The sequence below is a fragment of the Flavobacterium sp. AK-345 genome, assembly GCF_058310175.1.
This window is the reverse complement of the sequence record NZ_JBZEER010000003.1, coordinates 461371-516772: the sequence shown is the minus strand read 5'-3', so window position 1 is coordinate 516772 and position 55402 is coordinate 461371. Positions and strand designations below refer to the sequence as shown.

Here is a 55402-nt window from a genome sequence, read left to right as displayed (position 1 = left end):
ACATAATATGAAAAATATTGCTTAAGTATTATTTTTACTACACTTTTAAGTACGGGTTAAATTTTATAATCAAATTATTTTAATTATAAATAGGAGATTTTAGAGTAATAAAAGAAAAGGAATAAAGTAAAGAAAAAGACTGTTAATTTGTTTTAAATAGTATAACTTCAATGAGTTTTTTGTCTCAATTTTGACTTAAATTTTGATAAACAAGAATGGAGTTTTGCTTTTTGGCGTTAAAAACTTTATTGATAATAGTATTGTGAAAAGTTAATTCACAACATAATTTCAATTAAAAAAAGATGTGGAGAACTAATATTTTGCAATAAAAAAGGCCTTTTTGAATTTTCAAAAAGGCCTTAGATTTTATGATTAAAAAAGAGATTAGTCTTTACTGGATAATTTTGATAATAATCTTAAAAATTCAATGTATAACCAAACTAATGTTACCATTAAACCCATTGCACCGTACCATTCCATAAATTTTGGCATTCTTTGCTGTACTCCTTTTTCAATTTGATCAAAGTCTAAAAATAAGTTCAAAGCAGCAATAATAATAACAAAAACACTAATTCCAATACTCATCATAGAATTTCCATGATGTACAGGAGTAAAGCTTGTAAACATAGATACCAGCCATGAAATTAAATAATAAGTTGCTATTGCTAATGTAGCGGCAACCACTACTGACTTGAATTGTTCTGTTACTTTTACGATTCTAAATTTATATAAACCTAAGCAAACTAAAAAAGTAACTAAAGTTGCACCAACAGCGTTAATCACAATTCCAGGATACATTGCTTCAAAAATAGCGGATATACCTCCAATAAATAGTCCCTCAAACAAGGCATATCCGGGAGCCAAATAAGGAGAAAGATGTGGTTTAAATGCAGAAATTACAACTAAAATAAGTCCAACAACGGCACCACCAATCGCTGGCAGCATAATATTAATTCCGTTAAACGCCATCCACCATGTTACCATAGCAGCTCCGCATAAAATTAAAAATAAAATAGCTGTTTTATTGATTGTACCCGAAACACTCATTTCCTGATTGTAATCAATAATTTGTGCTTGGTGTACCTCTTCAGCTTTTGACACAGCATTTGATGAAAAACGCTTGTTGCTTAAAAATGGATTTTTTGAATTGAAGTTCATATTTTAATACATTTAATTGATCCCAAATATATGGAGTTTTTTTGATGTGCTATTAGTTCTTGATTTTTTTTAACATGATTTTTTCTTCGGAATAAATTCATCTTAAAATAAAAAATCCATTCGTTAAGAGAATGGATTTTCTATATGTTTTTTAATGAATTTTTTATCTCAATAAATCTAAAACTAATGAAGGAAATAATCCAAGTACAATGTTTAATGCAATAGAGATTACAGCAACAGCATATATAAGAAATGGTTTTCCTGTACGTTCTTCGTTAGCTTCTTTAGAATACATTGCCAGAATTAGTTTAAAATAATATCCAACACTAATAATTGAATTAATAACTGCTACAATTACCAATGCTATATAACCAGCCTGAATCGTTTGGTCAAACAAGAATAATTTAGCAAAAAAACCTGAAAAAATTGGAATACCAGCCATAGATAACAATGATCCTGTTAAAATAGCAGCCAATAATGGATTCGTTTTTCCAAGACCGTGGAAGTTGGTAATATCTTCGTTATCCTGATTTTTGCAAACATATAAGATAACACTAAAAGATGCAATTCCCGCTAAAGCGTAGGCTGCAGTATAATATAATAGTACACCCGCAGAAGTTGAAATACTCAAGAAAGTCATCAACATGAAACCGGCATGCGAAATTCCTGAGAATGCCAGCATACGTTTTACATTTACCTGGCGTAATGCCATAATGTTTCCAACAGTCATTGATGCAATAGATACAATTACGACGATATTTTCAAAGGTTCCTAAAAGTTCCTGATTTTCAAGCGACGGAATTAAATTCAATCCTTCAATTAATTTGTATAATGTTGCAATGGCAATAACTTTTGCAAGTGTGCTCATCAAAGCAGTTGTCAGGGCAGGAGAACCTTCATAAACATCCGGAGCCCAAAAGTGAAATGGAACTGCTGCTATTTTAAAGAACATACCAATAATCATCAAGATCATTCCGATAGGAAACCAGATTGGTAATTCTGCAGATAATGAACTTTCGTGAATTTCGGCAACATCAAAACTTCCCATTGCTCCGTAGATCAAACAAATTCCAAATAAAATAATTCCTGATGCAAAAGATCCCATCAAAAAGTATTTCATACCAGCTTCGTTACTCTTTAAATTCAAACGGTCACTCGCTGCTAAAACATATAATGCAATAGATAGAATTTCGATTCCTAAGAAAAACATAGCCAGATTGCCAAAAGAAACCATTGCTACACCACCAGCTAATAAAAATATTTTTATAGCAATAAAATCTGAGATTTTAGTGGGATGGTTTTCATAAAAATTATGACTTAGCGCTACCAGGAAAATGGTCAGAATAATAAACAACGATGAAAAAGCAGTAGAGAATTTACTCACTGTAATCATGTTATTATAATAACTTTCTGTTGTGCCGAATTCTGAAAAATTAAGTGCCAAAACAGCCAGTAATCCAATTATCGTAAATGGAATAATGGCTTTTCTTAAATTAAGAATTTCAAATAATAGGCAGAAAATACCCAATCCTGTTATAGCTATTAATGTATTCATTTTTGTTTTTTTGATTTAGGAAATCTAAAACTAATGACGCCCTAATTTATTTTTATTTAAAATATATTTTTAATTTCTTTCGATAATGAACTTAACTTTAATTGTCAGATAAAATCTGAGATCAAAAAACGTTAATCTTATTCTAAACTTTAATTTTTATTGATAACGTTTAAAATAGTTTCTAAACTTGGCGTTATCAAATCTGTAATTGGTTTTGGATAAAATCCGAAGAATATTAAAACCGCAATAATTACTAGAAATGATATTCCTTCATTAACAGAAACATCTGCAAAAGTTTTAGAATTTGTTTCTCCCAACATTACATTTTGAAACATTTTAAGCATATAATAAGCTCCTAAAATAATTGTTGTTCCGCCTAAAACAGCAAACCACACATTAATTTGAGAAAGGCTATATAAAACGGTAAATTCTCCAACGAAGTTAAAAGTACTTGGTAAAGCAACTGACGCTAAAACCAAAATCAAAAACATTGAAGTAAATTTAGGAGATTGAATACGAATTCCGCCCATTGCGTCAATTTCTCTAGTTTCAAATCTTCTAAAGATAATCTCAGCAGCAAAGAATAAACCAACTACAACAAAACCGTGTGCAATCATTTGTAAAACTGCTCCGCGTAAACCGTCAATTGTTAAAGTGTAAGTTCCGGCAGCAATTAACCCAACGTGCGCTAATGATGAATAAGCTAATAATTTCTTTAAATCTTTTTGTCTTAAAGCAACGATTGATCCGTAAATAACACCAGCAATTCCTAAAGCTATAAAAATATTCATGTATTCTTTTGCAGCAAGTGGCGCAATTGGCAATTGCCAACGAATAACACTGTATAATCCCATTTTTAGCATAATACCAGATAAAAGCATTGTTCCAACTGTTGGTGCTTTCTGGTAAACGCTTGCCTGCCATGTATGAAATGGAATGATTGGAATTTTAATAGCATAAGCTAAAAAGAAAGCAAGGAAAATCCAGAATTGCTCACAAGCAGATAAATTCAACTTGTATAAATCTTCGATAAGGAAGCTTTTTGCTTTTGTATATAAATAGATAAAAGCAATCAACATGAATAAAGATCCTGCAAGCGTGTAAATAAAGAATTTGACAACTGCTTTTCTGCGTTCTTCAGCATCACCATTCCCCCAAATAAGGGCAATAAAATATATAGGAATAAGTGATAATTCCCAAAAAATATAATATAAAAGTCCATCTGCCGCAAGGAAAGTTCCTGTCATGGCAAAGGCCATAAATAAAATTAATGCATAGAAACCTTTTGCATTTTTATATTCATTTCCAAAAGAGGAAAATATAATGATTGGTGTTAGTGCAACAGTTAACAAAAGCATTGCAATTGCTAATCCGTCAGCATTTAAAACGAATGAAATTTTAGGTTGTGTAATCCAGGCGTTGATAAAACTAATGTTTTCGCCTGCATTAAAATGACTTAACAATACTAAAGAACAGCCTAAAGCCGCTAAACTAAAGAACAAAGCAACTTTTGAAGCTAGTTTGTCACCAACAAAATAAGTGGCAAATGCACCAATTAAAAGAATAATTAATATAAGAGAAACGTTCATAGTTGTTAAATTATTTAGCTAAAAATATATAGGAAACAATGGCGCAAAGACCTAAAACAAAGGCAAAAAGATATAATCCGATGCTTCCGTTTTGTAATTTTTTACCTTGAAAACCTATTTCATTGGTTACTTTTCCTAATCCGAAAACAAGTGATGATAGACCTGTTTCGATAGTATCTCTAAAGAATCTTGATAATCCGTTTATAGAACGAACAAATATTGCGTCGTAAATTTCATCAACATAATATTTGTTGTAAAGTACTTTTGTTAAACCAGTAATGTTTTCATCTGCTTCAGGAACATTATCTTGTTTGAAGTATTTGATGTAGGCAATTAAAATCCCTAACAATCCACCTAAAACAGCAACTCCCATTAAGGTATATTCTGTTGTTCCCAAATGATGCTCTTCACCTGCAGCTTTTGTAAAAAGTGGAGCCAAATATTCGTTTAACCAACTGTTTCCAGGCAAACTAATTAATCCGCCAAAAGTAGCTAAGACTGCAAGGATCATTAAAGGGAAAGTAATTAAACCGTCACTTTCATGTAAATGATGTTTTTGTTCTTCAGTTCCTCTAAAATCTTTAAAGAAAGTTAAAAACATTAATCTAAACATATAAAAAGCCGTCATGATTGAAGCAATAGATCCAACCACATATAATGGAATACTATGGTGGAAAGCTGTCATTAAGATTTCATCTTTTGAAAAGAAACCTGAGAAAAACGGAACTCCTGAAATTGCTAATGATGAAATTAACATTGTCCAAAAAGTGATTGGCATTGCTTTACGCAATCCACCCATTTTGCGCATATCTTGTTCTCCGTGTAAACCGTGAATTACAGATCCTGAACCTAAGAACAAACAAGCTTTAAAGAAAGCATGCGTGATTACATGAAAAACAGCTACTTCATAAGCACCAAATCCTAAGGCCAAAAACATTAATCCTAATTGAGAAACGGTTGAGTAGGCCAAAACCTTTTTAATATCTGTTTGAACTAAACCAATTGTTGCGGCAACTAATGAAGTGATAGCGCCAATAACAGCAATAACAGTTTGAACATCCGGAGCTAAATCAAATACAAAGTTTAATCTCGTTACCATAAAAATACCGGCAGTAACCATGGTTGCAGCGTGAATTAATGCTGAAACCGGAGTTGGTCCTGCCATCGCATCAGGCAGCCAAGTGTATAACGGAATTTGTGCAGATTTACCACAAGCTCCAATAAACAAGCATAATGCAGCCAATGAAAGCAATGGTAAATTTAAATTTGTTGCTCCCGCAATTGCAGTTTTTAAAGTAGCATAATCTAAAGTTGAGAACATTGAACCAATAATGAACATTCCGATTAATAAACCTAAATCTCCAATTCTGTTCATGATGAAAGCTTTTTTCGCAGCATCATTGTAACTTTGGTTTTTATACCAAAATCCAATTAATAAATACGAGCAAAGTCCAACACCTTCCCAACCAATGAATAAAACTAGTAAGTTACTTCCAATTACAAGAGTAATCATGAAAAACACGAACAGATTTAAATAAGCAAAAAATTTGTGCATATTTTCATCATCATGCATATAACTAATAGAATATAAATGAATCAAAGATCCAATACCTGTTACAAAAAGCAACCAAAGCAGAGATAGTTGATCTAATAAAAATCCAAGATTGATATGTAAGTTACTGATCTGAATCCAGTCAAATAAAGTTATTTGAATGGCTTTTTCAGTTTGAGTAAGTTGATTGAAAAAGAAAATTGTAACAAGAAAAGAAACTAAAACAGAAACAGTTCCAATAATTCCGGAAGCTGTTTTTCCTAAAGTTTTTCCAAAGAAAACATTGATTAAAAATCCTAAAAAAGGAGCTAATACTAAAACTAAAGCTAAATTGGTATCCATTTCCATTTATCCTTTTAAATTTTTTAAATTATCGATACTAATCGAACCTAAATTTCTAAAGATCGAAACTAAAATAGCCAATCCAACTGCAACTTCTGCCGCAGCAACTGCCATCGAGAAGAATACAAAAACTTGTCCTTGCGCATCTTGATGATAAGTTGAAAAAGCAACAAATAAAAGGTTAACAGCATTCAACATGATTTCGATAGACATGAATACAATGATTGCATTTCGTCTATACAATACACCAAAAACACCAATACAGAAAAGTACAACACTTAAAAAGATGTAGTTTTCAATACCTATTTGATTTAATATATTACCCATTATTTATTTAATTTTTCTTTTTTAGACAATAGTACAGTTCCAATCATCGCTACTAAAAGTAAAACTGAAGCAAATTCAAACGGAACCATATATTCATTCAACAATATTTTACCCAATACTTTAATAGATTGGAAATCTTCTCCAGTCGAATCGTAATCACCAACAATTGGTTTTGAATTAATGAAAATTGCAATCAATACAATGCAAATCAAACAGAAAGACACAATTGCGCCTAAACGTGTAATTCTAGGTCTGTGTACTTGATGGCGTTCGTTAAGATTCATCAACATAATCGTAAACAGGAACAAAATCATAATTGCTCCGGAATAAACTATAAGATGTACTATAGCTAAAAATTGAGCATTTAATAGTAAATAGTGACCAGCAATCGAGAAAAAACAAATCACTAAATAAATAGCACTGTGAATTGGGTTTCTGCTAAAAATAGTCAGGAAAGCGGTGATTACCGTAATAAACGCTAAGAAACAAAATATAATTTGTACAGTTGTTGCGTGTGCAAAATCAGGAATATGTATCATTTAATTAGCATTATTAAGTTGGGCATTTTTGATTGCCACATCAAGAGGCATCACTAATCTGTCTTTTCCAAAAATAAAGTCTTCTCTTTCATAACTTGATGGAACCAAAACTTTTGAAGTAGTCAGGTAAATTGCATCTTTTGGACATGCTTCTTCACATAAACCACAAAAAATACAACGCAACATATTAATTTCATATATAGATGCGTATTTTTCTTCTCTATACAAATGTTTTTCATCAGCTTTACGTTCAGCAGCCTTCATTGTTATAGCTTCTGCAGGACATGATAAAGCACATAATCCACAAGCGGTGCAATTTTCACGACCTTGCTCATCACGTTTCAATTGGTGTTGACCACGATAAACCGGACTCATTTCACGCACTTGCTCAGGATAGTGAATCGTCACTTTTTTTCTGAATAAATGTTTAAGGGTGATATATAATCCTTTCACAATCGCCACAAGATACAATCGCTCCCAAAAAGTCATCTCTTTATTAGAGACCATCTTTTTTCTACCTGATAATGATATAGTTTCTATTGACATTTTATAATGTATGATTTACGATTCGCAATTTGACGGTAAAATCAAATTCTAAATCTATTTATTTTTATTTGAAGCTGACAATACGGTTTTAGAATCCTAAAGCGGCAGCTATATCGTGTCTCAAAATAACAGCACCCGTAATCATGATATTAATAATTGAAAGCGGAATCAAAATTCTCCACCCTAAATTCATTAATTGATCGTATCTAAATCTTGGAATTGTCCAGCGTACCCACATATAAAAGAATATGAAGAAACATATTTTTGCAAATAATACTGCGATTCCTAAAAGGTTAGCAAAATTTACTCCAACATGCTCAACTAAATATTGCATTCCAGGATAATTATATCCTCCGAAAAACAATACAGAAATTATAGTTGCTGAGATAAACATACTGGCGTATTCAGCAAATAAATAAAATCCCATTTTCATGGATGAATATTCTGTGTGATAACCTCCAATTAATTCATTTTCACATTCTGCTAAATCAAAAGGAGTTCTGTTAGTTTCTGCAAACGAACAAATCAGGAAAATCAAGAAAGATAAAGGTTGGTAAAATACGTTCCAGTTCATTTCTTGTTGTTGAAGAGAAATTTCTCTTAAACTTAAAGTTCCGGTCATCATCAACAAAGCAATCATTGATAATCCCATTGCGACTTCGTAAGAAACCATTTGAGATGCTGCACGAACAGCTCCCATTAAAGAGAATTTATTGTTAGAAGCCCATCCACCAATCATGATGCCATAAACTCCAATAGAAAGTACTCCAAAAATATATAGAATACCAATATTAATATCAGTTGCTTGTAAAAGAACATCACGACCAAAAATGTGTAATTTGTCTCCCCAAGGAATTACCGCACTTGTCATTAAAGCTGTACTCATGGCAATTGCCGGTCCTACAACAAATAAAAATTTGTTAGGTGTGTTTGGAAAAAACTCTTCTTTTGAGAATAATTTCATACCATCTGCAAGCGGTTGTAATAACCCTCCCCATCCGGCGCGGTTTGGTCCTACACGATCCTGAAGAAAAGCCGCAACTTTACGTTCAGCCCAGGTAGAATACATTGCCATGATCATTGTTATGGCAAAAACCACAACAATTACAACACTTTTCTCTATAATAAACGTACCATCTACCATCATTAAGAAATTTTGTTGTTAGTGTTTAATGGAATTTCAGCCATACTAATTTTTTTACGGTCTATGTCTCTACCCATAAGGATAGTTTTTTCAGTATCGATTTCTACTTTCTCTAATTTTTGAGTGTAGTTATTTTGGTTGATAACAGAATCTTTTTCAAATTCTCTTGGTCCTTCAATTGTCCAATCGTTTACATTTTTATGATCAAAACGACAAGAGTTGCAAATGAATTCTTCCACTTCATGATACTCGTCTTTACGACCAGTTACACGCTGAATTTCTCCTCCAAACATCCAAACTGTTGTTTTTCCACAACATCCCGGAGTTGTACATTCTCTGTGAGCATTATAAGGTTTATTGAACCAAACTCTTGATTTGAAACGGAAAGTTTTATCGGTCAATGCTCCAACCGGGCAAACATCGATCATATTTCCAGAAAACTCATTATCAATAGCTTTTGAGATACCAGTAGAAATATTAGCATGATCTCCACGATCTAATACTCCATGTACTCTATTGTCAGTCAACTGATCTGCAACTTGTACACATCTTTGACATAAAATACAACGGTTCATATGCAATTGAATATTCGGACCAATATCTTCTGGTTCGAATGTTCTTTTTTCTTCTATAAAACGTGATTTCGGATTTCCGTGCTCGAAACTTAAGTTTTGTAAATCACATTCACCGGCCTGATCACAAACTGGGCAATCTAATGGGTGATTGATCAATAAAAATTCTGTTACAGATTTACGGGCTTCCGTTACTCTGTCAGAAGATTTGCTGTTTACTTCCATTCCGTCCATACATCCTGTTACACAAGATGCCATTAATTTTGGCATTGGTCTTGGGTCAGCTTCGCTTCCTTTAGAAACTTCAACTAAACAACAACGACATTTACCGCCGCTGCCTTTTAATTTTGAGTAATAGCACATGGCTGGCGGTACCAAATCTCCACCAATCATACGTGCAGCCTGTAGAATCGTTGTTCCTGGCTCTACGTCTATACTTTGACCGTCTATGGTTACTTTCATCTCTTATTGATTTGAATGTTGAAAGTCGGAATATTGAAAAGAATTGCTGTCCTTTTTTATATTATTAACTTTATAACTTTCTGCTTATATTTTTTATACGATTACTTTACCGCCTACTAAATGTTTCACTTGCGAGAAAGGTTCAGCAACAAAGTGATCTCTATTTTTTATTTTTTCAGGAAAACGAACATGGTATTCAAATTCATCTCTAAAATGACGAATAGCTGCTGCTACCGGCCAGGAAGCTGCGTCACCAAGCGGACAAATGGTATTACCCTCGATTTTACTTTGAATACTCCACAATAATTCGATATCTTCTTCGCGACCTTGACCGTTTTCGATTCTCCACAATATTTTTTCTAACCAGCCTGTTCCTTCACGACAAGGTGTACATTGTCCACAAGATTCGTGGTGGTAAAAACGTGCAAAATTCCAAGTGTTTCTTACTACACAAGCAGTATCATTGTAAACGATAAATCCTCCTGAACCTAACATCGATCCGGTAGCAAAACCACCATCACTTAAAGATTCGTAAGTCATTAAACGATCTTCACCATTTGCTGTTTTGAAAATTAATTCAGCTGGCAAAATTGGCACTGAAGATCCTCCGGGTACAAACGCTTTCAAAGGTCTGCTAGAAGACATTCCTCCTAAATACTCATCAGAATTCATGAATTCGTCAACACTCAATCCTAATTCAATTTCATAAACACCAGGATTTTTAATGTGTCCTGAAGCAGAAATTAATTTAGTTCCCGTTGAACGTCCAATTCCGATTTTAGCATAATCATCACCAGAATTGTTGATGATCCAAGGCACAGTTGCGATAGTTTCAACGTTGTTTACCACTGTTGGATTTGCCCAAAGTCCTGAAACTGCCGGGAATGGCGGTTTAATACGAGGGTTTCCTCTTTTACCTTCCAAAGATTCAATAAGTGCAGTTTCTTCTCCACAAATATAAGCTCCGGCTCCACAGTGAACATGAAGTTCTAAATCGTAACCTGTTCCTAATATATTTTTTCCTAACCAACCGGCAGCTTTAGCTTCGGCGATCGCTCTTTCTAATATTTTGAAAACCCACATATATTCTCCACGAATGTAGATATAGGATAAGTTAGCGCCTAAGGCAAAACTTGAAGTAATCATTCCTTCGATCAATAAGTGAGGAATAAATTCCATCAAATAACGATCTTTAAAAGTTCCTGGTTCAGATTCGTCGGCGTTGCAAACTAAATGTCTTGGTTTTCCTGATTTTTTATCAATAAAACTCCATTTCATTCCGGCAGGGAAACCTGCACCACCACGACCACGAAGTCCTGATTTTTTTACTTCTTCAACAACTTCGTCTGGCGTAAGTGTTTTCAAAGCTTTTTCTACAGAAGCATAACCACCATTTTGGCGATATACTTCGTAGGTTTTAATTCCTGGAATATTGATTTTATCTAATAATATTTTTTGTGACATATTATTTATCGTGTAATATTATTTTATCATCTCTGCAATCAGCAATTAACTGATCGATTTTTTCTTCTGTCAATTTTTCTTTGTAGAAATCGCCTAATTGCATCATCGGAGCATATCCGCAAGCACCTAAACATTCTACTCCGGCAATGGTAAACATTCCATCTGGAGTTGTTTCTCCCATTTTAATGCCTAATTTTTCAGAAGTATAATCCATTAAATTTTCGGCACCATTTAAACAACAACAAGAAGTCTGGCAGAATTCGAACATGTATTTTCCAATTGGTTTTTGGTTGTACATGGTATAAAAAGTAACCACTTCGTAAACCTCAATTGGTTTGATGTGCAAAATTTCAGCAACCTTATCCTGCAACTCAGTACTTAGCCAGTTGTCGTGTGCGTCCTGCACTTCGTGCAAAACAGGCAACAAAGCTGATTTTCTTTTGTCTTCAGGATAATGACTGATCAATTCATTGATGCGGGTCATCAATGCTTCAGTCATGTTTATTTCTTGTTTGTAATGTTTTCTTTCCATTCTTAATTTTAGATTTTAGATTTCTGATTTTAGATTTTTCAATCTGCAACCTATAATCTACATTCTGCAATCTTTTATTAGTTTTTAGATTTTCCAATCTGAATTCTTCAATTCTTAATGTTTAGTTTAGGTTTTCCAATCTACATTCTAAAATCTAAACTCTACAATTCTTTAGGCGTCTAATTCTCCTGCAATTACATTTAAACTCGAAAGGATAACAATTGCATCTGATAGTAAAGAACCTTTAATCATTTCAGGATATGCCTGGTAATAAATAAAGCAAGGTCTTCTGAAATGTAATCTATATGGAGTTCTGCTTCCGTCTGTAACCAGATAAAATCCGATTTCTCCGTTTCCACCTTCAACAGGATGATAGATTTCTGCAACTGGTACAGGAACTTCTCCCATTACGATCTTAAAGTGATAAATTAAAGATTCCATAGAAGTGTAAACATCTTCTTTTGGAGGAAGGTAGTAATCTGGAACTTCTGCATGATATTCGTTTCCTGCCGGCATTTTATCCAACGCTTGACGAATAATGCTTAAACTTTCCCAAACTTCAGCGTTACGTACACAGAAACGATCATAAGTGTCACCTGATTTTCCAACAGGAACAGCAAAATCGAAATCCTCGTAAGAAGAGTAAGGCTGTGCAACACGAACGTCGTAATCAACTCCGGCAGCACGTAAGTTTGGACCTGTAAATCCGTAAGCCATTGCTTGCTCTGCTGAGATTGCACCTACGTCTACGGTTCTATCAAGGAAAATTCTGTTTCTTTCGAATAAGTTTACAAATTCTTGCCAAGCGACAGGGAAATCTTGTAAAAACACATCTAATTTGCGGAATGCTTCTGGTGACCAATCTCTTTCGAAACCACCAATTCTTCCCATATTTGTTGTTAAACGAGCACCACAAATTTCTTCGTAAATCTCGTAAACTTTTTCTCTAAATTGAAAAACGTACAAGAAACCTGTATACGCACCAGTATCAACACCAAGAATCGAGTTACAGATTAAGTGGTCTGTAATACGTGCCAGCTCCATTACAATTACTCTTAAATATTGAGCTCTTTTAGGAACTTCTATATTAAGTAATTTTTCTAATGTCATCCACCAACCCATATTGTTTATAGGAGAGGAGCAATAGTTCATACGGTCTGTAAGTGGCGTAATTTGATAAAAAGGACGATTTTCGGCAATTTTCTCGAAAGCTCTGTGAATGTAACCAATAGTTGGTTCAGCCTCAAGGATTCTTTCTCCATCCATCAACAGGATATTTTGAAAAATACCATGTGTAGCTGGGTGCGTTGGCCCTAAATTTAGTACAGAAAGCTCGCTTCCGTCTTCGTTTAGTTTCTCCTTTATTATTTTAGCATATCTATGCTCTGGTGGTAATAATAGTTCTGACATTTTATAATGTTGAATTATTTATTTTTTAGCAATTTGTTGTTGTTCTTCCAAAGAATCTGTCATCCTTATCTGTTCTTCCGCTGTCTTCCATTGGGAATTCTTTTCGCATTGGGAACGATATCATTTCATCCATATTCAAAATACGTTTCAATTGCGGATGTCCAATAAAGTTGATCCCATAGAAATCGTATGTTTCTCTTTCCATCCAATTTGAACTTAGGAAAATATTTGAAATGGTTTTTATCTCTGGTTTTTCACCGTTTAAGAATACTTTGATTCTAATACGTTTGTTTTCGTACCAATTGTGCAAATGATATACTATTGCAAACTGACGATCTGTTTCGTTGTCCGGATAATGAACACCGCATAAATCGGTTAAAAAATGGAATCGTAAATCAGAATCGTTTTTCAAAAAAAGAATCAAGGCTGTGATTTTGTCAGCAGTAGTTTCTAGTGAAAAAATATCTCTTTCTTGTTGAAAGTTAAAAACACTTGTGTCAAATGTTTCTATAAGTTTATCTTGAATTAGGGTATTTTCTAAAGCCATCTTATGAAATGTTATATGAAGCTAGTAATTCTTGGTATTCTGGAGAACTTCTGCGTCTCACAGATTCGCTTTTTACCAATTCCTGAAGTTTCATTACTCCATCAACAATTTGTTCTGGTCTTGGAGGGCATCCCGGAACGTAAACGTCAACAGGAATTACTTTATCAATTCCTTGTAAAACAGAATAAGTATCGAAGATTCCGCCTGATGAAGCACAAGCTCCAACTGCAATTACCCAGCGAGGTTCAGACATTTGTTCGTAAACTTGTCTTAAGATAGGTGCCATTTTTTTAGAAATAGTTCCCATTACCAGCAACATATCTGCCTGACGAGGAGAAAAACTCACACGCTCAGAACCAAATCGTGCTAAATCGTAGTGTGAAGCCATTGTGGCCATGAATTCGATACCACAGCATGAAGTTGCAAAAGGCAAAGGCCATAATGAATTGGCTCTTGCTAAACCTACAACATCATTTAGTTTTGTAGCGAAGAAACCTTCTCCTACAACTCCTTCTGGCGCTGCAACCATATTTACATTTGAATCGCTCATTTTATTTTAGATTTTAGATTTCTGATTTTAGATTTTGTAAACCTGAAAATCGAAATCAATTTTAAAAATCGATTATATTTTAAAGAAACTTATTTTTTCAAATCTAAAATTCTAAATCAAAACAATCTAAAATTTAAAATCTGAAATCATAAATTTCTGAAATCATAAATTATTATTCCCAGTCTAAAGCTTTCTTTTTGATGATATAGAAGAAGCCAACTAAAAGCAAAGCCATAAAGACAATCATTTTAAGCATTCCCTCAACACCAAGTTCTTTAAAGTTTACTGCCCAAGGATAAAGGAAAATTACCTCTACATCAAACAATACAAACAAAATGGCTACTAAGAAGTATTTTACAGAAAAAGGAATACGGGCGTTACCAACAGATTCGATACCGCACTCAAAGTTTTTATCTTTAACTTCTGAAGTTCTTTTTGGACCTAATTTTCCAGAAACAATGATGGTTCCTACCACAAAACCTACAGCTAAAATAAACTGCATTAAAATAGGAAGATAACTGTATTGATCAGATTGCATAATCTTGGGGGTTTTTTACTTAAAAAATGAGCCACAAAGATAGCTTTCAACTCTGTAAATCACAAGCTAAAAAAGGATTTAAGTGGGTAACAAAAGGGTGATTGTTTGTAATTTTTATTGATTATAAATAACAAGAACCTATTTTATGTTTTTTTTAAGATTTGAGCAAAAAAAAACGTCTCGAAATTAATCGAGACGTTTTAAAACCATTCAGAGGCAAAAAAAATAAATTGCTATATTTTTCTTAGATTACTGCTACTTTAGCAGCAACTTTCCCTTTTCTTCCTTCTTCTTCTTCATAGCTTACACGGTCACCTTCGCGTAATTCTTCCGCGTTAATTCCTGAAGCGTGAACGAAGATATCTTTTCCTGTTTCTTCGTCTGTAATGAATCCATAACCTTTAGATTCATTGAAAAATTTTACTGTACCTGTACGCATTGTAATTGTAATAATAATTTATAATGTAGCAAATGTAACATATAAATTCATACAAAAGACAATAAGGTGTTAATTTTTTGTAAAAATTATTGATTCACAGTGTTTTCGCTATTTATATTGCATCAATTTACATATGGATATGCTTTAATTGAGAATCATTTATTGTAAGAATAAAAAGTAGGAAATTTTTAAATTATCTTCAAAATTATTTTTTTAATAGAACAATTCGCTTTCTCATCATCAATCTTAAGTTTACAAATCGTGTTTCTCCTTTAAAATAGGTATTGCTTCATTATCAAGCATAAAAAAACTGCAACTATTTTTTAAGTTGCAGTTTTTTATTTTAATTTCTTTCGAAAATTATATTGTATCTACTTTAATATGTAGTTCTTTTAATTGAGCATCATCAATTTTGGCTGGTGCATCAATCATTACATCTCGACCTGAATTGTTTTTTGGGAAAGCAATAAAATCTCTAATAGTTTCTTGTCCTCCTAAAATGGCAACTAATCTGTCTAAACCAAAAGCCAGACCTCCGTGTGGCGGTGCTCCAAATTGAAACGCATCCATTAAGAAGCCAAATTGTGCTTTTGCTTCATCCTCGGTAAAACCTAAATATTTAAACATCAATTGTTGTGTAGCTTTATCGTGAATACGAATAGAACCTCCACCAATTTCATTTCCGTTTAAAACCATATCATAAGCGTTTGCACGAACTTTTCCCGGTTCAGTTTCCAACAAATGCATGTCTTCTGGTTTTGGAGACGTAAACGGGTGGTGCATTGCATGATAACGGCCACTTTCTTCGTCAAGCTCTAATAATGGAAAATCTACAACCCATAAAGGTGCAAATTCTTCTGGTTTACGCAATCCTAAACGGGTTGCTAATTCCATACGAAGCGCAGAAAGCTGTCCACGAGTTTTATCAGCAGGGCCTGAAAGTACAAAAATCATATCTCCGGGTTTTGCTCCAGTAATTTTTGCCCATTGTGCTAAATCGTCCTGATCGTAAAATTTATCTACAGATGATTTAAAAGTTCCGTCGTCATTACATTTTGAATACACCATTCCTGATGCTCCAACTTGCGGGCGTTTTACCCAGTCAATTAATCCGTCAATTTCTTTACGGGTATAATTTCCTGCTCCCGGAACTGCAATTCCAACTACTAATTCTGCGGCGTTGAATACAGGAAAGTCTTTGTGTTTTGCAAATTCGTTTAATTCTCCAAATTCCATTCCGAAACGAATGTCCGGTTTGTCATTTCCATATGTTTTCATGGCATAATCGTAGGTAATTCTAGGAAATTTATCTACTTCGATACCTTTAATTTCTTTTAGTAAATGTCTTGTCAAACCTTCAAAAACATTCAAAATGTCTTCTTGTTCTACAAATGCCATTTCACAATCGATTTGTGTAAACTCAGGCTGACGGTCTGCACGTAAATCTTCATCACGGAAACATTTTACGATTTGAAAATATTTATCCATTCCACCAACCATCAAAAGTTGTTTGAAAGTTTGTGGAGATTGTGGCAAGGCATAAAATTGTCCTTCGTTCATTCTACTTGGAACAACGAAATCTCTTGCACCTTCCGGAGTCGATTTAATTAAGTATGGCGTTTCAACTTCGCAGAAATCTAAATCAGATAGATATTTACGAACTTCCATCGCTACTTTATGACGGAATAATAAACTGTTTTTTACAGGATTACGACGAATATCTAAATAACGATATTTCATTCTGATATCTTCACCGCCATCAGTTTCATCTTCAATTGTAAATGGAGGCGTTAATGCTGCATTTAAAATTGTTAATTCGGTTACTAAAATTTCGATTTCACCAGTCGGAATATTTTTGTTTTTGGCTTCACGCTCAATAACAGTTCCTTTTACCTGAATCACAAACTCTCTACCAAGTGTTTTTGCCAGTTCAAAAACATTTTTATCAGAACGGCTTTCGTCGAAAATAAGTTGCGTAATTCCGTAACGGTCGCGTAAATCAACCCAATTCATAAATCCTTTATCGCGTGATTTTTGAACCCAACCTGCAAGTGTAACCTCGGTATTAATATTTGAAGCGTTTAACTCGCCGCAATTATGACTTCTATACATGATCTAAATTTTAGACTGCAAAAGTAAACACAAAATTCAAAATAATATAGTAAAGTGATAACTTGATGTTCAATAATTTGAAATATTTTGTTAATTGTTAAATTTCAAACCATGAATTTCTTTAGATTTGAATTACTAAAAACAAACTTTAATGTATATGAAGAAATTTTTCGTTTCCGGAATGTTGATTTTGAGCACTATGAATATTATAGGTCAAGCCAAAAGTCAAATTGCTTTTACGGCCAAAATTACCAATAGAAATAGCGATACCTTAGTAATTAAAGGAGCGAATAATTTTAAACAAATAATTCCCATTAATAAAAAAGAATTATTTGTTGCCAATTTCGAGGCTCCAAAAGGATTTTATATGTTTTCTGATGGTGTAGAATCATCTAATTTTTATTTAAAACCAAATTCTGAAGTAAATCTGACAATGAATGCCAAAGAATTTGATGAAACGATTGTATATAAAGGTAAAGGAGTAAATGAAAGTAACTTTCTTGCGCAATATGCTTTATCAAACGAAAAGTTTATTAATGAAGCTTCTGGTAAAGAAGCAGCCGAATTTGCAGCATCATTAGAAACAAAGAAAAAAACGGATCTGGAAAATATCGAAAAAGGAGATTATGATCCTGAATTTAAAGCGGCTTTGAAAAGATCTTTTGAAGAATTTAATCAATATGCCGTACAAGATTATGAAAGAACATCAAAAGCTAAAAAGCTGAACGGAAAACCTTCTGTAATATTTGATTATGAAAATCATAAAGGAGGAAAAACAAAACTCTCTGATTTAAAAGGAAAGTATGTTTATATTGATCTTTGGGCAACCTGGTGTGGACCTTGTAGAGCTGAGATTCCTTATTTGCAAAAAATAGAAGAAAAATATCATGGCAAAAATATTGAGTTTGTAAGCATTTCTGTTGATGTTCCTAAAGATCATGATAAATGGAAAAAGTTTGTAACAGATAAGCAATTAGGCGGAATTCAGTTATTTTCTGATAACGAATGGAAATCAGAGTTTGTAACAAGTTATGAAGTAACCGGAATTCCGAGATTTATTTTAATTGATCCAAAGGGTAATATTTTAAATTCAGATGCTGACAGACCCTCTTCTCAAGACCTTCAAACGCAGTTGGATGCATTATTAAAGTAATTTAGTGTCAAATTTACAACGTTATCGTGAATTTATATTTTTTATAAAAAACCAGTAAAACCAGTGTCTCAGCACTGGTTTTTTTGTATGTATCTAATTTCCAATGTTAAGTTTTTACTCAATGTTACCAAATTGTTAAGTAAAAGTTTGTTTAATGTAAACAATTAATTATATTTGATAACGATTTGATAACATTAAAACCTAAAGATATGAAAAAGTGTGTGATTTTAGTTGCAATGATGTTCTCTGGAATTTTAGTTGCACAAGAGGTAAAACCAGAATTAGAAGCTGTTGGAAACAAAGTAAAAGCTACTTATTATTATGATAACGGCAGAGTACAACAAGAAGGTTTCTATAAAGATGGTAAATTAGATGGTGCTTGGGTATCTTATGACGAAAAAGGAAATAAACTTGCCGTTGGAGAATATACAAACGGAATGAAAACTGGAAAATGGATTTTCTTTAATGCGAATAATCTTTGCGAAGTGGCTTTTGAAAACAGCCAGGTAGCATCAGTTAAAAATTTACAAAAGAATGCTTTAGCAAATAGAAACTAAGGTAATTTTTACTATAGTTTACAAAACCGCTTTTACGAGCGGTTTTTTTTATGCCTTCAATTTTTTACAGCTCTTTTTTCTTCGTCCGTACCAAATTACAAAACCCGTGACTGGCAAAGCTGCTGCAATTAAACTTGCTGTAAAAGCAATAATTTTTCCCGGTAAATCTAAAATTTGTCCTGTATGAATGCCATAATTCATTTCGACTACTTGTAAACCTAAACTTTTTTTATCGTAAGGCTCGCTTTGTATTAATTCTCCATTTTCAGGATGAAAATAGTAATTAGTCTGATGATCGTATCGTAAAGTATGCGGGTAAGCTCCGGTATTAATAATATCACCTTTTTGTTGCGGAGTTGTTACATAAAACATTTCGGCTGTTGGCTGCAACTTCATTGTTTGTGTAAAAGCACGATCCGTAGCGATCATTTTATTTGCTTTGAATTTTGTTGTGTCTATTGTTGGTGCTTTTGTTTCTAAAGCTTTATCTCCGCCAAAATTGAAAGTTTTGTAAATTCCATCACCAACCCATTCATAAGTGAAAGTTAAACCTGTAATAGCAATAATAACAGCGATAATCGAAATGTAAAACCCCGATGTATTGTGCCAATCGTAGTTTACACGACGCCATTTGGCTGACCATTTTACGGAGAAGCTTCTTTTAATATCACTTTTTCGTTTTGGCCACCATTGAATTATTCCCGTTATAAGTAAAAGAATAAAGATGATTGTTGTGCCACCAACAATATGCTTGCCAATATAATCGGGCAGAAGTAGGTACAAATGAATGTATTCGACAATAATAAAAAAGTCGGTTTCCGGATTTTCTGTTTTTAAATATTTTCCGGTGTATGGATTAAAGTACAAATATAAATTTTCAGTGTCAGAATAGGTATAAACAATTGCAGATCGACTTTTTCCGTAATAAGAAACCATACTTGATTTATAATTCGGAAGAATTGCTTTGGCTTTTTCCTGTAGAACCGAAGGCATTAAAAATGGTTTGTTTTGAGGTTCTACCAAACGCCATTCTTTTCGTGTAATATCTTTTATTTCGTCATGAAAGCAAAAAATACAGCCGGTAATGCTGACAATAAAAACAATAAGCCCGGAAATTAATCCGAGCCATTTGTGTATAAAACGTATTTTCTTTTTGAATCCCATTTTGAATAAAAGCGTAAATGTATACGGTTAATCCATAAGGGGCAAATAATTTGTAGTGTTTTTAGTTTTTTGTGACAGTTTTAGGTTTTAAATGATAAGCAACATAAAGTGATATCGAGGCAAGAACAATCCAAAAAACATCTATAACAAAAACCTGAATATGATTTTGTATAAAAGAATTCCAAAACCAATCTCCGGAAACAATTCCATTTGCAATTGGAATTAAAAATCCTAAAATACTTCCTGAAATCAAACAAAATTTATTCGTGAAGTCATCATTTTTTTTAATGATAAAAAAGACCGCAAGCAACAGCCATCCGCCAAAATAAAGTGTAAATAAATTAGATTGACTTAATGGATGAAAAACTTTAGCAGCAATAAAAGCCAAGGCAGTTATAGGGTACATACTTAAACAAATAGCCAGATAAATGCGGACAACAGCTGCATTGAAACGTCTTTTCTTTTCGGGCATATTGTTTTTTTGTCTTGCAACCAACCAAATCATAACACCTGAAATGATTACAAAACAAGTGATAATTCCTAAAATGAAACTCACAATTTTTAATGGATAACCTCCATAATCACCAAAATGGATGCGATATAATACGTTTTTTACAACATCTAAATAATTGTTTTCCGTAATAGGATTTTTTCTGGCGATTTCTTTTCCGTCAGCAATACGGTAAATTACTTTTCCAACTCCTGTGAATTTTTTATCGTGTGGCATTTCACCTTCTACAACAACATGCATATTCGCATCACCATAATTTTGGATGAAAATACGTGTAATTTCAAAATCTGACCAATTGCTTTTTGCTTTTGCCACCAACTGATCGATATTAAAAGGTGTTGCTAATTTTTTATTACCAAATTTATACTCAGGATCTTTATACTCCAATTCTTTATATAATTTATCCTGATCGCCTTTGTATAAAGCCATTACAGCGGGAGCAACGATCAAGAGTTTAATCATAAAAAAAGCTCCTGTTACGGCATATACAAACTGAAAAGGCAAACCAATCATTCCTAATGCTGTGTGAGCATCTGTCCACAATGTTTTTAGTTTTTCCTTTGGGCGGAAAACATAAAAGTTGGATACAATTTTTTTCCAATGTAATAAAACACCCGTTATGATTGCAAACAAAAAGAATAAAGCAATAAATCCTGAAAGATAATACCCAACAGGATAAGGTATTTGCGCCAAAAAGTGCAAACGGTATAAAAATTCACCTAAAGAATAAGATTCTTCATAAGTGAATGACTTGTAATTTTGAGTGTCCAGATAAAAAAAAGTTCCTTCTTTTTGTTTAGCTGGAGCCAAAGTATCTTTGGTACCTTCTAAATAAACAGCAACTCTTCTTTCTGTACTTGGTTTAGAAATCGTAATGTTTCTTCCGTGTAAAACATATTTTTTGTCAAGTGTATCTAAAGCTGTGCTGTAGTTTAATTTAATTTCTTTTGTATTTGAAGTAGATTCGCTTCTTTCCCAATTGATGATTTCATCTCTAAAAAAAGAAAAAGATCCTGCGAAGAAAATCACAAAAAGAACTACACTAATAACGATTCCGCTTACGGTATGTGTATGAAAATAGATATTGTAATTACGGTTACTCATGTTATTGTGCGGTTGGATTATAGGTTTGGCCTAAATAAATAAAAAGAGAAAAAACTAAGGTAAGAAGTATATAAATTCCCCAGATTTTCCATCCGCTTTTTGCTAAAAAGGCAACTACCATAAGTGCTACCCAAAGTATGAAACCGCTAAAAGCCATTGTCATTAAAACATTGGCGCGATTAAACCAGGATGCCAAAGCCAGATGAAAAGTAACAGAAACAAAATAACCACCTAAAATAGCAGCTGTGATTTTGGCAAATCGTTGCCACTTAGATTGGGTTAAATATTTAGGATTAGCAGGCATATAAATGAGGAATGTTTAGTTGTAATAGATTTCTAATAACGCAACAATTACAAATAATGCCAATAGTGCTTTAGAACTTACTTTTTTCAATGGAGTTAAAATGATTATCAAACTTCCAATTGTCATTAACTGAATAAAGAACATTAAAGTTCCGCAGCCTAAAGATTGGGTAAATAACCAAAACGTATAAGCGATTAAAAGTAAACCCAAACCTGTGATTTTGGTTTGCTTCGGATTGTTCTTCATCCATTTTTCAAAACCTAAATCATACGATAAAGCCGCTCTTTTTGAGGTGTAGTACAAAGTATAAAAAGCTAAAAAAACGATAAGACTTGCTATTGTTATCATAATTCTTAATGATTTAAAAAACCAGAGGTTATTTAGAATAGATTTTAATAGCGCAAATCTAAGTTAAGAATCCAAACAAAGCAAATTATTTTTATTTATTCTAAGTAAGATTCTTAAAATAATTTAAAACATAAAAAAAACCTGCTCAAATTAAAGAGCAGGTTTTTGATATAAATTGAAAATTATTAAATATTACAATTCTAAAGCACGTTTAGCATCGCCATTCATTAATAATTCTAATGGATTTTCTAAAGCTTCTTTTACAGCCACTAAGAAACCAACAGACTCACGTCCGTCAATAATTCTATGGTCATAAGAAAGAGCCACATACATCATAGGGTGAATTTCAACTTTACCGTTTACAGCAATTGGGCGCTCAATAATGTTGTGCATTCCTAAGATTCCTGACTGAGGAGGGTTGATGATTGGTGTAGATAACATAGATCCGAAAACACCACCGTTTGTAATCGTGAAAGTTCCACCTGTCATATCATCAACAGTAATTTGACCGTCACGAGCTCTAAGTGCTAATCTTTTAATTTCAGCTTCAATTCCGCGGAAAGTTAATAATTCAGCATTACGAACAACAGGAACCATTAATCCTTTTGGTCCCGAAACTGCGATTGAGATGTCAGCAAAATCGTAAGCGATTTTGTAATCACCATCCATCATTGAGTTAACATCTGGATATAATTGTAAAGCTCTTGTAACTGCTTTTGTAAAGAATGACATAAAACCTAAACCTAAACCACCATGTTTTGCTTTGAAAGCATCTTTGTATTCATTACGAATTTGGTTGATTGGCGTCATGTTTACTTCGTTGAAAGTAGTAAGCATAGCAGTTTCATTTTTAGCCGAAACTAATCTCTCCGCTACTTTACGACGTAACATTGATAATTTTGTACGCTCACTTCCACGGCTTCCACCAGTTGGAGTTCCCATAGAAGGTACTGCATTTACAGCATCATCTTTAGTGATTCTTCCACCTTTACCAGTTCCTGAAACTGTTGCAGGTGCTATGTTTTTTTCGTCTAATATTTTTCTTGCTGCAGGAGATGGAGTTCCAGCTGCATAACTTGTTGCTGCCGGAGCCGCTTTTGGTGCCTCAGCTTTTACTTCTGCCTTTGGAGCTTCAGCTTTCGGAGCCTCAGCTTTTGGTGCTTCAGCCGCCGGAGCTGCTGTGTCACCTGCAGGTTTTGCTGCATCTGTATCAATTAAACAAACGACAGCTCCTACTGCAACTGTATCACCTTCTTCAGCTTTTAACGTAATAATTCCGCTCATTTCAGCAGGCAATTCAAGAGTAGCTTTATCTGAATCAACTTCAGCAATAGCTTGATCTTTTTCTACATAATCTCCGTCTTTTACTAACCAAGTTGCAATTTCAACTTCTTTTATTGACTCCCCTGGTGATGGGACTTTCATTTCTAAAATCATCTTTGTTTTTGTTTAAGGTTTATATTGTTTAAGGCGTAAAAGTGTTTGGTCTAACTCTAAGCTTTAAACGTTAAACTAATTTTTTATCTGAATAAATTTTTATCGAATACCATTCTAATCGCATCTGCATGACGACGTTTAGCTCTTGTATAACTTCCTGAAGCCGGAGCAGCATAAGCTTTTAATGAAGCCAATCTCCATTTTACAAGATCAAAGTTCATTAACATAAAGCTGTAAGCCCCCATGTTTTTAGGTTCTTCCTGAGCCCAAACATAATCATCAGCATTTGGATATTTTGCAATAATTGCTTTTAACTGCTCAACAGGCAATGGGAATAATTGCTCGATACGAACAACGGCAACGTCTTTTCTTCCGTTGATTTCTCTTTCTGCAACGATGTCATAATAGAATTTACCAGTACAGAAAACTAATGTTTTTACTTTCTTTTTATCTACTGTATTATCATCAATTGTTTCCTGGAAACTTCCTGTTGCTAATTCTTCAGCTGTAGATACACATCTTGGATCACGCAATAAACTTTTTGGAGAGAAAACTACCAAAGGTTTACGGAAGTTTGTTTTCATTTGTCTTCTCAACAAGTGGAAAAAGTTGGCTGGAGTTGTACAATCTGCAACATACATGTTTTGTCTTGCACAAAGTTGTAAATAACGCTCCATTCTTGCAGAAGAGTGTTCTGCACCTTGTCCTTCATATCCGTGAGGTAATAATAAAACAATACCATTTTGGTTATTCCATTTATCTTCACCACATGAAATATATTGGTCAATCATAATTTGAGCTCCGTTAGAGAAATCTCCAAATTGCGCTTCCCAAATTGTTAATGCGTTTGGATTTGCTAATGCATATCCGTAATCAAAACCAAGAACACCGTATTCAGATAAAAGTGAATTGAATACGCCGAATTTTCCTTTTTTGTTTTCGATTGCATCTAATAAGATTACTTCTTCTTCAGAATCTTCAACTTTAACAACAGCATGACGGTGAGAGAAAGTACCACGCTCAACGTCCTGACCAGAAATACGAACATCAAATCCTTCTGTTAAAAGTGAACCGTAAGCAAGTGCTTCTGCAGTTCCCCAATCAATAGTATTATTGTCGTATCCGGCTTTTCTGTCCGTAACAATTTTTGTTATTTTATTGATGAACTTCTTGTCTTCCGGTAATGTTGAAATTGTATTGATGATAGAATCTAATCCTTTTTTATCAAAAGTAGTGTCAACTTTTTGAAGCATTTGAGTATCAGTTACCTGAACAAATCCATCCCATTCGTTTTTCATGAATGGCGTTATAATAGTCAAATCTTTTTTACGGGAAGCTTCTAAATTCTGCTCTAAATCAGATTTATATTCTTTTTCTAAAGCATTAACATAAGAGGCATCGATTACGCCGTCAGACAATAATTTTTCAGCATAAATATCTCTTGGATTTTTATGTTTTGCGATGATTTTATATAAAACCGGCTGCGTAAAACGAGGTTCATCACCTTCGTTATGACCGTATTTTCTATATCCTAATAAATCGATAAATACGTCACGTCCAAATTGCATTCTGTAGTCTAATGCAAAAGACATAGCGTGTACAACCGCTTCAGCATCATCAGCATTTACGTGTAATACTGGCGAAAGTGTTACTTTGGCAACATCTGTACAATAAGTAGAAGAACGTGCGTCTAAATAATTGGTTGTAAAACCAACCTGATTATTAATTACGATATGAATTGTTCCTCCGGTTTTGTAACCGTCAAGTTGTGCCATCTGAATGATTTCATACAAGATACCCTGTCCTGCAATTGCAGCATCTCCGTGGACGGCGATAGGTAAAACTTTAGAAAAATCATCAGCATAATATTTATCTTGTTTTGCTCTTGTAATTCCTTCAATTACAGCTCCAACCGTTTCAAGGTGAGAAGGGTTTGGTGCTAAATTGATATTGATGTTTTTTCCTGATCTTGTTTTTTTGTCAGCCGTAAGACCTAAGTGGTATTTTACGTCTCCATCAAAATATTCCTGATCGTAATCTTTACCGTCAAACTCACCAAAAATATCCTGAGTAGATTTTCCGAAGATGTTTGCCAAAACGTTCAAACGACCACGGTGAGCCATTCCCATTACGAATTGTTCAACACCTTTTTCAGCAGCTTGCTCGATTAAAGCGTCAAGAGCCGGAATGATAGATTCTCCACCTTCTAATGAAAAACGTTTTTGACCCACATATTTAGTATGAAGGAAGTTTTCGAAAGAAACGGCTTCGTTTAATTTATTTAAGATTATTTTCTTTTCTTCTGTAGAAAAATTAGGCTGGTTAACATTAACAGCCAGTTTTTCCTGAATCCATTTTACAACACCAGGATTTCTGATGTACATATATTCAATACCAATATGCTGGCAGTAAATAGCTTTAAGACGATTTACGATAGCTTCTAGTGAAGAAGGCGGGATTCCGATAGTCTGAGCTGCATCAAAAACCGTTGACAGATCGGCAGATGTTAAGCCGAAATTTTCGATATCTAAAGTTGGAGACGACGTTCTACGATCACGAACCGGATTTGTTTTGGTAAACAAATGACCACGTGTACGGTAACCATCGATTAATTTTAGTACGTTGAATTCTTTTTGCAGTTTTTCTGAAACCTGACTGTAATCTGTGTTGGGGCTAGTCACGTACTCAACGATTTGCTGCACCGGATTTTCGTCATTATAAGTAGTCATTCCAAAGTCGAAACCTTGAAAAAAACTTCTCCAGCTTGGCTCAACGCTGTCTGGGTTTACTAAATATTGATCGTATAATTGTGCAAAAAACTCTGTATGTGCTGCATTTAAAAATGAAAACCTATCCATAATATTAGTGAATATACTTTTTGTTAAATAGAATGGCAAAAGTACAACAATGCATTTATTTAAATCTTTTTTTTTGCTTACTTTTACGTAAAAATTTGTTAAAAAAAGTGTTAAGCCATGAATAAAAATCAAATTTCAAACGTTTTCAAATCATTATTTGTGATTTTGACAGTCTTGTTTTCAAGTTATTCAATGGCACAGGAAATTTCAGCAGTAGATAGTACTACTAATTTTTGGGATAAAGTTCAATTTGGTGGCGGACTTGGTCTGGGAATTGGTTCAGGATATACTGATATTTCGGTTATGCCAAGTGCGATTTATAATGTTAACGAAATTGTTGCCGTTGGAGTTGGTTTGCAATTTGGCTATTTATCTTCAAAAAATTATTATGAATCTTATGTTTATGGCGGAAGTTTAATTACGCTTGTAAACCCAATTCCCGAAGTTCAATTGTCTGCAGAATTAGAACAAGTAAGAGTGGATACAAGATATGAAGCCAATGTCAACAGACCTGCTTTTTCTGATAGTTATTGGAATACCGCTTTATATCTTGGAGCAGGTTACAGAACAGGAAATGTCACAATCGGCGCCCGATACGACGTATTATATGATCCGGATAAAAGTCTTTATGGATCAGGATTTATGCCTTTCGTGAGAGTTTATTTTTAATTTTTAGGTACTAAGGTTCTGAGATACTAAGTTGCTAAGGTTTTTAAATTACGGAAAATAGATTACATGAATTATCATACTTATTGGTCTATTTCGGACTTGCCAACAAATTCTATCAAATCTTTTGAAGTTTTCCTTTGGATTAGTATTATATCTTTAATAATCTGGATTATTACCAAAAAATATAAAAAGAATAATGGGGATTACGAAAAATCAATATTGCTATGGTTATTAGGAATTGTTTTTTCATTTTCAATTGTTATGTTTTTTTATTTAAAATTTTGGACAATAGATTATTCAGAAGAGAGAATACAAAAACTTCTTCATTCGTCATATGTTTCAAAAGTTGAGGGAAAAATTTCTGATTTTAAAAGTTTTGAACCAGTTTCTCGAAGAGGAAATGTAACCGTTGAAAGTTTTAAAGTTGATTCAATTGAATTTCAATATGAAGATGCACTACTTGGCCGTTTTAATAGATTCACCAAAACCAATAATGGAGTATTTAAAGATGGTTTAAATGTTAGAATAACTTTTGAAAAAACAAATCATAATATTTTAAAAGTCGAAATTGCAAAATAATATTGAGTAAAAAATCTTAGCATCTCAGAACCTTAGCACCTCAGCACCTTTATTTGTAATGATTCCTAAACCAAACCTTCTGCCATTCTCTTTTTAAAATTAAAAAAGCAACTTGTTCAGCAAGAATTACTAAATCAGACCCATCTAGTTTTTTGATTTCGATTTCAGAAACATCAATGATATAAAGGAGATTTAAATATTCAGCAAATTTGTACTGAATCATTCGGTAGATTTTTTCGTGAAGCTGAATTTTTAATTCATCAGGAGAAATACTCAACGGAAAATCGATTCCTTCATTCGCCAGATTAAAGTCCTTATTGATTTGTTCAATCAAACTTAAATATAAATTTCCATTTTCGGCATCAGCCAATAAAATATCGGTATTTTCAGGAATCGGAAACATTGATGCGTTTTAAAGTTGAAGCAAAGTTAAAACTAAAAAATCATTTAACGGTCGATTCTCGTTCTATGATTCTTGTTGGAAGTTCTATAATTTGATGCGTAACTGGTCGATGTTCCTTAATGTCGGCAATTTCATCAATTAAAATAGAAACCGCGGTGTGTCCCATTTCAAATCCAGGCTGATCAATTGTCGTTAATTTAGGTGAAATAACCGTACTCATAAACCAATTACTAAACCCAAAAACAGCCACCTGATCCGGTGTTTTTATTCCGGCTTCATTAAAATATTTAATAATTCCGATTGCGACCAAATCCGTAATCGCAAAAATAGCGTCGATATCGGGATGCTCGTTCATGATTTTCTGGGCATTTTCGTAACCGTCTTCAAAATCGGTATTATTGTCGCAAACATAAACCAGCTTAGAATCATACTCAATTCCGTGTGCTTCAAGCGCTCGTTTATAACCTAAAAAACGATCAATAGAATTTTGCGGAACATACGAACCTCTAAAATGTGCAATTTTTTTAAATCCTTTATTAATAAGGTACGAAACGGCATCAAAAGCCGCTTTTGCATCGTTGATAACCACTTTGGAACAATCCACTCTTTTGGCAATTTTATCAAATAAAACAACCGGAGTATTTTTTCGGATCGCTTCATTAATATGAGAGAAATCGTCTGTTTCATTCGAAAGTGACATTAAAACACCATCAACACGTTTCTGAATCAATAAGGCAAGCTGTTTTTTCTCCAGTTCATACTTTTCGTTTGATTGTAAAATAATAACCAGATAACCTCTTTTTTCGGCTTCTTCCAAAATACCATTCAAAACGCTGGAAAAAAAGTGATGAACCGTTGCAGGAATGATCACACCAATAGTTTTGGTTTCATTGGTTCGGAGATTTACCGCGACAGAATTAGGAATATAATTCATCGTTTCGGCCATTTCGATCACTTTTGCACGTGTCGATTTACTGATATCCGTATATCCTTTTAGTGCTTTTGAAACCGTTGTGACTGAAATTCCTAATGCCGAAGCAATATCAATTAGTTTTGTGTCATTCATGAAATAAATGTACTAAAAATAAAATGTATTGGTAAAATATTAACTTCCGAAAACGTTTTAGGTGATTTCGAAAACGTTTTCGATTCCGAATTCTGAAATTGAAGTTAAATAGTAATTAAGTTTACATTCAATAAATAAAAACTTTACTAACCAAACCAAAAAATCATGAAACAGCAACATTCGTATTTAAGCATACTATTTTTATTATTGTGCTTGATTTTTGCTCCAAATAATGTATTTGCTCAGGCAAAAAACACAGTTTCCGGAAAAGTTTTAGACGAAACCGGACAAACAGTTTCCGGTGCAAACGTATCTTTAAAAGACACCGGAAAAAATACAGTTACAGATGAAAACGGTGCTTATATTTTCTCTGATGTTATCGCAGGAAATTACTCTGTAGAAGCCTCAAATGTGGGTTACAAAACCTATACAAAAGAAATTACAGTAAAAGAAGGCGAGTCTTTACAAGTAAATTTATTGTTGGAAGGTGAATCGCAAAACCTTAAGGAAGTTGTGGTTACAGGATCGTCAACTCCAAGATCGAAACTAGAATCGAGCGTTGCCATTACTACAATGGGCGCAAAAGCAATCGAAGACAGAGCGCCGTCAAGCACGGCAGCATTGCTTCAAACTATTCCAGGATTTGTGGTTGAAGCATCTGGAGGAGAAATAGGAAATAACCTTTTTGCAAGAGGGATTCCTTCTGCCGGAGCGTATGAATATGTACAAATTCAGGAAGATGGTTTGCCGGTTTTTGAAGATGGCGCACTACAATTTGCCAACGCAGATACTTTTTACAGATTAGACGAAACAATAAGCAAAATGGAAGCCGTTCGTGGAGGTTCTGCATCAATTTTTGCCAACAATGCTCCGGGTGGAATTATCAATTTTATTTCGAAAACAGGTCAGAATGAATTTATGGGAAGAGCCAAATTCACAACTTCAGATTACGGAATGTTCAGAACAGATCTTAATTTATCGGGCGCTTTAATTCAGGATAAATTATTTTTTAATGTTGGAGGATTTTACAGAGCCGATGATGGTGTAAGAAACACCGGTTTTACAGCCAATAAAGGCGGACAAATAAAAGGAAACATTACTTATAAATTTGACGATAGCGATTATTTAAGAATAAACTTCAAACATCTTAACGATAGAAATACGTTCTATTTGCCAATTCCGCTAAAAAGTAATAACGGAAAAATTGAAGGAATCGACGGATTTAATCCAAATTACGGAACGTTGACTTCAGTAAATTTCAGCCATTTAAATGTACCGCAATATGGAGGCGGTACTTTTAGTGCCGATTTAGAAGATGGTTCTCATCCGGTAATCAACTCGATTGGAGCGGAGTTTAAAAAGAAAATCTCTGAGAAAGTAACATTTAAAAACGCTTTCAAACAAACTTCGATTGACTTGAATTACAACGCTATTTTTCCAAATGGCGGACCTTGGACACAAGATGCTTATGCAACAGATATTCAAAATACAACTGCCGGAAATCTTGCTTATTCTTATGTAGATAATGGCGCGGCTCTAGATCCAAATGCTTTGATTATGAGAGCAGATCTTTGGCACATTGAGAAAAAGATGAACAACTTTGCGAATAATTTCTCTTTTACATTTGATTTAGATCCGGTGCAATTAACAGCCGGTTACTATTATTCGAACTGGAAATCAAATCAATACTGGAACTGGAATTCGTATTTAGTAAGTGTTTCAGACAATCCAAGATTATTGAATGTGACTGATAATACAACCGGAGTTGAACATACTTTTAATGGTGTAGAAAGAATTACATGGTTAGAAAGAGATGCGCAAACCAAAGGACTTTTGAATGATATTTATGCCGACGCTGAGATTAAAGCAACGGATAATTTGACCTTCAACGCAGGTTTAAGATACAACAAAGACAAATATTCAGGATACAGAGACAACGCCAGATTTTTTGCTGAAGATTTAGGAATTTTAGACAACAATACGGCTGATGACGCGGTGACAACGGTAAAAGGAAATCCGTATACTTATTGGAGATATGACGTAAGCGAATGGTCTTACACCGCAGCAGGAAACTACAAATTCAATGATAATATGGCTTCGTATGTTCGCTACAGCCATGGTTTTAGATCGCCAATTGAAGAATCATTTTATGACAATGCAGCCGATTTAAGCAAACTGGAAAATACAGAAGTAAATCAATTCGAATTGGGTTATAAATATTCAGGTTCTTTCTTCTCTGTAAATGCGAATTTGTTTCATATGAATTTAAAAAATGTGGCTTTCACAGATATTTTATCTGACGGATCTTCAGAAAATAAATTTGCCGACGTAAACAATATTGGTCTTGAAGTTGAAACCAACGCCAGATATGAATTCGTAAAACTGAACTTTACATTCACCGTTCAAAAACCGGAATATGATAATTTCACCGGAACAAATGCAGACGGTTCGACTTTTGATTTTAATGGAAATACAGCAAGAAGAATCCCTAAATTTTTCTGCAATTTAAGACCGGAAGTAGATATCACAAAAGATTTCACCGCTTATGTTCAGTTTTCTTATTATGATAAAAAATTCACGAATCAGGATAACAGACAAGTTTTACCAGCTTATAAAGAAGTTGGAGCAGGTTTAAATTATACGTATAACAATCTTCGTTTTGCAATTGATGCTTCCAATTTATTTAACGAAATTGGTTTAACCGAAGGAGATCCAAGACAAACAACATCTGCAGCAAGCGATGTATTTATGGCAAGACCAATTTTAGGACGCGCTTTTAGATTTTCGGTTGCGATTAATTTTTAATTCAACGTAAAAAATATACATACGGTAAAGTAGAGGCGCACAGCAGTGCGTCTCCGCACCGTAACCACAAAGCAAAGCAAATAAAAACAAATGAAAAACATAGGAATTAAAATCTCGCTTTACCTTAATTATTTTGTCTTTGCTATTTTATTAAACAGCGTAGGAATTGTGATTTTAAAATCGCAAAGAAATTATGGAGTCGATGAAGTTCAGGCGAGTATTTTGGAAGCTTTTAAAGACATGCCCATTGCCATAGTTTCGTTTTTTATAGCCTCTTTTTTACCAAGAATAGGCTATAGAAAAGCGATGCTTACAGGTTTGGCTTTGGTGACTTTGGCTTGTATTTCTATGTATTTTGGTAACTCGTTTGACAATGCTAAAATCCTTTTTGCAACCGTTGGAGTTTCCTTTGCTTTGATCAAAGTTTCTGTTTATTCGTTGATAGGAACCGTGACCGAAACCAAAAAAGAACACAATGCATTAATGAGCAGTATTGAAGGTTTTTTTATGGTGGGAATTGCTTTAGCATATTTTTTATTTCCTGCTTTTAATAATGAAAAAGATCCAAATTCGTGGTTGAATGTGTATTGGTTTTTGGCAGGATTATCATTGCTTTCGTTCTTGTTTTTATTCTTTGTAAAATTTGAAGAAGCTGAAGTTTCAGCAGGAGTAAATATCAAAGATGATTTTTTGCAAATGTTTAAATTAATGGCAAAATTGCTGACCGTTATTTTTGTAATCAGCGTGTTTTTGTTTGTCATGATTGAGCAGGGAATTCTTTCGTGGTTACCAACATTCAATACAAAAGTGCTTCATTTACCGGAGAATATCAGCATTATGATGGCGAGTATTTTGGCTATTTCATTGGCTATTGGGAGACTGATTGCCGGCATTGTAACCAAAAAAGTAAACTGGATTTGGGTTTTAAGTTTTTGCATTATTTCAGCGATGTTGTTGGTGATTTTTGTACTTCCAAAAACCGTTGGATTAGAAGTAAAAAACATCAATACACTTTCAGATATTCCATTAATTGGCTTTGCTTTTCCTTTAATAGGATTATTTATTGCACCTATTTATCCACTGTTGAATTCGATTGTTTTGAGTGCTCTGCCTAAAAATCTGCAAAGTTCCATGACAGGATTAATCGTGATTTTTTCTGCTCTTGGCGGAACGTTAGGTTCCAGAATAACAGGCTGGCTGTTTAAAAATGAAGGGCCAGAAAAAGCGTTTTATTTTACCTTAATTCCGATGACCTTATTACTGATTTCCTTTTTTATTCTTAAAAAAATAACTGCAAAAGATGAAATTTAAATTACATATAACCCAAACCATCGAAAAATTATTGGTTCAGGAAGATACTGACGGCGATAAAAAAATAACGATTGATGATCACGGTCCAAAAAGTTTTTTGCTGAACGATGAAAACGGAAATTCAGCATTAATTGAAGGAACCTATCAGCTTTCGAATTTATTACAGGAATTGGCTTTAGCCAAAAAAGAAGACGTTGAATTCGCCGAAATAGATCTGAATGAAATTACAGAAGATCCTGTAAAAAGAATTTCAAGAAAAATAAAAGATTTATACTGGAAAGGTCTTACCAGAACCATTGATGCCATTGGTGTAAAGAAAATTTTGGAAGATGATAAAATCGAAAATGAAATCGCGTATTTGTATGTGCCGTTTGGCGATGAAATTGTTTTTGATTATTTCAAAAAATTAGAAGCTACAACTCCGAAATTGAAGGTAGTTCAAATGCCTAAAAATATTTCACCGGAATATGTTTTATCGCTGAACAAAAAACCGGGAATTTTGGCATTGGCACTTCAAATAAAAAACAATGAAATCTCAGGCGTTCCTTTCGTTGTTCCCGGTGGAAGATTTAATGAAATGTACGGTTGGGACAGTTATTTTATTGCCAAAGGACTTTTGATTGATGATAAAATCGATCTTGCTTTGGGCATTGCCGAGAACTTTAAATATCAAATTGATCATTACGGAAAAATACTGAATGCCAACCGAAGTTATTATTTAACCCGAACGCAGCCGCCGCTTTATACATCTTTAATAATGGATGTTTTAGAAAAGTCAAATCCTGATATTTTTTGGATTGAAAGGCATTTAAAAACCGCTATAAAAGAATACAAAACCGTTTGGATGGAAGAAGGAAAACGACTTACGGCAAATGGATTAAATCGTTATAAAGCAGAAGGAATTGGGCTTCCGTTTGAGGTTGAAGAAGGACATTTTGATGATATTCTGGAGCAATATGCGCCAAAATATGGTTTGTCTACGAGAGAATTCGAAAAGAAATATCTCGAAAGAGAAGTTGTTGATGCTGAACTCGATAAATATTTTATTCACGATCGAAGTATGCGCGAAAGCGGTCACGACACCACAAACAGATTGGTCGGAATTTGTGCCAATTTAAATACGGTTGCGATTAATAGTCTGCTTTATAAATACGAAACGGATATTGCTTTTTTGATTGAGAAATATTTTAAAAATGAATTTCAATATTTTGAAGACAAATCTTTTTCGAGTGAATATTGGATTTCGAAGGCATCTTCGAGAAAAGAGAAAATCAACAAAATGTGTTGGAATGAAGAAAACGGAATCTATTTTGATTACGATTTTGTAAACGAAAAACAACATGTTTTTGAAGCGGCCCCAACATTTTATCCGCTTTGGGCAAAAATAAGTACGCCGGAGCAAGCCGATATTTTGGTAAAAAAGACGCTTCCAAAATTTAAAATGAAAGGCGGAATTGCAGGAAGTACCAAAGAATCTATTGCTGCCGTAGACGAAAATTCGCCAATACGACAATGGGATTATCCGTTTGGCTGGGCACCGCATCAAATGCTTTTGTGGGAAGGTTTACTGAATTATAATTTTAATGAAGAAGCACAGGAAATGGTCTATAGATGGCTTTGGCTGATTACCAGAAACGCCGTTGATTACAACGGAACGATTCCTGAAAAGTTTGATTTATCGATAAGTTCACACAAAATTTTCGCAGAATACGGAAACGTAGGAACGGAGTTTAATTACATCACCGAAGAAGGTTTTGGCTGGATGAACGCTTCGTATCAATACGGATTGACAATTCTAAAAGAGGATCTAAAACAAAAATTATCGGATTTAGTTGATCCCGATGAACTTTTTGGATAAACTAGTCTTCGACTTCGCTCAGGATGACACTCGTTATGTCAGGCTGAGCGAAGTCGAAGCCTTTTTCTATAGTTTTCTAAAATGACAAACCCGACAGGTTTTCAAAACCTGTCGGGTTTACTATGCGCAAAAAATAGCCACAGATTAAAAGATTTTTACTGATTAATCTTTTAATCTGTGGCATAAAATTTTAAACTTTTCTTCCCATTAAATTCTCACCAAAACTTCTAAGAATACCTTTCTTTTCAGCGTTGATTTCCATTTTTTCTAAAGTCTCAAAAGCTTTAAAAGTATACATTTCAATTGCTTCCTGCGTAGCTTTTGATGCTCCGGATTCGTTAAAAATGGCTTTTGCAGTTGCTATTTTTTCTGCATTATCTTCGAGTTGTAAACTAAATAATTTTTGTAATTCTGAAGCTTTTTCAGAAGAAGAAAATTCTAAAGCTTTGAGATATAAATACGTTTTTTTATTTACAATAATATCGCCGCCAACTTGTTTTCCAAAAGTTTTAGGATCTCCAAAAGCATCCAAATAGTCATCTTGTAATTGAAAAGCCAAACCTAAATTGAGTCCAAAATCATAAATTAAATCAGCTTCTTTTTCAGAAGTTTTCGCTACAATCGCACCCATTTTCATGGCCGCGGCAACTAAAACCGCTGTTTTATATTCGATCATTTTTAGATATTCAGGAATCGTTACGTTGTTTCTTTCTTCAAAATCAACATCCCATTGCTGACCTTCGCAAACTTCAAGAGCTGTTTTGCTAAATAATTTTGCCAAGTCTCTAAAAACTATTGGTTCGTATTGTTCAAAATATTGATACGCCAGAATAAGCATGGCATCTCCGGAAAGAATTCCGGTATTGATATTCCATTTTTCGTGTACGGTTACTTTACCTCTTCTTAAAGGCGCATCATCCATAATATCATCGTGAACCAGCGAGAAATTATGAAAAACTTCTACGGCCATTGCTGCCGGAAGCGCGATTTTGTAATCAGTATCAAATACTTCTGCAGCCATTAAGGTTAGTACAGGGCGCATGCGTTTTCCACCAAGGCCTAAGATATATTCAATAGGTTCGTAAAGGTTTTTGGGTTCTCTGGTAATGCTTTGACTTTCTAAATAAGTAATAAAAAAATCCTGGTACTGACTAATATCGTGCATAAATGAAATTCTGATTAACGAGCCTCAAAGATACGATTCAAATGTGAATTATAATTTTAAAAATTTAAAAGGAATTTAGTTTCCATAAAAAAGGGTACTAAAGCCGTTCATTTTTAATGGGTTAAAAATATTTTTGAAAAAACTTGGAAACTTTCTTGGTGTTTAAAGTTTCCTGTTTATATTTGCACTTTCAAAATGGAAACTTATAACACTTGAAAAGTTTCCATGGCGAGTTTGAGTAAATTATAAACTCATTAAATCAGATAATTATGAAAACAACATGGACCATAAATTCTAGCCAATCAGATGTTTTAATTAAAATGAGACATTCTATACTTGCTTATTTAGGAGGAACTGAAAATAAATTTGATGGTTATGTAAATATTGAAGACAATGAAATTGAAGATGCTTCGGTTGAATTTTCGTTAGATATAAATAACAAGGCAGATAGTTTTCAGCAAATTGATACTCACTTGCAACTGAATGATTTGTTTAATGTAAACGAACATCCAATTATTAGTTTTAAATCGACTTCATTTCAAAAAGTAAATAATAATATCAATTTCTTTAAAGGTGATTTAACTATAAAAGACGTAACCAAAGTTGTAGAACTTGATGCAGAATTTATTGGAATCAATTCTTATAACGGAGAGAGAAAAGTTGCTTTTGAAATTAAAGGCGATATTAAACGTCAGGATTTTGGTTTGGATTATAATTCATACAATCATAATGGCGGTTTAGCACTTGGAAAAGATATTAAGCTGATCGCTAATCTGGAATTTAGTATATAATTCTTATTTGATGAATAAGTTAATGTAAAATTATTACAAAATATTGGAAACTATTTTTTTTAAAAAAGTTTCCGAATTATATTTGTAAGGCAATTTGAAAATTAAGATGAAAGAAAAAATCATAGCAAAAGCAAGCGATTTATTTTTAAAGCTAGGCTTTAAAAGTGTTACGATGGATGATATTGCAGGTGAAATGTGTATTTCAAAAAAAACGATTTACAAATATTTTTGTAACAAAGAGGTTTTAATTGAAGAAAGTACTTCGATGGTTCACAGACAAGTACACGAAATAATTGATTCTATTGTGGCTAAAAACTACAATGCAATTATGGAAAATTTTGAGATCAGAGAAATGTTCAGAGACATGTTTAAAAATAATATGGATACTTCACCGATTTATCAGTTAAAAAAACATTATCCCGAAATATATCAAAATGTATTGTCTCACGAAATAGAGCAGTGTACGCAGTATTTTAGAGAAAATATTAAAAAAGGAATTAGCGAGAAACTTTATCGCCCGGATATAAATATTGATGTGTATGTGAAATTTTATTACACTTTAATTTTTCACATTAACGAAAATACAATTTCTGAAAGAGAGGCTCAGGAAATAGAATTAGAAGCTTTGGAATATCACACCAGAGCAATGGCAACACCAGATGGAATACTAGAATTAGAAAAACAACTTAAAAAAATTATTACTTAATCATCAATCTATGAAACGAATAATTCTTATATTTTTGTGTACAATTGGCTTGGCTGCCAACGCACAAGTCCAAACATTAACCTTAAGAGATGCTCTTACGTATGCGCTTCAAAACAAAGCGGATGCTAAAAAGGCTAAACTACAGGTTGAAAACAGTGAGTATCAAATTCAGGAAGTACGTTCACGAGCATTGCCTCAAATTTCTGCAAACGGAAATTTAACTTACAATCCCGTAATTCAGACAACAGTTATTGACGGAGCAGGATTTGGTGCGCCGGGAACTACAATTCAGGCTGCATTTGGTCAAAAATGGACGTCGACAGCAGGACTTTCTTTAACTCAGACAATCTTTGATCAATCTGTTTTTACAGGATTAAGAGCAGCGAAATCAACACGTGAGTTTTATCAAATCAACAATCAGTTAACAGAAGAGCAGGTTATTGAAAGGGTTGCAAATAACTATTATTCTGTTTATGTACAAAAAGAAAGATTGATTCTTTTAGACAGTAATTACGTAAACACAACAAAAGTTCGTGATATCGTAAAAGGACAGTTTGATAATGGTTTAGCTAAAAAAATTGACTTAGACCGTATCGTTGTGAAAATGTCAAATATAGATACAGAACGTCAGCAAATTAAAAATCAAATTACTTTACAGGAAAATGCTTTAAAGTTTTATATGGGAATGCCTATTGAAACTCAAATTGACATGCCAAAAGAAGAATTTGAAGTGGTTCCTGCAGCATTAACAGAACAGCCAACAGTTGAAAACAGAACAGAATATCTGCTTTTGAAAAAACAAGAAGAGCTTTTAGTGTATAATAAAAAAGCTGTTGAAGCTGGATATTACCCTACGCTTTCATTAACGGCTGGTTACAATTACATTGGTCAGGGGCCTGAAATGCCTTGGTTTGCAAAACCAAAAGACGGAGTTTACTGGTCTGATTACTCAGCAATTGGATTAAACTTACATGTGCCAATTTTTACAGGTTTCGGAACTCGTGCTAAAGTAAGACAAGCCGATGTAGAAATCAGATCTTTACAAGAAGATATTAAAGACACAAAACTTTCTCTTGATTTAGACTATAGAAATGCAATGGCTGACATCGAGAATAACATTGTGACTATTCAGAATCAAAAAGAAAATATGCAATTGGCATCAGAGATTCTAAGCAATACAAAAAACAATTATCTTCAGGGACTGGCATCTTTAACAGATTTATTAGATGCTGAAAATGCATCACTTGAAGCTCAAAATAATTATACCAGAGCAGTTTTAAATTATAAAATTGCCGAAATAGCACTAATCAAATCAAAAGGCGAACTAAAAACTCTTATTAAATAACTAATTACAATGAAGAAAACTATTATAACAATCGTAATCATAATCGCAGCACTGGGTGTGATTGGATATGTCTTAAATAATAATAAGAAGGAGAACAAAGCAAAAACAGATATCGTAGCAGAAAAAAATGCTGCAGTTTCGGTTAAAGTTTCTCCTGTAAAAACAGAAGAAGTTTCTTTGGATTTCGTTGCAAATGGAAATTTTCAACCAATTCAGGAATTAACTTTCTCTGCTGAAAAATCTGGAAAAGTAATCAGCGTTTTAGCTAAAGAAGGTGATTATGTAAGAGTAGGTCAAACTTTATTGACAGTTAGAGGTGATGTAATTAATGTTAGTGCACAACAAGCGCAGGCAGTTTACCAAAATGCAAAATCTGATTATGAAAGATATGAAAATGCTTTTAAAACAGGTGGTGTTACAAAACAACAATTAGATCAGGCTAAGTTAGCTTTAACAAATGCACAGTCTAGCTTAACACAAGCAAACATTAATGTTGGAGACACAAAAGTAAAAGCGCCAATAAGCGGATTTATCAATAAAAAATATATTGAGCCGGGATCTATTTTAGCAGCAACGCCAGCAACAGCTTTATTTGATATCGTAAATGTTTCTAAATTAAAACTAGTTGTTACAGTAAACGAAAATCAGGTTGCCAGTTTAAAATTAGGAAACCAAATTAAAGTAACTGCAAGTGTTTATCCTGATAAAACTTTTTCCGGAAAAATTACTTTTATAGCTTCAAAAGCAGATGAGTCTTTGAATTTTCCTGTTGAAATTGAAATTACAAACAACTCAAACAACGACCTGAAAGCAGGTATGTACGGAACTGCAATTTTTGCATCAAACCAACAAAAACAAAACTTGATGGTTGTACCTAGAAATGCATTTGTAGGAAGTGTGAGCAGCAACGAGATTTTTGTAGTTGAAAATGGTATTGCAAAATTAAGAAAAGTAACTGCGGGAAGAATTTTAGGTGATAAAGTAGAAGTTATCAATGGATTATCTGACGGAGAAACTGTAATTACTACAGGTCAAATTAACTTACAAGACGGTAATACAGTAGAAATTATTAAATAATTTAAAGCGATAAGCTATAGGCCATAAGCATTAAGCTTATTGCCTACAGCCTACAGCCTAAAGCAAAAAATATGAAATTAGCCGAAATATCCATAAAACGTCCGTCGTTGGTAATTGTATTGTTTACAATTCTAACACTTGGTGGATTGTTCAGTTACAGCCAATTAGGTTATGAGCTGATCCCGAAATTTGAACAAAACGTTATTACAATTTCTACAATTTATCCGGGAGCTTCTCCAAGTGAGGTAGAAAACACAGTAACCAAGAAAATTGAAGATGCGATTGCATCCTTAGAGAATGTCAAAAAAATCGACTCAAAGTCATACGAAAGTTTATCTATTGTATCGATTACATTAACATCAAATGCAAAGGTCGATTTTTCTTTGAATGATGCACAGCGTAAAATCAATGCCATTATTAGTGATTTACCGGATGATGCAGAAACACCTTCGCTGACGAAATTCTCGCTGAGTGATTTACCAATTATGACACTTGGTGCTAATGGGAAAATGGACGAAGCTGAATTTTATGACTTAATTGACAAAAAAATTGCTCCTATTTTATCTCGTGTACAAGGTGTTGCCCAGGTAAATATTATTGGTGGTTCTGAGCGTGAAATTCAAGTAAATCTTGATGCTGTTAAAATGCAGGGTTACGGATTATCTGTTCCACAGGTACAGCAAAACATTTTGACGTCGAATTTAGATTTCCCAACAGGAAATATCCAAACACGTAATCAAAAAATATTAATTCGTTTAGCGGGTAAATATAAAAGCGTTCAGGAGTTAAGAAACCTGGTAGTTTCTTCTCAAAACGGAATTCAGGTTCGTTTAGGTGATATTGCCGATGTTCAGGATACTCAAAAAGTAGCAGAAAAAATATCACGTGTAGATCAAAAAAGTGCTATTGTTTTGCAAATCGTAAAACAATCTGATGCAAATGCAGTAGCAGTAAGTGAGCAATTATTAAAAACAATTGCTATTCTTGAAAATGATTATAAAGCAAATCAATTAAAATTAGAAGTAGCAAAAGATAGTACAATTTTTACTCTTGAAGCTGCAGATTCTGTAGTTCACGATTTATTAATTGCAGTAGTTCTGGTAGCTTTTGTAATGTTGTTCTTTTTGCACAGTATTAGAAACTCATTGATCGTAATGGTTTCGATTCCGGCATCGTTGATCGCTACTTTTATTGGTATTTATTTAATGGGATATACATTAAACTTAATGAGTTTATTAGGATTATCTCTTGTTGTAGGTATTCTGGTCGATGACGCGATTGTGGTCCTCGAGAATATTTATCGACATATGGAAATGGGTAAAGGCAGAATTCGTGCATCTTACGACGGAACTGCAGAAATTGGTGGAACTGTAACTTCGATTACATTAGTAATTGTCGTGGTATTCTTGCCAATCGCAATGAGTTCTGGTTTAGTATCTAATATTATTACACAATTTTGTGTTACCGTAATTATTTCAACTTTACTGTCACTTTTAGCTTCATTTACAATTATCCCTTGGTTATCATCTCGTTATGGTAAATTAGAGCATATTGAAGGAAAGAATTTATTTGGAAGAATTATTCTTGGTTTCGAAAGTTATTTAACTCGTTTTACAAACTGGGTTTCTGATTTATTGACTTGGTGTTTAGATCATTATGTTAAAACCATTTTAGTTGTTCTTGTATTGTTCTTCGGATCAACAATTGGATTAATGGGTGGAGGTTTCATTGGAGGAGAATTCTTTGCATCTTCTGATAGTGGGGAGTTTTTAGTTCAAATTGAAATGCCGAAAGATGCTTCATTAGAACAAACCAACTTCATGACGCAAAAAGCAGAAGCTTATTTGAAATCTCAGGAATATGTTCATAGTCAGATTACAACTGTAGGACAAACCAGTGAAGGTTTTGGTGCATCTCAGGCTACGGCTTACAAAGCAGAGATTGACGTAAAAATGATCGAGCAAAAAGATCGTACTGATGATGCCAACGTTTACGCAGCAAAAATCAAACGTAAGCTTGAAAAAGTATTAGTAGGAGCAAAAGTAAAAACAGTTCCTGTAGGTATCTTAGGAACTGCTGAGGATGCTACTTTAGGATTGATCGTAACAGGTCCATCTACAGAAAGCGCTATGGCATTTGCTAAATTAGCTGAAGCTGAATTACGTACAATTCCTGGAACAACAGAGATTAAATTAACTGTTGAAGACGGAAATCCAGAGGTAAATGTTAAAGTTGATCGTGATAAAATGGCAGCTTTAGGATTAACACTTCAAACGGTTGGTTTAACGATGCAAACTGCTTTTAGTGGAAATACAGACGGTAAATACAGAGCCGGAGAATATGAGTACGATATCAACATTAGATATAATGCATTTGACAGAAAAAGTATTACTGACGTTAGTAATTTGATTTTCATCAATTCTGCAGGACAACAAATTAAGTTATCTCAATTTGCTGATATTACAGAAGGATCAGGACCTAGCCAGTTAGAGCGTAGAGACAAATCTGCTTCGGTAACAGTAAAAGGACAAAACGTTGGGGTTCCTTCAGGAACAATTGTAACGCAATGGCAGGCAAAATTAGATAAGCTTAAAAAACCAACAGGTGTAAACTATATCTGGGGTGGTGACCAGGAGAACCAATCTGAAGGTTTTGGTACTTTAGGAATCGCTTTATTGGCGGCTATTATCTTGGTTTACCTTGTAATGGTGAGTTTGTATGACAGTTTTGCTCACCCGTTTGTAGTATTGTTTGCAATTCCGCTTTCGTTTATTGGTGCGATGCTGGCATTGGCTTTGACTAATAACTCATTAAATATCTTTACGATTTTGGGTATCATCATGTTGATTGGACTGGTGTGTAAGAACGCGATCATGCTTGTCGATTATACCAACCAAAGAAGAGCTGCAGGTGAATCAATCAGAACGGCATTAATTCAGGCGAATCACGCTCGTTTGCGTCCGATCTTGATGACAACAATTGCGATGGTATTTGGTATGTTCCCAATTGCATTGGCATCTGGAGCAGGAGCTGAGTGGAAAAACGGATTGGCTTGGGTAATTATCGGAGGATTAATTTCTTCTTTATTCCTAACCTTGATTGTAGTTCCGGTTATTTATAACATCATGGAGAAAATCATTGCCAGAGTTAGCAAAGGAGAAAAAGTAGATTACGAAGCTGAAATGGTTGCAGATTATGAGCACACCGAATTAAGCGAAGACGGTTTTAATCCTAAACATACGCATTAAGAAATTCCAATATTTAAAGTTCCAAATTCCAAAAGGAAATTGAATTTTATACAAACAAAAAATCCCAAATTCCAATTAAGGAGTTTGGGATTTTTAATTTATAAGAAGTTCTCAAATTTGGAATTTCTTTATTAGAATTTAAACTTTGTTATTTCTTCACAATTTTTATTGTTTTTGTCTTTCCTTCAGATGTTACTTTTAAGAAATAAAATCCTGATGAAACATGTGATAAATCAATTTCAGAATGATCACTGTTTATTTTATTAGTTAAAATAGATTTTCCTGAAACAGAGAATATTTCAACCTCATCAATATTTGAAGTATTATGAATACTTAAAGTATGCTGCACCGGATTTGGATAATAAGTGAAATCAGGTAAAACAAAATCAGGATTAGAAAGAGTACCTTTTGCTTTTGTTGTAACAGCAAGGCGTTCCTTACTTTCAATTCCATTAATGGTTTGTGAGGCATAATATGTTGTTCCATTAACTAAAACCGTTGTTAAAGGCAAAGTTGTTTCAGTAGTTTTATTTGTTTTACCAGATAAGGAATTTGGGTTGCTGTACCATTTAATGTTTTGACCCTCTACAACAAGATCTGCTAAAGTTTGTCCTGGAGTAAATTCTATAGCCAGCGAATTTTTACCTTCTATTGAGGGTGCCGGCGGGTCTAAATTAACAGACATTACTGCAGCACATCCATTTTGATCTCTTACATATATTTCATGAATTCCATAAGGTACACTATTGAAAATATTACTCGATTGAAAAGAAGCTCCATCAAAACTATACTCATATAATCCGTTTCCACCAGTTGTAGTAACCGTTATTGTTTGATTTTCTACAGTAGCGGATGAAACCATTAATGTCGCAGGTTGTGATATAAATATATTATTTGATAGAAAGGTGTAACCAGCAGAATCATCAATTTTTACTTTATAAGAACCAGCGGGTAAATTAGAAAACGAATTCATACTAGAATTAGCAGTAATTTGAATTCCATTATTATAAAGAGAATAAATGTAAGGAGCTAATCCTCCAGATGCATTTGCTACAATTGCACCGTCCTGACTTCCGTAGCAGCTTATGTTTGTATTTGCTATTGTTGCTGTTAATGGATTAAGAGGTTCTATCACAACATATAATGAACTTATATTATTTGAACTATCTCTTACGTCTATTATATATATACCCGGTACCAGATTAGTGAATATATTGTTTGCTGTATAATTGTCTCCGTTTATTGAATACTTATACGGAGCTAAGCCACCTGTGGCAACTACCTTTATTGTACCAAAATTTTCGATAGCTGTTGGTCTGGTAATAACTGCTGATATGATTAAAGGTGAATATAATTCAGTATCGGAAGAAACTACACATCCATTTGCATCTGTAACTTCTACAACATAACTTCCAAATGCTACGTTATTGAAAATATTCTCATTTTGAGAACCTATAATAATTTCTGAATTTTTCTTGAGCGTATATTTATATGGAGTTTTGCCTCCCGTAACATTAACCCTTATTGTTTTATTATAAACATCTGTTGTAGTTGTTGCTGATAGGATAGATTGTTCTACAGTAACATATGTTGTGTAATTGCACCCATTGCTGTCTTTTACAAATACGGTATGATTTCCAGCTATTAAATCACTTGATGTATTTGCGTTAATAAAAGAAACGCCACCAGTAAAAGAATAAGTATATGGTGCCTGACCTCCAGTTGCAGTAATAGTTACAGAGTCTTTAACACCACATTCAGTAGCTTTGTTAACTGTTGCTGTTGCTAGTAACGATGTAGGAGATGCTATTATTAATGGTGTTGTATATACACATCCATTTGCATCTTTAACTTTAATAATATGCGTTCCTGGAAAAACACCTCCATATGAACCACTTGACTGATAATCGTAATTATTGATTGAATACTGATATGGAGCCGTACCACCAACACCACTAATTGATATATAGGTAATGGGGTTAGTTGAACAATCGGTAATTGGTTGATAACTAATTGTGGCAGTCAATGGAACAGGCTGTAGTAATATAATATCATTTGTAAGAACAGTACAATTATTAGAATCTTTGATCGTAAAATGATAGGTTCCTGCAGTTAAATTATTAAAAATGTTCGAAGCCTGAAAAGAACCTCCATTTAAAGAATATTGATAATTGCCACTTCCTCCGGCTGCAGTAACATTTATTGAACCATTGCTAACACAATCTATACCTTTCATAACAACAGCAGTTGCTGCTAAAGAAGGACTTATAGTAGCTGCAAGGGTAGTTGTAGCGTTCTGGGTATCTTTAACTTTTATTATATAAGTACCTGCAGATAAATTTGAGAAGACATTTGAGGGTACATAATTATTTCCATTATTTATCGAATATAAATAAGGAGCAATTCCGCCGGTTGCATTTATTGTTATTGTTCCTGTCGGCTGAAAGCAATTAACAGCATTTGTAACAACAGTAGCTAAAAGTGTCGGTGGTGGTGCTACATATATTTCAGAGGATAATAAAGTGCAAGAATTAGCGTCTGCAATTTTTACACTATAAATTCCTGTTGGTAAATTAGTAAACGTATTATTGCTTTGAGGTGCAGCGACTATTATTCCTTCTTTTTCCAAAGAATAAGAATAAGGTGGATTTCCTCCCAATGCATTAGTAGCTATACTTTGCTCAAAAGTTGAAACAGTTGCAGTTAAAAGTGTCGGCTCAGCAATAGTAATAGATGCAATTGCCATACAACCGTTCTTATCTTTCACAGTTACATTATACACACCTGAAGATAAGTTGTTAAAAGTATCTGTTGGTTGAAATTGATACCCATTTAATGAGTATAGATATGGGGCAGAACCTGTAATTACAGTAGTTTTTATTGAGCCATTGTTACTGCCATTACAACGAACATCTGTTTTGGCTACTGTTATTATTGGAATAATAGGAGGATTTATAACAACAGTATTTGTCGTCGAATTATGATCTGCATCCTGAACTTTGACCGTATAAGTATTAGCCGTTAGGTCAGAAAAAATATTTGATGAAAAATAATTTGCCCCACCATTTATGGAATATAAATATGGAGGTTTTCCACCAGTTGCATTTACAGCTATAGATGCATTACTTAAACAGTCCATCTCTTTAGTTATTGCAACAGCAGAAGCTAAAGGTTTTTGGTCTTCAATGGTAATACTAAAATCATAAGATTCACATCCTTTTGAATCTTTAATTCTTACAATGTGAATTCCGGAAGACAAATTTGTAAAAACATTGCCAGCTTGAAAAGCAGCACTATCAACAGAATATTCATAAGGAGCAGTTCCTGCCTGGCCATTTAAAGTTACAGTTTGACCTTCTATAATAATATTAGGATATATAGGTGTTGGTTGTACAATGATATGTTCGAAAGTAGCGATACAACCAACAGCATCTTTTACCTTAATTTGATATGTTCCAGGACTAAGATCAGTGTAAGCATTCTTAACTGAGTATATGCTATTATTAATAGCATATTGATACGGAGCTTCTCCTCCAACAGCATTAATAGTTAGTGATGTTTTATCTTTGGCGCACAATAACTCCGTATGTAAAGCTGTGGCAGATAATGGTGAAGCTTGTTGTATTTTGGTTGTAATTGCCGGAGAAATACAATCATTACTATCTTTCACTAACACAGTGTAATTCCCTGCAGGTAAATCAGAAAAAGTATTTTCTGCAGAAAAAGTTGTTCCACCATCAATTGAATAATAATGAGGGATTTGTCCTCCATTTGCAACAATGTTGATACCTCCATTATTTATACAGCTTGACGTATTTGTGACAATAGTAGTACAGTTTACAGGGATATATGGGAGTAATTCGATTGCAAGATTATTAACGATTGTATTTTCGCTATCCTTTATAGCAATAGGATAAGTTCCCGCACTTAAATTGTCAAAAGTATCGCTTGTTTGAAATGTTATTCCTCCATTTAGTGAATACAAATAAGGAGGGTGACCTCCATAACCAAAAGCACGAATCGCAGCATTTCCCCAGCAGGTTACATGTTTTAGCGTCATTCCTCCAGAGCTTAAGGGAAATTCAGAATCCCCAACAACAATGGTAGTAAAAACACTACACCCTCTAGCATCTCTTACATATATGGGCTGAAAACCAACAGGTAAATCTAAAAAAACATTACTTGCTTGATAAGTAGCCCCATCTAAAGAATATAGATATGGTTCTGTACCACCTGTCGGGGTAATGGTTGTGTTTTGATTTACTGTTATTGATGTTGCAGTGAAAGTTGCAGGAGCAGTAATAACGTGGTCAATTGAAGCAATGCACATTTGGCTGCCATCTTTTACTTTTATATGGTAAGTTCCGGAGAGTAAATATTTGTAATAATTATTGCTGGTAAAAGGACCTCCGTTTATTGAATATTGATATGAACCTATTCCTCCTGAGGCATTTATGGTCAGCGAAGAGGTTTCTTCACTGCATATTATTGGGGTATGTGAAGCTGTTATCTTTAAAGACTCAAAAGTCATCAGATTAAAATAATCTGTTGAAATAGTTCCGTTATAATCAATTCGACCGTAAATTTTTGACGGGCCTATTGCACCAATATACTGCGTCGGATTTGCAATTATATTCGTATTATTTAATGCATCATCAAGACTTAAAAAATAAGTAACGTTTGTTTCGGCAGGATCTAAATTACCAATAAAATCATTTTTTAGCGAAGTCAAATCAAAAGGTTCGCTTGAGCAAATGGTAATAGAAGTTACCTGGGCATAAAAAATAGTGGTAATAAGAAGAAAGAAAAAAAGTAGAGTTTTTTTCATACGTATAGGTTTGTTAATTTGTTTTAACAAATATATACAAAAAAGGCAGTCTTATTTTAAATAAACATAATGATTAAAATAATCGATAATCGCCTTGCCTTCAAGTAAAACATCGGCACCAATAATGCCATGAACAGGTTTCGCTTTATAAGATTCCAGAGCCTCATTTACATGAGAAAGATCAAAAATTACCAAACCAAAATCAGTGTTTTTCCAGCTTCCGATTTGTAAATTATTATGGGCAGAAACTTCCGTTTTCATTCCTGTTCCGCCGGCCCCTGAAGCTTTTGTTTTTGATTTTTTTGATGAAATTTCAAAACGTTCTATACTTTCGAAACCAATGCAGGTGTTCGAAGCTCCGGTATCTAAAATAAAACTTCCTGAAACGCCATTTATTTTGGCTTTTATTAGAAGATGCTGCGTTTTAGTAACTTTGAATTTTATTTTTTTGTATTTCTCTTTTTTGAGAACTTCGTGAAGATTTTCCATTTTCGGTAATGATTGAAAACCAAAAATAAGCCAATTACCGTCAATAAACTAATGATGTAAAAGATATAATTTGTTGCTTTTTCTTCAGCAGAAATAGAACCATAATACACAAAAGAACTCCAATAATAAGGTGATTTCTTCGCATTGGGAATCGATTTATCGTTTAGAAAATCAAGTTTTGCATTCGTATTTGCTTCAAAATACGGAACATCATTTTTAATGTTTTTATAAAAATTAGTCATAAAAACCGATGTTGTATAATCGTTGACTTTCCACAGCGAAAACAATAAATTCTGCGCGCCCGCAAACTGAAAACCTCTTGCAACGCTCATCGCGCCTTCAGCTTTGTATAATTTTCCAATTCCGGTTTCGCAGGCACTTAAAACCACTAAATCCGGATTTATATTGAGATTATACAATTCAGAATACAATATTTCCTGATCATAAAATTTAATGCTGGCCGGAGTTTCAATATCGCCCGAAGAAGCATGTGTGCTTAAGTGCAAAATCGAATATTGGTTTGCATTTTTTTTAAAATTAGAAAAAGTTGCAGCAGAATTTTCTAAATATTTTCCTTTGAAATTCGATTGTATAGATTCTAATTCTTTCTTAGAATAACTCAATTCATAAGCCGTCTTTTCAAAAACCGGAAAAATCCCTAAAACCGTTTTTTCTGAGTTTGAAATGGGTTTTGAATTTAAATAAAAACTCGCCGAAGTATTATAACCAATCTTAAAATCATTTAATAAATAATGCATTTTGGCAAAATTTGTTGTTTTTGATTCTGTGGTAATCAAAGCTTCAAAAGGAAGAAAATTCAAAATTCCGTCAGGAACAATGATGAGGTTTTTATAGATGACATTTGAAGGTAATTTCAACAAATCATAAACTCTTTTTCCATAATAATTATATCCCGAAATATCATTTGTAATCGCGCCTGCAGAACTGAAATAATCAATAAATTTTACAATTTCAATCATAGATCTGTGTGCGGTATAAATATGTCTAAAATTGATTCTGTTGTTTTGTAAAGTGAAATAAAACAAATTTTCATTTCCGATAAAATAATAAACCAAAACGGCTTTGTCTTTCTCCAATTTTGAAAACAATCCTTTTAAATCAATATTTTCAGGAATATAATCCGGGTTTTCAGATTGAATATTTTTCAGCAAAAGCATCAATTCATTTTGCTTTTTTATAAGCTGATTTATTTTTGAAATATTAGCTAAATCGCCTTTTTGCTGTTCTTTTATAATAGTGTTATTGACATTCTGAAATTGCTGTATAATTTGTTTTTCTTTCGCGGAAGCGTCTTTAATATTTGAACGATAACCTTTTAAAATTCCGGATTTTGTTTTTTCGGCCAATTGAAAAGCGTCGTTTAAATATTGTATTTTACTGTCTTCCTGATACAATCGATCATAAATCAAAAGACATTTTTCGGTACGATTGCGAGCTCTGATTTGGGTTATAATTTTAGAATTTTCATAAATTAATCCATTCATCAAAAGATCTTCGATATAAAAAGAAAGTTTAAAGGCGTCAAGAGTTTTTTTTGGATGATTTTGTTTGAATAGAATTTCTGCTTGTAAATCTAAAACATCAATTAAAACCGTTTCAGCATACAATTGATCTTGATTGGGAAAAATGTTTTTTGAAGAATAGTTGGGAATTAGAATTTTAAAAACTGCAGAAATCTGTTTTTCACTTTCATCATATTTTCGCTCATCAAAAAGCAATAAAGCTTTTTCATAATAGAGTTTTGCTACTTTTCGTGGCTGTTGGTTTTGAGTTTGAAAAAACAGCTTTTCAGCTTTTGCTAAATACGAATCGGCGACTTCAAATTGTTGTCTTTGCCTATTAAGATTTGCCAGATTTCGATAAGAATTAGATAAAGTTTCTGATTGCTCTTTTTCATTTTTCAGATAATGAACCGCCGACTCAAAAGTATTTTCAGCTTTTTGATAAATTTCCGGATGCATTAAATTTCCGGACGAACTCAATATATAATTATTCCCAAGATTATTCAGTAAAATTCCTTTCTGCCCATTCGATAATTGCTCAGTTTTCAAAGTACTCTCTAATAATTCGATCGCCAAAGAAATTTTACCGGAACTCTGATAAACATTCGATAAATTCAAAATCGCTGCAAATTTTTGTTTCGCCGCGTCAGGATAATTTTTGGTAGTATTTATAATAAAAAAATATTGTTTGATAGTGTTTTCGGCACTGTCATAATCACCTAAAACCGTGTATAAATTCCCCAAAGGTTTCAGGCAAAATTCAATAATGTCATAATTGCTCAGTTTGTTTTTCTGATAAATTTGCCAGGCTTTTTCGTAGCTCGCAATCGCTTTTTCGGTTTGTCCAAATTGGTTTTCATAATACGCTTTGTTGCAGTTTAAAACCACAATTGCTAATAATTCATCTTTGGTTTTTGGTTTAGGATTTCTCCAAAACTCAGTTTCTGTTTTCGTTAAATTTTGTAACGCTTTCGCGGAAGGATTTGCCACAAAAACATCAATTGAATTGTATATTTTATCTTCTTGGGAAACAGTTTTCTGTCCAAATAAAATTAGAGTTGAGAACATGAAAATATAGCAATACAGTTTTGTCATTTGTTTAAAATTTTTCGCCACGAATTCACGAATTATTCTTCTTCTTTTTAATGAAGAAAATTCGTGAATTCGTGGCTATTTATTTAATAATCTCCGCGCATCTCTGCGAAAAACCTTTGTGGATCTCTGAGGAATAACTTCCTAAAACTTCCAAATTCCATAAAGCTGAAAATAATTAAAACCTTGCTCAAAGTTGATGACGTAACGCGCACCAAAACTCGGTCCGATTCTGGCAAAACCAGCTGTTAAATCAAATAATAATCCAGTTTTAAAATCAGCAAAGGAGTTTTTTACCGTATTGGATGTTGTCGTTGTATTGATTAAAAAGTTTTCTTTATCGCCTTCAAAAGTTTCGATTTTTATGTTTTGATTTTGTTCTTCAGACACATTTATATTGGCCTGAATTCCCGCACCAATTCCGATATAATTATTGATGTTGTACCGAATTAAAACTGGAACTTCCCAATTCACATTCTTGTTTTCTGCTGTGGTGGTTGTGCGCACCAATTGTCTCACTCCGTTTGCGTTTGTGTTTATCTGATCGACGACATTAATAGCATTATCGTATTTGTTTAAAGCATTGAGCCATTCAGCCTGCCAATAAAAACGATACGATTTAAAAGGAGAAATCGTTGCGCCCACAAAATAACTCGTCGATTTTTCCAGATCAGGATAGAGATTATAACCTGCTTTTGCGCCAACCGAAATCCCAGGTAAAAACCGGGTAGTGGCGTAATTGGTAATTATAGGTTCATTTTTGTCGAAAATAATAGCCGTTCTGCTTCGGGTTTTTACTTTGTGAAAGTCTTCCGCAAACTTCATCGAATATTTTACAAAACCTTTTGTAGAATCTTTTTCATGTACATTTTTCTGTTCGCTTCCGGGTAAATAAATGTTTTTGAAAGTAAAGAAAATCTGTTTTTGTTTGATAATTGTATCAAGGCAACTAACAGTTGGAACCTCATCTTTTGGACAAATCGGACACTTTGGATACATGTCTTCGATCTGAAAAGTCTTTTTATCGAACATATCCGGAATATCAGTTTCTAAGCGAATCATTCTCGCCGGACCTTCACCGTTGTTTTGAAAACGGGTTTTAAAATTCACTCTTTTAAAACGAACCAATCTGTAATTCATAAAACTTCCGTTTGAGCCCATTTTGTTTGGATCATGAGAAGTTACGATTTCCATTTCCAGATTTTTTATTTTATGGTTTTTATAACTTCGATTCGGAACAAAAATTCCACGCATTGTAACTGTTGCGCTCGTATCTTTAATCATTTCCGGAGTCGTTTTAAAAGTATAAAAAACATTGTGCGTTTCTCCGGGATTTTGATCATCAAATTCTAAAACCGAAACATTATGATACGTTTTATTTGCGTCTAATAACGAAGCGTCAAGATCTTCTTCAGAAGTTGTATTTCGGTATTTTTTAAGATTCTGAATGTTTTCGGCGGAAGCCAGATAATTTTTAGAATCATCAAGATCATTGACAGAAGCGATGATATTTTCTTTTACTTCGCGTTCGTTGGCATAAGTTCTAAAATCGACCAATTCAAAATTATTGTTCTTGAATTGTTTCTCATTATAAAACAAATATAGCTTTCCGCCCGATACATAATTCTCCAGATTTTGATAACCCACTACAACTACCATTTCCTGTTCTGGAATCGGGTCGCAGTTTTTGATAATGGTAAATCCGTTTTGGTCTGCGATAGATGCTATGTCTTTATAATTGGTATCTGTAATATCGTTTATAGCCACTTTTTTTGGCCGTGTTGCCGGAGGTTTTCCGTTGTCATAATTGTTGGTTACGGCAAGTCTTGTGGTGTAAGTTCCTTTGCTTTTATACACATGTTTGGGTTCGGCTTCTTTACTATAATGACCGTCGCCGAGTTCCCATAAATAAGAATAACTTGGTTTTGGCGCACCAGCAATCGGAATTAAAGGCGGTGTTTCGGGTTTATAAGTAACGGCGTTTCCGTTCTGGATAAAACCAATATTAGCTCTTCGGGTTATGGTGTCTTTTACTTTGGTTTGCGAGAAAGAGATTATAGAAAAAAGAATAAAGAGAATAGATGATAGTGGTTTCATAACTAGGTAATTTTTTAGCCCTGATAGTAGTGGAAATCCTTTTTCTGGCTTCTTTAGCCAGGAAAAGATTGAAACGAATAGCAGGATTAGCTTCTGAAAATCATCAGAGTTAATTTTAAAACTGGATTAAATGTAAAAAAAAGTGATGAGCAAATCACCACTTTTTCTTAAAAAGTATTTTCTAACTTACTGAATAGCATTGATTGCGGCTACCAGTTGCGCTTCGGTACCAACGGTTGTTTCGGAAAGTGTGAAGGTATAAATATCGTTTGCAGCAACGGTTACCGCTTTAATTGCATATCGCCATTGACCATTATCTTCGGTTACAAAAATCACGTGACAAGCTAAACCAATTGGAATTTGTCCGTAATGTTCGCTAAATAATCCTTGTGGGGTATAAGTGTCCAATTTTGCAAGTGCATTTGTTCCTTCACCATCGTAAGAAAGATAAACGGCACTATTTTCATTGTCGTAACCTTCTGGAACATCAACAAGAAGTGTTGTTTTAGGTCTCGGATCGCTATAAAAACGGTCTACATTTGTCCATCCAAAATTACCAAATGTTACATAATAATTTGCACCTTCGCCTTGCACGCCTCCTTTTCCTCCGCCATTTCCGTCAGCATTTGGTTTATTTTCTCTCCAGGCCAATTCTCCGTTGTCGTCAATTGCACCGTTCCATAATGTCATTGCATTATCAAGTCCGTCAGTTAAAGCAGTTGGAACAATTAAATTCATCGTACAGGAAGTTTGAAGTTCAACGCCGCCCTGAGTAGCTTTGATGAAGAATTCTCCACCGGAAATTAATAAGTTTTTCTTTCCGTCAGCAGTAACTCCCATTGTTGGTTTGTTGGTTACCAGCATGTTTCCCTTGTCAAAAAGTTCAATATATTCAATTTCAATAGTTCCGGTTACCGCATTTCCGTTTTTGGTTAAACAGTCTCCGTTAATGTTTAATTTTACTCCTTTTGCAGAAGTTAGCGTGATCAGACCATTTCCGGCAGTTGCTGTAAAATTTTGTGTATTTCTTTTAACCCCTTTTTCGCTAATACTTTTAAAAGCTCCTGAAGTTGGCGGAAGAACAATATTATCTTCGCCGTCGCTGTTATTGTCGCAACTTACAAATGAAAATAGTGCTAAGCATAAAAGTCCTAATTTTTTAAAATTTGTGTTCATGATTTCTAATTTTTATAAATCTGCCCTGATTATTTCAAGTGGTTTCAGATTCTGGTTAATTATAGTTTTTATATTCTTATATCAATTAAGGTTTGATATTGTTACCCTTATTTTTAAAATTTATTTTCTGTAGATATATCAATTGAGAGTTTAAATTGTTACCCTAAATTTTAATTTACTTTAAAACCCAATGCAATATAGGGTTGTGCAAAATCGGGAGCCGGACCTCCGGCACCATAAAAGTTGGAACTTAAAAAAACGGCATTTCCTTGAGTAACAGGATAGGGAACGGTTGTATTGTTTGATTTTCTCAATAAGCGTCCCACGGTTTGGTTAAGCGCGGTATATCCCGGCAGAATG

Annotated in this window: 44 protein-coding genes (1 of these 44 cut by a window edge); 12 read left to right on the top strand and 32 right to left on the bottom strand. The window is 33.7% G+C overall.

The genetic code is table 11. The features are described from left to right. Positions 1 to 384 precede the first annotated feature (384 nt). The 17 genes from AC4FQ3_RS09125 to aspS all read right to left on the bottom strand — a co-directional run bounded on the left by AC4FQ3_RS09125 (position 385) and on the right by aspS (position 17378). Positions 385 to 1158, bottom strand: coding sequence for a Bax inhibitor-1/YccA family protein (locus AC4FQ3_RS09125; RefSeq protein ID WP_042563247.1), 774 nt, complete (start codon positions 1156 to 1158; stop codon positions 385 to 387). Between the two features lie 163 nt (positions 1159 to 1321). Further along, on the bottom strand, positions 1322 to 2713 hold the full coding sequence (locus tag AC4FQ3_RS09120) for an NADH-quinone oxidoreductase subunit N (protein WP_042563248.1): 1392 nt from the start codon (positions 2711 to 2713) through the stop codon (positions 1322 to 1324). 149 nt (positions 2714 to 2862) lie between these two features. Further along, the gene (locus tag AC4FQ3_RS09115) at positions 2863 to 4302 is read right to left on the bottom strand and encodes a complex I subunit 4 family protein (protein ID WP_491181647.1); all 1440 of its coding nucleotides are present in this window, start codon (positions 4300 to 4302) and stop codon (positions 2863 to 2865) included. A gap of 10 nt (positions 4303 to 4312) precedes the next feature. Then, positions 4313 to 6196, bottom strand: coding sequence for an NADH-quinone oxidoreductase subunit L (gene nuoL / locus AC4FQ3_RS09110; protein ID WP_491181646.1), 1884 nt, complete (start codon positions 6194 to 6196; stop codon positions 4313 to 4315). 6 nt (positions 6197 to 6202) lie between these two features. After that, complete coding sequence (nuoK, locus tag AC4FQ3_RS09105; protein ID WP_026982591.1) at positions 6203 to 6523, bottom strand: NADH-quinone oxidoreductase subunit NuoK; 321 nt, start codon at positions 6521 to 6523, stop codon at positions 6203 to 6205. Then, positions 6523 to 7062, bottom strand: coding sequence for an NADH-quinone oxidoreductase subunit J family protein (locus AC4FQ3_RS09100; protein WP_042563250.1), 540 nt, complete (start codon positions 7060 to 7062; stop codon positions 6523 to 6525). Before AC4FQ3_RS09100 ends, nuoK begins: the two co-directional genes overlap by 1 nt. Continuing rightward, positions 7063 to 7608 carry a NuoI/complex I 23 kDa subunit family protein gene (locus tag AC4FQ3_RS09095; protein ID WP_042563251.1) on the bottom strand — a complete coding sequence of 182 codons (546 nt, stop codon included), beginning with the start codon at positions 7606 to 7608 and terminating at the stop codon, positions 7063 to 7065. 88 nt (positions 7609 to 7696) lie between these two features. After that, positions 7697 to 8755 carry an NADH-quinone oxidoreductase subunit NuoH gene (gene nuoH / locus AC4FQ3_RS09090; RefSeq protein WP_491181645.1) on the bottom strand — a complete coding sequence of 353 codons (1059 nt, stop codon included), beginning with the start codon at positions 8753 to 8755 and terminating at the stop codon, positions 7697 to 7699. After that, positions 8755 to 9786: an NADH-quinone oxidoreductase subunit G gene (locus AC4FQ3_RS09085; protein ID WP_042563252.1), complete on the bottom strand. Its 1032-nt coding sequence runs from the start codon at positions 9784 to 9786 to the stop codon at positions 8755 to 8757. Before AC4FQ3_RS09085 ends, nuoH begins: the two co-directional genes overlap by 1 nt. Positions 9787 to 9879: 93 nt before the next feature. Continuing rightward, on the bottom strand, positions 9880 to 11250 hold the full coding sequence (gene nuoF / locus AC4FQ3_RS09080) for an NADH-quinone oxidoreductase subunit NuoF (protein WP_491181644.1): 1371 nt from the start codon (positions 11248 to 11250) through the stop codon (positions 9880 to 9882). A 1-nt stretch (position 11251) separates the two neighbouring features. Next, positions 11252 to 11782, bottom strand: coding sequence for a complex I 24 kDa subunit family protein (locus AC4FQ3_RS09075; protein WP_026982598.1), 531 nt, complete (start codon positions 11780 to 11782; stop codon positions 11252 to 11254). A gap of 171 nt (positions 11783 to 11953) precedes the next feature. Next, on the bottom strand, positions 11954 to 13192 hold the full coding sequence (locus AC4FQ3_RS09070) for an NADH-quinone oxidoreductase subunit D (RefSeq protein ID WP_042563254.1): 1239 nt from the start codon (positions 13190 to 13192) through the stop codon (positions 11954 to 11956). A gap of 25 nt (positions 13193 to 13217) precedes the next feature. Next, the gene (locus tag AC4FQ3_RS09065; protein ID WP_491181643.1) at positions 13218 to 13739 is read right to left on the bottom strand and encodes an NADH-quinone oxidoreductase subunit C; all 522 of its coding nucleotides are present in this window, start codon (positions 13737 to 13739) and stop codon (positions 13218 to 13220) included. Position 13740: 1 nt separating this feature from the next. Beyond that, positions 13741 to 14289 (bottom strand): NADH-quinone oxidoreductase subunit B, encoded by a 549-nt coding sequence (locus AC4FQ3_RS09060; protein ID WP_042563256.1) that lies wholly within the window; start codon positions 14287 to 14289, stop codon positions 13741 to 13743. A 172-nt stretch (positions 14290 to 14461) separates the two neighbouring features. Next, positions 14462 to 14827, bottom strand: coding sequence for an NADH-quinone oxidoreductase subunit A (locus tag AC4FQ3_RS09055; RefSeq protein ID WP_042563257.1), 366 nt, complete (start codon positions 14825 to 14827; stop codon positions 14462 to 14464). Positions 14828 to 15071: 244 nt separating this feature from the next. Next, positions 15072 to 15266 (bottom strand): cold-shock protein, encoded by a 195-nt coding sequence (locus AC4FQ3_RS09050; protein WP_007137066.1) that lies wholly within the window; start codon positions 15264 to 15266, stop codon positions 15072 to 15074. Between the two features lie 360 nt (positions 15267 to 15626). Continuing rightward, the gene (gene aspS, locus AC4FQ3_RS09045; protein ID WP_491181642.1) at positions 15627 to 17378 is read right to left on the bottom strand and encodes an aspartate--tRNA ligase; all 1752 of its coding nucleotides are present in this window, start codon (positions 17376 to 17378) and stop codon (positions 15627 to 15629) included. Positions 17379 to 17535: 157 nt separating this feature from the next. On the opposite strand from aspS, the gene AC4FQ3_RS09040 reads away from it, so the two are divergent. Both AC4FQ3_RS09040 and AC4FQ3_RS09035 read left to right on the top strand, forming a co-directional pair. Beyond that, positions 17536 to 18531 carry a TlpA family protein disulfide reductase gene (locus AC4FQ3_RS09040; RefSeq protein WP_042563259.1) on the top strand — a complete coding sequence of 332 codons (996 nt, stop codon included), beginning with the start codon at positions 17536 to 17538 and terminating at the stop codon, positions 18529 to 18531. Between the two features lie 209 nt (positions 18532 to 18740). Then, on the top strand, positions 18741 to 19088 hold the full coding sequence (locus AC4FQ3_RS09035; protein WP_042563260.1) for a toxin-antitoxin system YwqK family antitoxin: 348 nt from the start codon (positions 18741 to 18743) through the stop codon (positions 19086 to 19088). Positions 19089 to 19136: 48 nt separating this feature from the next. On the opposite strand, the gene AC4FQ3_RS09030 is transcribed toward AC4FQ3_RS09035, so the two are convergent. The 6 genes from AC4FQ3_RS09030 to AC4FQ3_RS09005 all read right to left on the bottom strand — a co-directional run bounded on the left by AC4FQ3_RS09030 (position 19137) and on the right by AC4FQ3_RS09005 (position 26814). Then, entirely contained in the window at positions 19137 to 20252 is a 1116-nt protein-coding gene (locus AC4FQ3_RS09030; RefSeq protein WP_491181641.1) for a PepSY-associated TM helix domain-containing protein, read from the bottom strand. Positions 20253 to 20313: 61 nt separating this feature from the next. Further along, positions 20314 to 21867, bottom strand: coding sequence for a PepSY-associated TM helix domain-containing protein (locus tag AC4FQ3_RS09025; RefSeq protein ID WP_491181640.1), 1554 nt, complete (start codon positions 21865 to 21867; stop codon positions 20314 to 20316). Between the two features lies 1 nt (position 21868). Further along, positions 21869 to 22171: a hypothetical protein gene (locus AC4FQ3_RS09020; RefSeq protein ID WP_042563263.1), complete on the bottom strand. Its 303-nt coding sequence runs from the start codon at positions 22169 to 22171 to the stop codon at positions 21869 to 21871. A 15-nt stretch (positions 22172 to 22186) separates the two neighbouring features. Continuing rightward, the gene (locus AC4FQ3_RS09015) at positions 22187 to 22519 is read right to left on the bottom strand and encodes a hypothetical protein (RefSeq protein ID WP_115844247.1); all 333 of its coding nucleotides are present in this window, start codon (positions 22517 to 22519) and stop codon (positions 22187 to 22189) included. A gap of 192 nt (positions 22520 to 22711) precedes the next feature. Next, positions 22712 to 23956 (bottom strand): 2-oxoglutarate dehydrogenase complex dihydrolipoyllysine-residue succinyltransferase, encoded by a 1245-nt coding sequence (odhB, locus tag AC4FQ3_RS09010; RefSeq protein ID WP_491181639.1) that lies wholly within the window; start codon positions 23954 to 23956, stop codon positions 22712 to 22714. An 83-nt stretch (positions 23957 to 24039) separates the two neighbouring features. Further along, positions 24040 to 26814 carry a 2-oxoglutarate dehydrogenase E1 component gene (locus tag AC4FQ3_RS09005; RefSeq protein WP_491181638.1) on the bottom strand — a complete coding sequence of 925 codons (2775 nt, stop codon included), beginning with the start codon at positions 26812 to 26814 and terminating at the stop codon, positions 24040 to 24042. Positions 26815 to 26931: 117 nt separating this feature from the next. Between AC4FQ3_RS09005 and AC4FQ3_RS09000 the strand changes: the two genes are divergently transcribed. Next, positions 26932 to 27483: a hypothetical protein gene (locus AC4FQ3_RS09000; RefSeq protein ID WP_318801682.1), complete on the top strand. Its 552-nt coding sequence runs from the start codon at positions 26932 to 26934 to the stop codon at positions 27481 to 27483. Positions 27484 to 27549: 66 nt separating this feature from the next. Then, positions 27550 to 28062 carry a hypothetical protein gene (locus AC4FQ3_RS08995; protein WP_042563267.1) on the top strand — a complete coding sequence of 171 codons (513 nt, stop codon included), beginning with the start codon at positions 27550 to 27552 and terminating at the stop codon, positions 28060 to 28062. A gap of 49 nt (positions 28063 to 28111) precedes the next feature. Here AC4FQ3_RS08995 and AC4FQ3_RS08990 read toward each other — a convergent pair whose 3' ends face one another. Then, positions 28112 to 28465 (bottom strand): hypothetical protein, encoded by a 354-nt coding sequence (locus AC4FQ3_RS08990; protein ID WP_491181637.1) that lies wholly within the window; start codon positions 28463 to 28465, stop codon positions 28112 to 28114. 40 nt (positions 28466 to 28505) lie between these two features. Then, entirely contained in the window at positions 28506 to 29531 is a 1026-nt protein-coding gene (locus tag AC4FQ3_RS08985) for a LacI family DNA-binding transcriptional regulator (protein WP_042563269.1), read from the bottom strand. Positions 29532 to 29696: 165 nt separating this feature from the next. Here AC4FQ3_RS08985 and AC4FQ3_RS08980 point away from each other — a divergent pair, with 165 nt between their 5' ends. The 3 genes from AC4FQ3_RS08980 to AC4FQ3_RS08970 all read left to right on the top strand — a co-directional run bounded on the left by AC4FQ3_RS08980 (position 29697) and on the right by AC4FQ3_RS08970 (position 35505). After that, positions 29697 to 32336, top strand: coding sequence for a TonB-dependent receptor (locus AC4FQ3_RS08980; protein ID WP_491181636.1), 2640 nt, complete (start codon positions 29697 to 29699; stop codon positions 32334 to 32336). A gap of 90 nt (positions 32337 to 32426) precedes the next feature. Beyond that, the gene (locus tag AC4FQ3_RS08975; protein ID WP_491181635.1) at positions 32427 to 33647 is read left to right on the top strand and encodes an MFS transporter; all 1221 of its coding nucleotides are present in this window, start codon (positions 32427 to 32429) and stop codon (positions 33645 to 33647) included. Beyond that, positions 33637 to 35505: a trehalase family glycosidase gene (locus tag AC4FQ3_RS08970; protein WP_491181634.1), complete on the top strand. Its 1869-nt coding sequence runs from the start codon at positions 33637 to 33639 to the stop codon at positions 35503 to 35505. The genes AC4FQ3_RS08975 and AC4FQ3_RS08970 overlap by 11 nt, the downstream gene beginning before the upstream one ends. A gap of 190 nt (positions 35506 to 35695) precedes the next feature. Here AC4FQ3_RS08970 and AC4FQ3_RS08965 read toward each other — a convergent pair whose 3' ends face one another. After that, the gene (locus AC4FQ3_RS08965; protein WP_491181633.1) at positions 35696 to 36670 is read right to left on the bottom strand and encodes a polyprenyl synthetase family protein; all 975 of its coding nucleotides are present in this window, start codon (positions 36668 to 36670) and stop codon (positions 35696 to 35698) included. 269 nt (positions 36671 to 36939) lie between these two features. On the opposite strand from AC4FQ3_RS08965, the gene AC4FQ3_RS08960 reads away from it, so the two are divergent. From AC4FQ3_RS08960 to AC4FQ3_RS08940, 5 genes are all read left to right on the top strand, one after another. Further along, positions 36940 to 37461 carry a YceI family protein gene (locus tag AC4FQ3_RS08960; protein WP_042563274.1) on the top strand — a complete coding sequence of 174 codons (522 nt, stop codon included), beginning with the start codon at positions 36940 to 36942 and terminating at the stop codon, positions 37459 to 37461. Between the two features lie 106 nt (positions 37462 to 37567). Beyond that, positions 37568 to 38167, top strand: a complete 600-nt coding sequence (locus AC4FQ3_RS08955) for a TetR/AcrR family transcriptional regulator (protein ID WP_042563275.1) — start codon at positions 37568 to 37570, stop codon at positions 38165 to 38167. A gap of 10 nt (positions 38168 to 38177) precedes the next feature. Then, entirely contained in the window at positions 38178 to 39512 is a 1335-nt protein-coding gene (locus AC4FQ3_RS08950; RefSeq protein WP_042563276.1) for a TolC family protein, read from the top strand. Between the two features lie 9 nt (positions 39513 to 39521). Further along, positions 39522 to 40589: an efflux RND transporter periplasmic adaptor subunit gene (locus AC4FQ3_RS08945; RefSeq protein ID WP_042563277.1), complete on the top strand. Its 1068-nt coding sequence runs from the start codon at positions 39522 to 39524 to the stop codon at positions 40587 to 40589. A 71-nt stretch (positions 40590 to 40660) separates the two neighbouring features. Next, positions 40661 to 43837: an efflux RND transporter permease subunit gene (locus AC4FQ3_RS08940; protein WP_491181632.1), complete on the top strand. Its 3177-nt coding sequence runs from the start codon at positions 40661 to 40663 to the stop codon at positions 43835 to 43837. A gap of 148 nt (positions 43838 to 43985) precedes the next feature. Here the strand turns inward: AC4FQ3_RS08940 and AC4FQ3_RS08935 are convergent, their stop codons facing one another. From AC4FQ3_RS08935 to AC4FQ3_RS08910, 6 genes are all read right to left on the bottom strand, one after another. Next, entirely contained in the window at positions 43986 to 48665 is a 4680-nt protein-coding gene (locus tag AC4FQ3_RS08935; protein WP_491181631.1) for a T9SS type A sorting domain-containing protein, read from the bottom strand. A gap of 51 nt (positions 48666 to 48716) precedes the next feature. Next, entirely contained in the window at positions 48717 to 49154 is a 438-nt protein-coding gene (locus tag AC4FQ3_RS08930; RefSeq protein WP_491181630.1) for a retropepsin-like aspartic protease, read from the bottom strand. After that, positions 49106 to 51772 (bottom strand): CHAT domain-containing protein, encoded by a 2667-nt coding sequence (locus AC4FQ3_RS08925; protein ID WP_491181629.1) that lies wholly within the window; start codon positions 51770 to 51772, stop codon positions 49106 to 49108. Before AC4FQ3_RS08925 ends, AC4FQ3_RS08930 begins: the two co-directional genes overlap by 49 nt. Before the next feature lie 141 nt (positions 51773 to 51913). Next, a complete protein-coding gene (locus AC4FQ3_RS08920; protein WP_491181628.1) occupies positions 51914 to 53866 on the bottom strand; it encodes a PKD domain-containing protein in 1953 nt (650 codons plus the stop codon). 186 nt (positions 53867 to 54052) lie between these two features. Then, positions 54053 to 55042 carry a hypothetical protein gene (locus AC4FQ3_RS08915; RefSeq protein WP_491181627.1) on the bottom strand — a complete coding sequence of 330 codons (990 nt, stop codon included), beginning with the start codon at positions 55040 to 55042 and terminating at the stop codon, positions 54053 to 54055. Between the two features lie 170 nt (positions 55043 to 55212). Beyond that, a protein-coding gene (locus AC4FQ3_RS08910; RefSeq protein ID WP_491181626.1) for a hypothetical protein crosses the window boundary here: on the bottom strand, positions 55213 to 55402 show its end. It continues 395 nt past the right edge of the window; the window shows 190 of its 585 coding nt (coding positions 396–585); its start codon lies off the right edge, out of view; the stop codon is at positions 55213 to 55215.

Bases quoted from the DNA above. Each gene is read 5' to 3' on its own strand.
- AC4FQ3_RS09125 (WP_042563247.1), bottom strand. From the start codon at position 1,158: ATGAACTTCAATTCAAAAAATCCATTTTTAAGCAACAAGCGTTTTTCA.
- AC4FQ3_RS09120 (WP_042563248.1), bottom strand. From the start codon at position 2,713: ATGAATACATTAATAGCTATAACAGGATTGGGTATTTTCTGCCTATTA.
- AC4FQ3_RS09115 (WP_491181647.1), bottom strand. From the start codon at position 4,302: ATGAACGTTTCTCTTATATTAATTATTCTTTTAATTGGTGCATTTGCC.
- nuoL (WP_491181646.1), bottom strand. From the start codon at position 6,196: ATGGATACCAATTTAGCTTTAGTTTTAGTATTAGCTCCTTTTTTAGGA.
- nuoK (WP_026982591.1), bottom strand. From the start codon at position 6,523: ATGGGTAATATATTAAATCAAATAGGTATTGAAAACTACATCTTTTTA.
- AC4FQ3_RS09100 (WP_042563250.1), bottom strand. From the start codon at position 7,062: ATGATACATATTCCTGATTTTGCACACGCAACAACTGTACAAATTATA.
- AC4FQ3_RS09095 (WP_042563251.1), bottom strand. From the start codon at position 7,608: ATGTCAATAGAAACTATATCATTATCAGGTAGAAAAAAGATGGTCTCT.
- nuoH (WP_491181645.1), bottom strand. From the start codon at position 8,755: ATGATGGTAGATGGTACGTTTATTATAGAGAAAAGTGTTGTAATTGTT.
- AC4FQ3_RS09085 (WP_042563252.1), bottom strand. From the start codon at position 9,786: ATGAAAGTAACCATAGACGGTCAAAGTATAGACGTAGAGCCAGGAACA.
- nuoF (WP_491181644.1), bottom strand. From the start codon at position 11,250: ATGTCACAAAAAATATTATTAGATAAAATCAATATTCCAGGAATTAAA.
- AC4FQ3_RS09075 (WP_026982598.1), bottom strand. From the start codon at position 11,782: ATGGAAAGAAAACATTACAAACAAGAAATAAACATGACTGAAGCATTG.
- AC4FQ3_RS09070 (WP_042563254.1), bottom strand. From the start codon at position 13,192: ATGTCAGAACTATTATTACCACCAGAGCATAGATATGCTAAAATAATA.
- AC4FQ3_RS09065 (WP_491181643.1), bottom strand. From the start codon at position 13,739: ATGGCTTTAGAAAATACCCTAATTCAAGATAAACTTATAGAAACATTT.
- AC4FQ3_RS09060 (WP_042563256.1), bottom strand. From the start codon at position 14,289: ATGAGCGATTCAAATGTAAATATGGTTGCAGCGCCAGAAGGAGTTGTA.
- AC4FQ3_RS09055 (WP_042563257.1), bottom strand. From the start codon at position 14,827: ATGCAATCTGATCAATACAGTTATCTTCCTATTTTAATGCAGTTTATT.
- AC4FQ3_RS09050 (WP_007137066.1), bottom strand. From the start codon at position 15,266: ATGCGTACAGGTACAGTAAAATTTTTCAATGAATCTAAAGGTTATGGA.
- aspS (WP_491181642.1), bottom strand. From the start codon at position 17,378: ATGTATAGAAGTCATAATTGCGGCGAGTTAAACGCTTCAAATATTAAT.
- AC4FQ3_RS09040 (WP_042563259.1), top strand. From the start codon at position 17,536: ATGAAGAAATTTTTCGTTTCCGGAATGTTGATTTTGAGCACTATGAAT.
- AC4FQ3_RS09035 (WP_042563260.1), top strand. From the start codon at position 18,741: ATGAAAAAGTGTGTGATTTTAGTTGCAATGATGTTCTCTGGAATTTTA.
- AC4FQ3_RS09030 (WP_491181641.1), bottom strand. From the start codon at position 20,252: ATGGGATTCAAAAAGAAAATACGTTTTATACACAAATGGCTCGGATTA.
- AC4FQ3_RS09025 (WP_491181640.1), bottom strand. From the start codon at position 21,867: ATGAGTAACCGTAATTACAATATCTATTTTCATACACATACCGTAAGC.
- AC4FQ3_RS09020 (WP_042563263.1), bottom strand. From the start codon at position 22,171: ATGCCTGCTAATCCTAAATATTTAACCCAATCTAAGTGGCAACGATTT.
- AC4FQ3_RS09015 (WP_115844247.1), bottom strand. From the start codon at position 22,519: ATGATAACAATAGCAAGTCTTATCGTTTTTTTAGCTTTTTATACTTTG.
- odhB (WP_491181639.1), bottom strand. From the start codon at position 23,956: ATGATTTTAGAAATGAAAGTCCCATCACCAGGGGAGTCAATAAAAGAA.
- AC4FQ3_RS09005 (WP_491181638.1), bottom strand. From the start codon at position 26,814: ATGGATAGGTTTTCATTTTTAAATGCAGCACATACAGAGTTTTTTGCA.
- AC4FQ3_RS09000 (WP_318801682.1), top strand. From the start codon at position 26,932: ATGAATAAAAATCAAATTTCAAACGTTTTCAAATCATTATTTGTGATT.
- AC4FQ3_RS08995 (WP_042563267.1), top strand. From the start codon at position 27,550: ATGAATTATCATACTTATTGGTCTATTTCGGACTTGCCAACAAATTCT.
- AC4FQ3_RS08990 (WP_491181637.1), bottom strand. From the start codon at position 28,465: ATGTTTCCGATTCCTGAAAATACCGATATTTTATTGGCTGATGCCGAA.
- AC4FQ3_RS08985 (WP_042563269.1), bottom strand. From the start codon at position 29,531: ATGAATGACACAAAACTAATTGATATTGCTTCGGCATTAGGAATTTCA.
- AC4FQ3_RS08980 (WP_491181636.1), top strand. From the start codon at position 29,697: ATGAAACAGCAACATTCGTATTTAAGCATACTATTTTTATTATTGTGC.
- AC4FQ3_RS08975 (WP_491181635.1), top strand. From the start codon at position 32,427: ATGAAAAACATAGGAATTAAAATCTCGCTTTACCTTAATTATTTTGTC.
- AC4FQ3_RS08970 (WP_491181634.1), top strand. From the start codon at position 33,637: ATGAAATTTAAATTACATATAACCCAAACCATCGAAAAATTATTGGTT.
- AC4FQ3_RS08965 (WP_491181633.1), bottom strand. From the start codon at position 36,670: ATGCACGATATTAGTCAGTACCAGGATTTTTTTATTACTTATTTAGAA.
- AC4FQ3_RS08960 (WP_042563274.1), top strand. From the start codon at position 36,940: ATGAAAACAACATGGACCATAAATTCTAGCCAATCAGATGTTTTAATT.
- AC4FQ3_RS08955 (WP_042563275.1), top strand. From the start codon at position 37,568: ATGAAAGAAAAAATCATAGCAAAAGCAAGCGATTTATTTTTAAAGCTA.
- AC4FQ3_RS08950 (WP_042563276.1), top strand. From the start codon at position 38,178: ATGAAACGAATAATTCTTATATTTTTGTGTACAATTGGCTTGGCTGCC.
- AC4FQ3_RS08945 (WP_042563277.1), top strand. From the start codon at position 39,522: ATGAAGAAAACTATTATAACAATCGTAATCATAATCGCAGCACTGGGT.
- AC4FQ3_RS08940 (WP_491181632.1), top strand. From the start codon at position 40,661: ATGAAATTAGCCGAAATATCCATAAAACGTCCGTCGTTGGTAATTGTA.
- AC4FQ3_RS08935 (WP_491181631.1), bottom strand. From the start codon at position 48,665: ATGAAAAAAACTCTACTTTTTTTCTTTCTTCTTATTACCACTATTTTT.
- AC4FQ3_RS08930 (WP_491181630.1), bottom strand. From the start codon at position 49,154: ATGGAAAATCTTCACGAAGTTCTCAAAAAAGAGAAATACAAAAAAATA.
- AC4FQ3_RS08925 (WP_491181629.1), bottom strand. From the start codon at position 51,772: ATGACAAAACTGTATTGCTATATTTTCATGTTCTCAACTCTAATTTTA.
- AC4FQ3_RS08920 (WP_491181628.1), bottom strand. From the start codon at position 53,866: ATGAAACCACTATCATCTATTCTCTTTATTCTTTTTTCTATAATCTCT.
- AC4FQ3_RS08915 (WP_491181627.1), bottom strand. From the start codon at position 55,042: ATGAACACAAATTTTAAAAAATTAGGACTTTTATGCTTAGCACTATTT.